This is a genomic window from Achromobacter sp. NPDC058515, from assembly GCF_042721735.1.
GTDB lineage: Bacteria > Pseudomonadota > Gammaproteobacteria > Burkholderiales > Burkholderiaceae_B > Achromobacter.
In genome coordinates, this window is record NZ_JBHXNI010000009.1 from 139,490 (window position 1) to 196,213 (window position 56,724).

The window sequence follows — 56,724 nt, forward strand, 5'->3', positions numbered from 1 at the left end:
GGATCTGCCCCAGGTGTCAGACACCTCCGGGTGTCTGACACCCACAAGACGGCGCGCTTCCAGGTGTCAGACACCTGCGCTGACCTGCGCTGGCGTCCGACCTACAATCCCGCCATGCATAAATCGACCTTTCCCTCCGAACTCGACCAGCCCACGCTTTCCGAAGTGGACAACGTCCGCTACCTGCACTTCAACACCGAATGGGTCCAGGGCGCGATGAACATCAAGAGCCCGTCCGAATTGGTGCTGGAGTACACCGGCCAGATGATGGCGTGGTTGCTGTTCCTGGAACCGCCCAAGGAAGAGGCCATCGGCATGCTGGGGCTGGGCGCGGGGTCGCTCGCGCGCTTCTGCGTGAAGCACACGCGCAGTCCGCTGCTGGCCGTGGAATGGAATCCGCGCGTGACGGCCGCTTGCCACATGTTCTTCCGCCTGCCCGGATCCAACCGGCTTGAAGTCGAGCATGCGGATGCCGGCGCCTGGGTGGCCGACCCGCTCAATGCCGGACGCTGCCCGGTGCTGATGGTGGACCTGTACGACGCAGCCGCCGAGGGGCCGGTGCGCGACAGCGTGAAGTTCTACCGCGATTGCCGCCGGGTGCTGGGCGAGGTGGGCATCGTGGCCGTGAACCTGTTCGGCCGCCACGAGAGCTTCGGCAAGAACATCGACAACCTGTCCAAGGCGTTCGACGACCGCGTGGTGCTGCTGCCCGAGGTCGACGCGGGCAACCAGATCGTGCTGGCCTTTTCCGGCCCGCGCCTGGAGATCTCGCCGGCCGAACTGCTGGCGCGGGCGGAGGTGGTGGAGGCCAAATACGGCCTGCCGGCGCGCCGCTGGGCGCGCGCGCTGACCCGCCACGCGGTGGACGGCGTCCTGCATTTCTGAGGGCCGGGCAGTCCCGGCGGCATCCATTAGGGTAGGTACGGGGTAGGAAGGGGTTTACCTTCCTGCCGGGCCGGCCCTATCATGGGCTTATTCATAATTATGAATTACGGTGCATTCCCGGCCGTCAGCCCATGACCCACCCCATCGTCCGGCAAGCCCTGTACCTGGAAGTCGCGGATCGCCTGCGCGGCATGATCCATGCGCGTTCGCTGCGCAACGGCGAATGGATCGACGAACTGCGGCTGGCGGGGGAAATGGGCATTTCCCGCACTCCCTTGCGCGAGGCGCTGAAGGTGCTGGCCACGGAAGGCCTGGTGCGCCTGGAGCCCCGGCGGGGCTGCTTCGTCAACGAGCTGTCCGCCCAGGACCTGGAAGACATCTTCCCGCTGATGGCCATGCTGGAAGGGCGCTGCGCCTACGAGGCCGCCCGCAAGGCCAGCGACGAGCAGCTCGCCGCGCTGGAGCCGCTGCACGCGGCGCTGGTGGGCCATGCCAAGGCGGGCCGCATCGACGCCTACTACAAGACCAACTACCTGATCCACGAAGCCGTGCAGGCGCTGGCCGGCAACCAATGGCTGTCCGACATGGTGGGCAACCTGCGCAAGGTGCTCAGCCTGTCGCGGCACCGCAGCCTGTCGCGGCCCGGCCGCATCCACGAGTCCTGCACCGAGCACCTGGCCATCTTTGACGCCTTGAAGGCGCACGACCCCGAAGCCGCGCAGGCGCTTGCGCACACGCACCTGATGCGCCAGCTTGAAGCGCTGCGCGTACTGAGCAACGAAGACGCCGCCGACCCGGCGTTGTCCGACCCCATCGTCATCGAGGAGCCCGCCCATGTCCGCACCCGCCAATCTCGCGCCCGCGCGCGGCGCACGCACGCCTGAGCCCGATAACGAACTCGTCGACGCGGTCTCGGCGGCCGAGAGCGCCAGCCTCATCACGCGGTTGGGCCGGCTGTGGGAACGCGGGCGCCTGCCCAGCGAATCCGAAGTCCGGCGCCTGTTCGAAGCGCGCCTGACTGACGTGGCCGCCAACAAGCTGGCGCGCCGCTGGTGCGAGCAATACGCGTCGGCCGACGGCAAGGACCGCCGCCTGATGCTGGCGGCGCTGGCGCAGGTGCGCGCCACGTATGCGGGCGACGGCGGCGAAGGCGTGCGGCTCTTCAAGCGCTTCAATGCCCAGCCCCAGGGGCTGCGCTTCCTGGTGGACCTGCGCGCGGACATGCTGCGCTGGCGCAAGCAAGTGGCGGGCATCCAGGCGCTGGACAAGGAGCTGGAAGGCCTGCTGTCCGCGTGGTTCGACGTGGGCCTGCTGGAATTGCGTCCGCTGACCTGGGATTCGCCCGCCTCGCTGCTGGAAAAACTGATCCTCTACGAGGCCGTCCACGAGATCAAGTCCTGGGACGACCTGCGCCACCGCGTGGCGCCCGACCGCCGCTGCTATGCCTACTTCCACCCGCAGATGCCGGGCGTTCCGCTGATCTTCGTGGAAGTGGCGTTCGCCAGCCAGATGGCCGACAACGTGCAGGTGCTGCTGGACAGCACGCTGCCGCCGCAGGATCTGGACAAGGCGCGCTGGGCCATCTTCTATTCCATCTCGAACACCCAGCCGGGCCTCAAGGGCATCAGCTTCGGCAACTTCCTGCTCAAGCGCGTGGTCGAGCAACTGCTCGAAGAACTGCCCAAGCTGAAGTCCTTTGCCACCTTGTCGCCGATTCCGGGATTTGCCGATTGGCTGGGCAAGCTGGAGGCCGAAGCGGTCGAGAACATCGTGCGCGAGGACAAGGCCCGCGCCAAGGACCGCAAGCGCGAAGGCGTGCCGGACGGGCAGCGCTGGGTCGCGCGCCTGGCCAAGGCGGCGCAGGGCAAGACCTCGGACGTGGTCAAGCGCGCGGGCTTCCGGCTGGCCGCCAGCTATCTGCAATCCATGAAGAGCGGGCTGCCGGTGGATCCCGTGGCGCGGTTCCACCTGGGCAACGGCGCGCGCATCGAACGCCTGAACTGGGCGGCCGACACCTCGCCCAAGGGACTCAAGCAGTCTTGCGCCATGATGGTCAATTACCTCTACGACCTGGACGAGCTGGACGCCAACCTCATGCGCCTGGGCGAAGGCAGGCCCCAGGTCAGCCGGAGCGTGGGGCGCGTGGCCTGACCGCCGGAAACACGGCGGCGGACGATATCTACTAAAAGGGCAGGAGACATGACGGAGAACGTGGCAGGCCGCGTGCTGCTGGAACGCGAGGGGCATCTGGCCCGGGTGACGCTGTCGCACCCGGGGCGCCTGAATGCGATCACGGTGGGCATGTGGCGCGAATTGCAGGACGTGTTCACGCGCATCGCGCAAGACGATGCGGTGCGCTGCGTCATCGTGCGCGGCGAAGGCGGCAACTTTGCCGCGGGCGCGGACATCCGCGAGTTTCCCGCCGAGCGCGCCGACATGGCCGGCGTGCAGCGCTATCACCGCCAGGTGCTGGCGCCCGCCTTGCAGGCCGTGGCCCAGTGCCCGCAGCCCGTCGTGGCCCAGATCGAAGGCGTGTGCGTGGGCGGCGGACTGGAAATCGCCAGCCAATGCGACCTGCGCATCGCCGGGGCGTCGGCGCGCTTCGGCGTGCCGATCAACCGGCTGGGCTTTCCCATGGCGCCCGATGAAATGCGCGGCCTGCTGGCGCTGGCCGGCCGGGCCGCCACGCTGGCCATCCTGCTGGAAGGCCGGGTGTTCGGCGCCGACGAGGCCCGCGAACTGGGCCTGTTGACCCGGATCGTCGCGGACGACCAGGTGGCCGACGCGGCCCGGCGCAGCGCCGAGCGCATCGCCCAGGGCGCGCCCATGGCCGCCCGCATCAACAAGCGCTTGTCCGCAAGGCTCGCCACCGGCGTTGCCTTGACCGAGGACGAGTACCAGGATTATTTCTCCTATGCCGAGAGCCGGGACCACAAGGAAGGCGTGCGCGCTTTCCTGGCCGGCGCAGACCCTTCCTTTTCCGGAGACTAGACAAGGTGAGCAACGCCAATCTCTATGCTGTCCTGCAAGGCGGCTTTCCCAAGGACCGCAGCAAAGTCGCGCTGGAAACGCCCGACCTCGCATACACCTGGGACGACATCGACCGCGCCACCGCGTGCCTGGCCAACCTGCTGAGCTCCATGGGCCTGCCCGAGGGCGCCCGCGTGGCCGTGCAGGTGGAAAAGTCGCCAGAAGCCTTGCTGCTGTACCTGGCCACGTTGCGCGCCGGCCTGGTGTATCTGCCGCTGAACACCGCCTACCGGGAATCGGAAATCGAGTATTTCCTGGGCAACGCCGAACCGTCCGTGGTGGTCTGCTCCAGCAAGAACCTGGAATGGGTGCAACGCGCCGCCGCCCGCGCCGGCTGCCCGCATGTCCATACGCTGAACGAGGACCGCAGCGGCAGCCTGCTGGAAGCCGCCGGCAGCCTGCCGCAGACCTTCAAGACCGTCGACCGCAGCCCAGACGACCTGGCCGCGATCCTGTACACGTCGGGCACCACGGGCCGCAGCAAGGGCGCGATGCTCTCGCACGGCAACCTGGCGGCCAACGCGCGCGTGCTGCATGACTACTGGGGCTGGCGCCAGGACGACGTGCTGCTGCACATGCTGCCCATCTTCCACGTGCATGGCCTGTTCGTGGCGTCCCACGGCGCCTTGCTCGCCGGCGCCAGGATGATCTGGCTGCCCAAGCTGGACGCGGACCAGGCCTTGCGCTATCTGCCGCAAAGCACGGTGATGATGGGCGTGCCGACGTACTACGTGCGCCTGTTGGCCGACCCGCGCTTTAGCCGCGATGTCTGCGCCAAGATGCGCCTCTTCATCTCGGGCTCCGCGCCCTTGCTGGCCGAGACCTTCTCCGACTTCAAGGAACGCAGCGGCCACGCCATTCTTGAGCGCTACGGCATGAGCGAAACCGTCATGCTGACGTCCAACCCGTATGACCCCAAAGAGGGCGAGCGCCTGGCCGGCACCGTGGGCCGCGCCTTGCCCGGGGTGCAAGTCCGCGTGGTGGACGACGCCGGCATCGCGCTGGCGCCCGGCGAGATCGGCAACGTGCAGGTGCGCGGCCCCAATGTGTTCTCGGGCTACTGGCGCATGCCGGAAAAGACGCGCGAAGAGTTCACGGAAGACGGCTGGTTCAAGACCGGCGACGTGGGCCGCTGGGGCGGCGAGTCCGCCGGGCGCGACGTGCCCGCCGACTACCTGTCCATCGTGGGCCGCAGCAAGGACCTGATCATCTCCGGGGGCTTTAACGTGTACCCCAAGGAAATCGAAACGCTGATCGACGACATGCCCGGCGTGGCGGAATCGGCGGTCATCGGCGTGCCGCACGCGGACTTCGGCGAGGCCGTGGTGGCGGTGGTGGTGGCCAAGGACGGCGTGTCGCTGGACGCCTCGGCGATGCAGGCCGAGCTGAAATCGCGCATCGCCAACTTCAAGGTGCCCAAGCGCGTGCACATCATCGACCAGCTGCCGCGCAACACCATGGGCAAGGTGCAGAAGAACGTGCTGCGCGAAACCTACAAGGCGCTCTAGCCATCGGCCATGCCGGTCCCCGGGGACCGGCATTTTTCCAAGGAGACCATCCCCATCCAGTGCCGCGCAAGCCCCAGCAGCCGCATTCCATAAAAATTCAAGAGACGAGACGCCAAAAATCAGGCGCCGTCCCCCCGATGCAGCAAGAGGAGACAAAATGAAATATCGCACCACCGCCGCGGCCATGTTCGCCGTGGCAGCCCTGGGTTTCGGCGGCGTTGCCGCCGCGCAATGGCCCGAGCGGCCCATCACACTGATCGTTCCGTTCCCCGCTGGCGGCGGCACGGACACGTTCGCCCGTCCGCTGGCCGCGCAACTGACCTCGCAGCTCGGCCAGACGGTCGTCATCGACAACAAGGGTGGCGCGGGCGGCACCGTGGGCGCGGGCGTGGCGGCCAAGGCCAAGCCCGATGGCTACACCTTCTTCATGGGCGGCGCGCACCATGCGCTGGCGCCGTCGCTCTACAAGAGCCTGAGCTACAACATCCAGAAGGACTTCGTGCCCGTCGCCCTGGTGGCGCAGCCGCCGCAGGTCGTCGTGATCAACCCCGGCAGGCTGCCGGTCAAGACCCTGCAGGAGTTCATCGACTACGCCAAGAAGCGCCCGGGCGAAATCAACTTCGGCACGGCCGGCAAGGGCAGCACGCACCATCTGGCCGGCGAGCTCTTCGCCATGCAGACCGGCATCAAGCTGGTGGACGTGCCCTATCAGGGCGCGGGCCCGATGCTGTCGGCGCTGATCGGCGGACAGGTGGACCTGGCTTTCGACGGACTGGGTTCGTCGTCCGGGCACATCCGCGCCGGCGCGATCAAGCCGCTGGCGGTGGCGGCCCCCGAGCGCGCGCAATCGCTGCCCGATGTGCCCACGGCCGCCGAGGCCGGCGTGCCGAACTACAACGTGTCCACCTGGTACGCGATCTGGGCGCCGGCCGGAACGCCCAAGGAAGCGGTGGACAGGATGATCGCCGAAATCACCAAGGCCTTGAACACGCCGAAGCTCAAGGAAACCTGGGCCGGCAACGGCACGGCGGTGCCCACGCTGACGGGCGCCGACTTCGGCAAGTTCGTCGACAGCGAGGTCGAACGCTGGGCCAAGGTGGTCAAGGACTCCGGCGTCACGCTGGACTGACGCCTCAGCGCCACTCGCTGGCCCGGCTGAGCTTGGCCAGCTGGTCATGCGTCAGCGTCAGGCTGGCGGCCTTGACCAGCTCGTCCAGCTGGGCGAGCGAGGTGGCGCTGACGATGGGCGAGGTGATGCCCGGCTGCGCGATCTGCCAGGCCAGCGCGGCCTGCGCGGGCGTGCAGGCGGCGTCCTCGGACACTTCGTCCAGCGCCTTCAGGATGCGGTAGCCGCGGTCGTTCAGATAGGTGTCCACGATCTTCTTGCCGCGCGCGCTTTTTCCGGCGTCGCCGGGCCCGCGGTACTTGCCGCTGAGAAAGCCGCTGGCCAGCGCGTAGTAGTTGATCGTGCCCATCTGCTGGGTCTTCACCAGGCTTTGCAGCCCGGATTCGAAGGGTTCGCGGGTGTACAGGTTGTACTCGGGCTGGATGCTCTCGTAGCGCGGCAGGCTGTGCCGTTCGCTGGCGATCAGCGCTTCGGACAGGCGCACCGCCGTGTAGTTGGAGGCGCCGATGGCGCGCACCTTGCCGGCCTCGATGTGCTTGGCGTATTCGGCCAGCGTGTCGGTCAGGGGCGTGGCGGGATCGTCCTGGTGGGACTGGTACAGGTCCACGTGATCCGTCTGCAGGCGGGCCAGCGAGGCTTCCAGCGAGCGGCGGATATAGGCGGGGGCCAGCCCTTTTTCGCCGGGCCCCATTTCCATGCCGACCTTGGTCGCGATGAGCACGCGGTCGCGCTTGCCGGACCGCTTGAGCCATTTGCCGATCAGCGTTTCGGATTCCCCGCCCTGGTTGCCTGGAACCCAGCGGGAATACACGTCCGCCGTGTCGATGAAGTTCAGGCCCGCGTCGACCAGCGCGTCCAGCAGGGAGAACGTGCCGGCCTCGTCGACGGTCCAGCCGAAGACGTTGCCGCCGAAGGTGAGGGGGGGAATCTGCAGGCCGGAACGGCCCAATGCGCGTTTGATCATGGTGTGCCTCTGGACGCTGTGGATGGCTGCCAGGAGCGGGATCGACCGCGCGCGCCCGGCGGATTTCAGTATATTTACGCGGCGTGCCCCGGTGTGGGGCACGCTTGCCGCCCATGCACCATTTCAGGGATTCCCCCCAAGTTCTTTTGGGTGGCGGCAAGTTAGACTATACGGCTTTATGGCTAGTCCGGCGGACGGGAAATCCGCGGCGCGGCCATAATGACGAGCTAATTCAACAAGCAAATACCAAGGGTTCAAGGAGCTTACCTATGCTGATCGGAAAAAAACATTTTCTGACGGTTGGCGCCATGGCGCTGGCAATGGCTATCGCCGCGCCCGTGTCCGCGCAGCAGAAGTCGGTGGCGATCACCGCCATCGTCGAGCATCCGGCGCTGGACGCCGTGCGTGACGGGGTGCAGGACGCCCTCAAGCAAGCCGGCTACGAGCCGGGCAAGAACCTGAAGTGGCAGTATCAAAGCGCCCAGGGCAACAACGGCACCGCCGCCCAGATCGCCCGCAAGTTCGTTGGCGACAGGCCGGACGCCATCGTGGCGATCGCCACGCCGTCCGCCCAGGCCGTCGTGGCGGCCACCAAGGACGTGCCGGTGGTGTATTCCGCCGTGACCGACCCGGTCGCCGCCCAGCTGGTCGCCAGCATGGACGCCTCGGGCACCAACGTGACCGGCGTGTCGGACCTGCTGGCGCTGGACAAGCAGGTTGAGCTGATCAAGAAGATCGTCCCCAACGCCAAGCGCGTGGGCATGGTCTACAACCCGGGCGAGGCCAACTCGGTCGTGGTCGTGAAGAAGCTCCAGGAAATCCTGCCCAAGTCCGGCATGAGCCTGGTCGAAGCCGCCGCTCCGCGCTCGGTGGACGTGGCCTCCGCCGCCCGCAGCCTGATCGGCAAGGTCGACGTCATCTACACCAACACCGACAACAACGTCGTGTCGGCCTACGAATCGCTGGTGAAGGTCGGCAACGACGCCAAGATCCCGCTGATCGCGTCGGACACCGACAGCGTCAAGCGCGGGGGCATCGCCGCCCTGGGCATCAATTACCGCGACCTCGGCGTGCAGACGGGCAAGATGGTCGTGCGCATCCTGAAGGGCGAGAAGCCCGGCGCGATCCCCTCGGAAACGGTCTCCAAGCTGGAGCTCTACGTGAATCCGGGCGCGGCCGCCAAGCAAGGCGTCACGCTGTCCGATGCCGTGATCAAGTCGGCCGCCGTGGTCGTGAAATAATACGGCGCGCTATCTGCCCCGCCATGCCTATCCGGCGTGAGCGGGGTTTTTCATAAGTTCTTTCCCTGGTGTCTTGCCTTACCCGATGGTCTTCAGGGCGGCAGCGTTCATAAGATGCTCGCGGCCCGGCATACTCTGCTGGCGTTGAATGGCCGGCGGCCCGCCCCAGCGGCGTGGGTCCCGCCTGGCGTTTTTTGCTCCCTGGACAAGTCTGCGCATCGCGCCGGCGGCCATGCCGCCCGGTGCGGGAACGCTTTGGCAGGAAACGAGAGAAAATCACGAATTGGGAAACGTTTGTTGCGAAAGCTCGGGTAAAACTGACCCTCGAAAGCAAGAATTCGCACGTTTCAAGTCTTTAATATGCTCGTTTCTTACCTGATTGGATTTGACCCATGTCATTGTTCTCGTTGTTAGGCGCGTTGGAGATCGGCCTGATCTTCAGCCTGGTGGCCTTGGGCGTGTTTATCTCCTTTCGCCTGCTGCGCTTCCCGGACCTGACCGTTGACGGCAGCTTTCCGCTGGGCGGCGCGGTCTGTGCCACGCTGATCGCCTCGGGCACCGATCCGTTTTCCGCCACCATCATCGCTACCTTCGCCGGCGCGGCCGCGGGGCTGGTCACCGGCTGGCTGAACGTCAAGCTCAAGATCATGGATCTGCTGGCCAGCATCCTGATGATGATCGCGCTGTACTCGGTCAACCTGCGCATCATGGGCAAGCCCAACGTGCCGCTCATCACCGAGCCCACCGTCTTCACGATCCTGCAGCCGGGGTGGATTTCCGACTACGTCGCCCGTCCGCTCATCCTGATCGTCATCGTCATCCTGGCCAAGCTGGCGCTGGACTGGTTCTTCGCCACGCAGACCGGCCTGGCCGTGCGCGCCACCGGCTCGAACGGCCGCATGGCCCGCGCGCAGGGCGTCAACACCGGCCGCATGATCCTGGGCGGCATGGCGTTGTCGAACGCGCTGGTCGCGCTGGCGGGCGCCCTGTTCGCGCAGACGCAGGGCGGCTCGGACATCTCGATGGGCATCGGCACCATCGTGATCGGCCTGGCGGCCGTGATCGTCGGCGAAAGCATCCTGCCCTCGCGCAAGCTGGTGCTGGCGACGCTGGCCGTCATCATCGGCGCTATCGTCTACCGCTTCTTCATCGCATTGGCCCTCAATAGCGATTTCATCGGCCTGAAGGCGCAAGACCTGAACCTCGTCACCGCGGTGCTGGTCACGATCGCCCTGGTCATCCCCATGCTCAAGCGCCGCCTGGTCGGCAAGAAGGGGCGCTGATATGTTGTCCGCAAAAGACCTGAAAATTACGTTCAACGCGGGTACGCCCATCGAGACCCGCGCCTTGCGCGGCCTGTCGCTGGAGATTCCGTCGGGCCAGTTCGTGACTGTCATCGGCTCCAACGGCGCGGGCAAGTCCACGTTCCTCAACGCGGTCTCGGGGGACTTGCCGGTGGATTCCGGCACCATCGACATCAACGGCGTGGACGTGACCCGCCAGCCCGTGTGGGCGCGCGCCGGCCGCGTGGCCCGCGTGTTCCAGGACCCGATGGCCGGCACCTGCGAAGACCTGACCATCGAAGAGAACATGGCGCTGGCGCAGATGCGCGGCGCGCGGCGCGGCTACAGCCGCGCGGTCAAGGCGTCGATGAAGAACGGCTTTCGCGAGCGCCTCGCGACGCTGGGCCTGGGCCTGGAAAACCGGCTCGCCGACCGCATCGGCCTGTTGTCCGGCGGCCAGCGCCAGGCGGTCAGCCTGCTGATGGCGGCGCTGCAGCCCTCGCGCATCCTGCTGCTGGACGAGCACACCGCGGCGCTGGATCCGCGCACGGCGGACTTCGTGCTGAAGCTGACGGCGCGCATCGTGTCGGAAAGCCAGCTCACCACCATGATGGTTACGCACAGCATGCGCCAGGCGCTGGATGTCGGCGACCGCACGGTCATGCTGCACCAGGGCCAGGTGGTGCTGGACGTGTCCGGCGACGAGCGCCGCGGCATGGACGTGCCGGACCTGCTGGCCATGTTCGAGCGCGTGCGCGGCGAGAAGATCTCGGACGACGCCTTGCTGCTGGGCTGAGCGGCCCGTCCAGGAAAAAGCGCGCGATCCTTGCGGGTCGCGCGCTTTTTTCATGGCTGGCCGGGCTCAGGCGGGCAGGGCGCGCCAGGTCTTCAGGATCAGCGTCTCGATGTCGTGCACCGGCAGGCCGGTGGCTTGCGCCACGGCGTCGCGGTAGGGCGGCATGTTGGTGCATTCCAGCACAATGTTGCGCAGGCCGGGGGCCCGCTGCGCCAGGCGCCGGGCCGCGTCGACCACGTTGCGTTCCACCTGGGCCAGGTCCATCTCGGCGCTGTTCTCGAGGATGCGCGCGTGCATCTCGCAGCCTGGCGCGAGGCCCTCGACCACCGCGCCGGCGGGGACGCCCACTGCGTCCAGGATGGCGCGGGCCAGCGATTGCGCGTCGAAGGTCACGATGCCCACGCGATCCATGCCGCGGCATTGCAGCAGGCTGGACGTGACGACGGGCACCGGCACCGCGGCCTGCAGCACCGGCTGGTAGCTGGCCAGGAAGCCGCAGCTTGTCGAGATCAGCCGGGCGCCTTGCGCGGCCAGCGCGACGGCCTCGTCCACGAAGGGCTGCAGGAAGGCCGGGTCGGCCTCCTGCACGATCTTGCGCGGGGAAGCCCCCTGCACGGTGACGTAGCGCACGGGGATGCCGGCGCGCTCGAAGGTCTCGGCGTTGCCGATGTCGCCGGGCGGACGCGGAAAGCGGGTGTCCAGCATCAGCACCCCGAGGAATCCGGCGGCGCTCATGGCTGGACTTCCGGACCCGGAACACGGTTAAAGCGGGCCAGGAAGGCGCGCGTCGCCTCGTTTTGCGGATTGCCGATGACGATCTCCGGCGGGCCGGCCTCGGCCACCACGCCGTCGCGCATGAACACGACCTGGTCGGCCACTTCCTTGGCAAAGCCGATCTCGTGCGTGACGAGGATCATGGTCATGCCGTCGCGCGCCAGGCCCTTGATCACGTTCAGCACTTCGCCCACCAGCTCGGGGTCCAGGGCGGAGGTGGCCTCGTCGAACAGCATCACCGCGGGCTGCATCGCCAGCGCGCGGGCGATCGCCACGCGCTGCTTCTGGCCGCCCGACAGCTTGTCGGGAAAGTAGTCCGCCCGGTCCAGCAGGCCGACCTTGCCCAGCAATTCCCGCGCCAGTTCCTCGGCTTCCTTCCTGGGACGGCGCAGCACGGTGACCGGGCCTTCCATCACGTTCTGCAAGGCCGTCATGTGCGGGAACAGGTTGAAGTGCTGGAACACCATGCCGGCCGACGCGCGGAAGCTGGCCAGCTTGCGTTCGCTGGGCAGCCGCGTGTGCGCGCCCTGGAAAGTCAGCGACTGTTCGCCCACGGTGATCTGGCCGCCGTCGGGAATCGTCAGCAGGTTGATGCAGCGAAGCAGCGTGGACTTGCCCGAGCCGGACGGCCCGATCAGCGCCACGACCTGGCCGCGCTCGACCTGCAGGTTGATGTCCTTGAGCACTTCCTGGCTGGCAAAGGACTTGCGCAATCCCTGGATGCTGATGATGGGGTCGCTCATGTTCATGCCTCTTTGCTGATGCCGCCGAACTCGAGCTTCTTGGCCCACATCGTGAACGGAAGCAGGATCACGAAGTACGCGACGGCGATGAAGGTGTAGATCTCCAGCGGACGATAGGTATCGTGGGCGATGACCTGGCCCTGGTAGAGCAGGTCCGGCACGGCCAGCACCGACAGCAGCGAGGTGTTCTTCAGCTGCATGATGGACTGGTTCATCAGGGGCGGCACCATCTTCTTGAACGCCTGCGGCAGCACCACGCGGCGCAGCGCCTGCATGGGCGTCATGCCCAGGGCCTTGGCGGCCTCGGTCTGCCCGGCATCGGTGGAGATGATGCCGCCGCGGATGATCTCCGAATAGAAGGCGCCGCCATACAGCGCCAGGCACAGCGTGGCCGCCATCACCGGCGACATTTCTATGCCGGTGACGACGGGCAGGGCGTAGTAGAACCAGACCAGCTGCACCAGCACCGGCGTGCAGCGGAACACCTCGATGTAGGCCCGCAGCGGCGCGGTGATCAGCACGTTGCGCGACAGCCGCCCCAGGCCCGTCACCAGGCCGATCGCCAGGCCCAGGAACACGCAGAGGATGGTGAACAGGATCGTGTTCAGCACGCCGGTGGCGATGAGCTTGCGGTATTCCCACAGCACGCCGAAATCCCAGTCGTAGTCGACCGGGTTTCCGCCGATCAGGTCCCACTTCCTGGCGATGGCGAACAGCGCGACGGCGGCGGCCAGCGCGAACAGCCCCGTCGTCAGGCGGGAGCGCGGGGCCAGGGTTCCATTCTGGTCATTCATTGCTGCGGCCTTAGAACTTGATTTCGGGCGGGAATGCCTCGGGCGGCACGCCGGCCAGCTTCTGCATATTGCCCAGGATCACGCCGCGCACTTCGTCCTTGGCGCGGATGTCGGACAGCCAGGCGTTGACGGCTTTTTGCAGCGAGTCGTCGGCTTCCTTGCGCATGCCGATGCTGACCGGGGCGGTCTCGACCGGGCTGGGAATGCTCATGGCGCCGATGCCCGGGCGCTTTTCCAGCAGGGGCTTGGCCAGCAGCACCACCAGGATCTGGCAGTCGGCGCGGCCGGACGACAGGGCGAGCGTGGCGGCGCCCGAATTTTCCAGGCGGGTCACGCTGGCGTTCTGCAGAACGCGCGTCGCCAGCTGGTCATGGCTGGAGCCCACGTCCACCACCACGCGCGATGCCGGCGTGTTCAGCTCGGCCCACGACTTGCCGGAATTGCCCTTGCGGCACACGGTGGTGTAGGTGTTGTTGAACAGGGTGTCGGAGAAGTTCACGACTTCCTTGCGCGCCGGGGTGGGCGCCATGCCGAACATCAGGTCGATCTTGTTGGTCTGCACGTCCAGCACCGAGTTGCCCCAGGTGGTTTCCAGGTACTCGGTCTTCACGCCCAGGCGCGCGGCGAACATCTCGGCGAAGTCGGGGCCGAAGCCTTCCCACTTGCCCGTGTTCAGGTTCTTGTTGAAGTAGGGGATGGCGCCGGCGATGGCGCCGATGCGGATCGTCTTGGTGCGCATGATGCGCTCCATGGCGGTCTCGTTGGCGGATTGGGCCTGCGCCGCGCCGGCGAAGGCCAGGGTGGCCACGGCCAGGGCGGATGCCAGGAATTTGCGTTTTGTGTTCATGTCTACTCCTCAAGTGAATTCGGGTGGGGTCGCCGGGCGCTAGATGAAGCGGCCGGGGCGGAACGCCTGGTGGCGGGATTCGGCGCCGGGCTCCAGCATCAGCTCGGCCAGGATCTTCGCCGTTCCCGGCGCGGTGCTGAATCCGATGTGCTGGTGGCCCAGCGCCAGCCACAGGCCCGGATGGCGCGGCGCCTGGCCGATCATGGGGCGGCTGTCGGGCAGGGTCGGGCGGCGGCCCAGCCAGGCGGCCGGGTCCAGGCGCCGGCCCAGCGGGAAGGCTTCGCGGGCGCGAGCCTCCGCCAGGTCGAGCTGGTCCGGCCGGGCGGGCGCGTCGCAGGCGTCCAGCTCCACGCCGGTGGACAGGCGCAGGCCGCGCGCCATGGGCGACAGCACGTAGCCGCCGCCGGTGTCGTAGACGGGGCGGGTCACGCTGGCGCCGTTTACGCCGCTGTAGTGCATGTGATAGCCGCGCTCGAACGCCATGGGCAGATCGATGCCCGTCGTCTTCAGCAGGTTCTTGGACCAGGGGCCCAGCGCCACGACCAGGCGGTCCGCGCTCAGCGATTCGGATGCTTGCGAGCCCTGCACCGTCCAGCCTTGGCCGTCGCGGCGGATGCCGGTGGCCGCCAGGCGCCGGAACGCGCCGCCTTCGCGGCGGAACAGCTCGGCATAGGCCGCGACCACTTCATGCGGATCGTCGACGGAATACGAACCCTGGATCCACAGCGCCCGGTGAAAGAGCGGCGACAGGGCGGGCTCCAGTTCCGCCAGTTCGGTGGGATGCAGCGTCTGCGTGGGAACCTGATACCGCGCATAGGTGCGGCGCGACAGCTCGCCGCTGTTCCAGGCCTGTTCCGACCGGTACAGGAAGATCCAGCCGGTATCGCGCAGCCGGCGCCGCGCGCCGCAGGCGTCCAGCAGCTTCAGGTGTTCGGGGGCGGACAGCCGGATCAGGCCGTCCAGCGCCTGCGCGGTTTGCTGGAAGACGGAGGGCCGCGCGCTCAGCAGGAAACGCGTGGCCCAGCCCAGGTTCTTCGCCAGGTATCGCGGGCGGTAGCGGAACTGGACGGTGTCGTTCCTGAGCAGGCGGGGCAACTGGCCCCACAGGCCGGGATGGTTGAACGGCATCAGCGAGCTGCGGGCCAGGACGCCGGCATTGCCCATCGACGTTTCCATGCCCGGTTCCTGCTGGTCGACCAGGGTGACCGATAAGCCCCGGCGCAACAATTCGAGCGCGCAGCAGACTCCGACGATGCCCGCGCCCAGGACGATGACTTGCTTTCCCATGTGTGTTTTTTTTGTGTTCGGTAAGACAGCTGCCTTGCGGCAGGAGGCATTCCTGCAAGCGGCAAGGCAGATCGCTGCGCCCCGCGCGGCTGCGCGCCGGCGGGGACGCGGAATTGTATTGCAGGCGATGGCCGGCCAGTGGGAAATTGGCGCCACGTGCGCGCGCCGCCCGGACCGAAGCGGTTTTTGCCCGGGAATTTTCCTCCTTGATATTTCGCAAATCGCCGCCGGGCGCCAAATTGACTAGCGTTATATACCTCTATATATTTCGTTACTGATTCAGCGGTTTCCGCGAGGAGAAAAGCATGTTCCACAAACGCCCGATCATGGCGCTGTCCCTGGCGCTGGCCGCGGCATGGGGCGCCAACGCCCACGCCGGCGACCTGGTGGTGTCGGCCGCCGCCAGCCTGACCAACGCATTCAAGGAAGTGGCCCAGGGCTACGAGAAGGAGCACGCCGGCACCAAGGTGATCCTGAACTTCGGCGCCTCGGATGTGCTGCTGCAGCAGATCGTGAAGGGCGCGCCCGCCGACGTCTTCGCCTCGGCCGACCAGAAGGCCATGGACAAGGCGGTCGCGGAAAAGGCCGTCAGGCCCGCCTCGCGCGTGGACTTCGCCGCGAACCAGATCGTGCTGATCGTTCCGACGGACAGCAAGGCCAACATCGCCTCGCTGCAGGACCTGACGCGCGAGGACGTCAAGCGCATCGCCTATGGCAACCCGGCCTCGGTGCCGGTGGGCCGCTACACGCAGGGCGCCTTGGAGGCGGCCGGCCTGTGGGAAGCCGTGCAGGCCAAGAGCGTGCTGGCCCAGAACGTGCGCCAGAGCCTGGATTACGTGTCGCGCGGCGAAGTCGACGCGGGCTTTGTGTTCGCGACCGATGCGGCCATCATGCCCGGCAAGGTCAAGGTCGCCGTGCGCGTGCCGTCGCAGACGCCGGTGACCTATCCCATTGCCGTCACCACGCGCGAAGCCGCCGCCAAGGAAGCCGAGAGCTTCGTCGCCTATGTGCTGTCTCCCGCCGGTCAGGCGATACTGTCGCGCTACGGCTTTCAAAAGCCCTGACCTCCTGTTGAATCGTAGGCATTGATGAGTGATCCGGTGTGGGTGCCCCTGCTGCTTTCCTTGAAGGTGGCGGGCTGGGCGACGTTGCTGGCCGCCGTGGCGGGCACGGGGGCGGCCTATGGCTTGTCGCGCTGGCGCTGGCCGGGGCGCGACCTGCTGGACGCCATCCTGACCTTGCCGCTGGTGCTGCCGCCCACCGTGCTGGGCTATTACCTGCTGGTGCTGCTGGGCCGGCGCGGCATCATCGGCGAGACGCTGGCGGGCTGGGGCATTGAACTGGTCTTCACCTGGCAGGGCGCCGTGATCGCGGCGTCCGTCGTGGCGTTTCCGCTGGTGTTCAAGTCCGCGCGGGCCGCCTTCGAAAACGTGGACGGCCAGCTGGAAAGCGCGGCGCGCGTGCTGGGCGTGTGCGAGGCGGGGGTGTTCTTCCGCGTGACCTTGCCCTTGGCCGCCCGCGGCATCGCCGCCGGCGTGCTGCTGGCATTCGCCCGCGCGCTGGGCGAGTTCGGCGCCACGCTGATGATCGCGGGCAACCTGCCGGGCCGCACCCAGACCTTGTCCGTCGCCATCTACGAAGCCGTGCAGGCGGGCGACGATTCCACCGCCAACATGCTGGTGCTGGTCACCTCCGTGACCTGCATCGTGGTGCTGCTGGCGGCGGGCAAGCTCGTGCCGATCGGCGCGGGCCAGCGCAACGGAGGCGGCCGATGAGCGTCGCCATCCAGGCCGCCAAGCGCATGACGTCGGGCGACCGGAGCTTCGAGCTGGACGTCGCGTTCACCTCGTCGTCCAAGCGCATTGCCTTGTTCGGGCCCTCGGGCGCGGGCAAGAGTCTGACCTTGCGGGCGGTGGCCGGGCTGCTGCGTCCGGATGCCGGCCGCATCGAGATCAATGGCCGCGTGCTGTTCGACAGCCAGGCCGGCGTCTGCCTGCCCAGCCAGGCGCGGCGCGTGGCCTATCTGTTCCAGGACTACGCGCTGTTTCCGCACCTGACCGTGGCGCAGAACATCGCTTTCGGCCTGAGGCGCGGCTGGCTCAATCCGCCCCGGCGCGAAGTCGGGCCCGAGGCCCGGCGCTGGGTGGACGCGTTTGAACTGGGTTCCATCGTGGGCAGCTATCCCAACGAAATCTCGGGCGGGCAGAAGCAGCGCGTGGCGCTGGCCCGGGCCCTGATGCTGCAGCCCGACATCCTGTTGCTGGACGAGCCGTTCTCGGCGCTGGATTCGCACCTGCGCGGCAAGATGCGCCAGGAGCTGGATGCCTTGCAGCGGCGGCTGGATGTGCCGATGCTGCTGATCACGCATGATCCGGCCGATGTCGATGTCCTGGCCGACGAGGTCTTTGAAGTGCGCGAGGGCAGGGTGCGCCGCCGCGACGAGGACGTGGGCCTCTGAAGGCCGCCGGCCGACGCGCGTGGCGCGGGGCCGGCGCAGCCGGTCAGTCCAGCACGCCCAGGATCACGCTGGATGCCTTGAAGATGGCCACGGCGTCGGCGCCCACGCCCAGGTTCAGGTCGGCCGCGCTTTCGTTCGTGACGATGGCCGCCAGCGTGGCGCCGCCTTCCATCTGGATCAGGATTTCGCTGTTGACGGCGCCCGGGCGCACGTCGCTGACCTTGCCCTGCAGCTGATTGCGTGCCGACAGGCGCAGGCCGGGGCCCGGCGCGCCGACGATGACGGACGACGCCTTCACCAGCGCGATGGCTTCCTTGCCCGGCTGCAGGCCCAGCTCTTTCGTGCTTTCCCGCGTGATGGTGGCCGTGACGGTGTGCCCGCCGGCGATGCGCAGCAGGATTTCGTCGTTGACCGCGCCGGTGCGGATCTCGATGACGGTGCCCAGGAATTTATTGCGTGCGCTGGTCTTCAACATGAAACGCCTCATCAGGTCGATGTCGCCGCTGGCGTCAAGGCCGGCGCGCGTCAGGTTGTCCATGAACTTGCGGTGCTCGGCTTCAAGCGCCCGGAACGTGGCGATCAGCCGGCGCGCCCGGTCGGTCAGCTGCGTGCCGCCGCCGCCCTTGCCGCCTGCCGCCCGCAGCACCAGCGGTTCGCCCGCCAGATTGTTCATCGCGTCGATCGCGTCCCAGGCGCCCTTGTAGCTCATGCCCACGGCGCGCGCGGCCGCCGTGATCGAGCCGGTGGCGTCGATCTGCGCGAGCAGGTCTATGCGGTTCTTCCCGCCCCAGGTCTGGGCGCCGGAGCGAAACCATATCGAGCCGTCGAGTTCCAGCATGGGGTTGGGGTCCGTCTTCAGGATTAAGGGATCAGGGTGGAGTGTAATGGAGCCGGCGACGGCCGGGCCGCGGGTGCATTTTGCGGGATGCGAATGAGATTCTGTTGAAACTTTAAGGGCTTCGCGGCACTATGTTCACGCCTTGGGCTCACGGAGATACGGACATGAAAGCGTTGAAATGGCTGGCGGCGGGTTCCATGACGGGGTTGTTGGCGGCGTGCGCGACAGGCCCCTCGGTAAAAAGCGATTACGACCACCAGGCCGATTTCGCGCAGTACCGGACCTTTGGCTACATGACTCCCCTGGGCACCGACAAGGCCGGGTACAGCACCTTGCTGACCGAACGGCTCAAGGACGCGACCCGCGGCCAGATGGAAATGCGCGGCTATGCGTACAGCGCGTCCAATCCCGACTTGCTGGTCAACTTCAGCGCCAAGCTTCAGCAAAAAACCCAGGTCACCCCGGCGCCGGCGCCGATGGGGCCGTACTATGGCTACCGCACGGGGTTCTACGGCGGCTGGCCCGGCTACGGCTGGGGCGACGACGTCTATCAGTACACCGAGGGCACCCTCAACATCGACCTGGTGGACGCGCGCCGCCGGCAGCTGGTGTGGGAAGGCGTCGCCGTCGGAGAAGTCCAGAATCCCCAGGCCGCCGGCTCGCCCCAGAACGTGGACAAGGCCGTCGCGGAGATCTTTGCCAAGTATCCGTTCCGGGCCGGCGTGGCCGCGCCGCAGTTGCCGGACAAGAGCAAACCCTAGCCAGAGGTAGCTGAATGAGCACTCGCCGCAAGGCCCTGACCGAAGACACCGGCGATACGCCGCCCTATGACACCGTCGCCCTTGTGCTGCAGGGCGGCGGAGCGCTGGGTTCTTATCAGGCGGGGGTGTACCAGGGCTTGCACGAGGCCGGCATCCGGCCCAACTGGATATCGGGCATTTCCATCGGTTCCATCAATGCGGCCATCATCGCGGGTTCCCGCGAGGACGAGCGCGTGGACCGGCTGCGCGGCTTCTGGGAAAGCATCTGCCGCCCGTCCGGCTTTGCCTCGGTGCCCTGGGGCGCGACGCTGGCCGGGCTGTTCGAAGGCATTCCCTTCGGCTTCGGCTCGCCCGCCATGAACGGGCAGGTCTCGGCGCTGCAGGCCTTGTTCTCCGGCCAGCCGGGCTTCTTCAAACCGCGCTTTCCGCCGCCCTACATGGTCCAGGGGCGCGGCGCGGCGTCCACCAGCTTCTACGACACCACGCCGCTTGCCGCGACCTTGCGGCAGTTCGTGGATTTCGACGTGCTCAACAGCGGAGCGGTGCGGGCCAGCTTTGGCGTGGTGAACGTGCGCACGGGCAACTTCGCCTACTTCGACAGCCTGAAGGACAAGCTCGGGCCGGAACACATCATGGCCTCTGGCGCCTTGCCGCCCGGGTTCCCGTCGGTGGAGATCGACGGCGAGCACTATTGGGACGGCGGCGTCGTGTCCAACACCCCGCTTGCGCAGGTGCTGACCACCGACAACATGCGCGACACGCTGGCCTTCCAGGTGGACCTGTGGCCCGCCCGCGGCGGCCTGCCCACCTCGCTGGAGGAAGTGGCCGAACGCCAGAAGGACATCCAGTATTCCAGCCGGACCCGCCTGGTCACGGACCAGTTGCGGCGCGTGCTGAAGCTGCGCCACGGCCTGCAGCGCCTGCTAGAGCGGCTGCCCGAAGCCGAGCGCAACGCGCCCGAGCTCGAGGACATCCGCAAGCTGTCCCACACCCCGGCCACCAATATCGTCAACCTCATCTACGAATCCAAGCACCTGGAGCGCTATTCCAAGGACTACGAGTTCGGCACCGAAGCCATGCGGGAGCACTGGGAATCGGGGCTGGCGGACATCCGCCGCACCCTGGCCAAGCCGGGCATCCTGGCGCGGCCCACGCAGGACAGCTGCTTCGTCACGCACGACATCCACCGCAACGGCGCCAAGCACTCCTAGCAAGGCGGCGAGCGCCCTTGTTGCGCGGCAGCCGTCGGATTAGTCCGATAGGTGCCCCGCAACACGCCCAGGGCCGCGCCGCGGCGGTAGTCTTTCGGGACAAACCGCAACCTTGTTCCGGGGCCGGCCCCAAGCCTGGCAGCCGCAGGCCGCCCCGGTGGAGAACCGCCAATGAACGCTCTTCATCCTCCGGTCGACGGCTGGTGGACGCTGCTCTACCGCGGCTGGACCCTGCAGATGCCCAGCGGCGTGCGCGTCGATCTCACCGAGATCGAGCGCGCCTGCTTTCTTTGCCTGCTGAGCAATCCGCGCCGCGAACTGCTGCGCGATGAACTCATGGCCGCGCGGCGCAGGACAAGCATGCGCACCTTGAACGTCGCGATCTGCAGGCTGCGCGGCAAGATCCGCAAGGCGGGCGCCCGCCTGCCGCTGCATACCGTGCACGGCGTGGGTTATGCGTTCCTCGGCAATCTCAGGGAGCTTTCCAGCGCCTGACTCTGTTACGGAATTACTCCCCCGGGCTACCGCGAAAACGCTTTTAAGTACGTGATTTCCCCAATATCTGAGTTACATTACTGGGCTATTCACGTGTCGTTGGTGACGCATGGTGTTATTTTGACCGCGATCCTGTTACGCGGTTGAATGTTGCGGTTACATGACGCGGTTCACTACGCTACGCGCGGGGGTTTCAATGCGGTTTTCGCCTAAACGTATTTCGGGTCTTGCAGTTTCCGGTGGCGTTCTCGCGCTGATATTGGCGGGCTGCGGTGAAAAGCCGCACATGAACCCAGGCATGCCGCAGGTCAGCGTCATCACCGTGCAACCGCAGCGCACCCCCATTGTTTCCGAGCTGCCCGGCCGCGTGGACGCCGTGCGAGACGCCCAGATCCGCTCGCGGGTCACCGGCATCGTCCAGCGCATCACCTTCGAGCAGGGCGGCGACGTCAAGGAAAACCAGCTGCTGTTCAAGATCGATCCGGCGCCCTACAAGGCCGCCTACGATCAGGCCACGGCGCAGCTCAAGCAGGCGCAGGCCAATCTGTTCAGCGCCAAGCTGCTGGCCGACCGCTACGCGCCGCTGGTCAAGGCCAACGCCGTCAGCAAGCAGGAATACGACAACGCCGTGGCGTCGTACCGCCAGGCCGATGCCGCCGTGGCCGCCGCGAAGGCCGCCCAGGACAACGCCGCCATCAACCTTGGCTTCACCGACGTCACCTCGCCCATCACCGGGCGCATCGGCAAGCCGCTGGTCACCGAGGGCGCGCTGGTCGAGTCCACCTCCGCCACGCAGATGGCCACCGTGCAGCAGCTGGACCCCATCTACGTCGACTTCACCCAGTCCACCGCGGACCTGGCCGCGCTGCGGCGCGCCTTCGCCAGCGGCAGGCTGCAGCAGGTGGGCAAGGACGCCGCGCGCGCCACCGTGGTGCTTGAAGACGGTTCGGAATACGAGCATCCCGGCAAGCTGCTGTTCACCGGCATCACCGTGGATCCGTCCACGGGGCAGGTGAACCTGCGCGCCGAGGTGCCCAACCCCGACGGCATCCTGTTGCCCGGCATGTATGTGCGGGTCCGCCTGGAGCAGGGCGTGGACGACAAGGCCCTGGTGGTGCCGCAGCAGGCGCTGCAGCGCACGGCCGACGGCTCGCAAAGCCTGATGCTGGTGAAGGACAACAAGATCGAGCAGTTGCCCGTCACCACTGGCGGCGCCATCAAGAACAATTGGCTGATCACCAGCGGCTTGAAGGCTGGCGATGTCGTCGTGGTGGAAGGATTCCAGAAGATCCGTCCGGGCGCGCCGGTGCAGGTCAGCGAATGGAACAAGAACGGCGCACCCGCCCAAGGCGCCCAGCCCGCGGCGCAACCCGGCGCCAAGCCCGCCGAAACCGCCCCGCAGCCCGGCGCCAAGCCGGCCGAGCCTGCCCAGCAGGACAAGGCCGCAGGCCAGAAATCGTAAGCGGCACGCGGCGCAGCAAGCGCCGCGTTCCTCTTTGGTGAGCATCGCTTTCAGAGTCAGCCCACATGCCGCAATTTTTTATTGATAGACCAATTTTCGCCTGGGTAGTCGCCCTGTTCATTCTGCTGGCAGGGGTGTTGGCCATCCCGAACATGCCAGTCGCGCAGTACCCCGACGTGGCGCCTCCGGCCATCACCATCACGGCAACCTATCCGGGCGCATCGTCCAAGGAAGTCGCCGAATCCGTCACCAGCATCATCGAGGACAAGCTCAACGGCGCGAAGGGCCTGATCTACTACGAGTCGGTCAGCGATTCCTACGGCACCTCGACCATCACCGCCACGTTCGCGCCCGGCACCGATCCCGACCTGGCGCAGGTGGACGTGCAGAACCGCGTATCCAACGTGATCGCGCAGCTGCCCACCGCCGTGCAGCAACAGGGCCTGCAATATGAGCAGACCAGCACGGGCTTCCTGATGATCGTCACGCTGTCGTCCGCGGACGGCTCGCTGGACCAGACCGCGCTGGCCGACTACATCACCCGCAACGTGCAGAACCCGGTGTCCCGGGTGCCTGGGGTAGGCCAGTTCCAGCTGTTCGCCGCGCCGCGCGCCATGCGCATCTGGGTGGATCCCGCCAAGCTGGTGGGCTTTAACCTCAGCATGGCTGAAGTCAACAACGCGATCGCCAGCCAGAACGTGCTGGTGTCGGGCGGCAGCATCGGCTCGCCGCCCAATCCGGACTCGCAGCGCATCACCGCGACGGTCACGGCCAACGGCCAGCTCAGCACGGTCGAAGGCTTTGGCAGGATCGTCCTGCGCGCCAACACCGACGGTTCCAAGGTGCTGCTGCGCGACGTCGCCCGCATCGAAGTGGGGGCGGACAACTACCAGTTCGGGGCCCGCCTGAACGGCAAGCCCACGGCCGCCTTCGCCATCGTGCTGTCGCCGAACGCCAACGCGCTGGCCACGGCGCAGGGCGTGCGCCAGCAGATGGAAGAGCTGTCCCAGTATTTCCCCGGCAACATCCAGTACGCCGTTCCCTACGACACCGCGCCCTACGTGAAGGTATCCATCGAGCAGGTGCTCCATACCCTGGCCGAAGCCATGGTGCTGGTGTTCCTGGTGATGTACCTGTTCCTGCAGAACGTGCGTTATACGCTGATCCCCGCGCTGGTGGTGCCGGTGGCCATGCTGGGGTCGTTCGCGGTGATGCTGGCGCTTGGGTTCTCGATCAACGTGCTGACCATGTTCGCGATGGTGCTTGCCATCGGGATTCTGGTGGACGACGCCATCGTGGTGGTCGAGAACGTTGAGCGGATCATGGCGACCGAGGGCCTGCCGCCCAAGGAGGCCACGAAGAAAGCGATGCCGCAGATCAGCGGCGCCATCATCGGCATCACGCTGGTGCTGGTGACGGTGTTCCTGCCGCTGGCCTTCATGAGCGGGTCGGTGGGCGTGATCTACCGCCAGTTCTCGGTGGCCATGGCCGTGTCGATCTTTTTCTCGGCCCTGCTGGCGCTGACCTTCACCCCGGCGCTGTGCGCCACGATCCTCAAGCCGGTGCCCAAGGGCCACCACAACGAGAAGAAGGGCTTCTTCGGCTGGTTCAACCGCAAGTTCGACGCCACCACGCACGGCTACCAGAACTGGGTGTCGCGCATCCTGCACAAGGGCGGCCGCATGATGCTGGCCTTCCTGGTGCTGGTCGTGCTGCTGGGCTGGCTGTACCTGCGCCTGCCGTCGTCGTTCCTGCCCGAGGAAGACCAGGGCTACGTGGTCAGCAACATCGAGCTGCCCACCGGCGCCAGCGCCAACCGCACGATCGAGGTGATCGAGCAGGTCGAGAAGTACTTCAGCAGCATCCCGGCGGTGGAGAACATCATTGCCGTGCAGGGCTACAGCTTCAACGGCAACGGCCTGAACGCCGCCATTGCGTTCACCACGCTGAAGGACTTCAAGGACCGCAAGGAACGCAAGGATTCCGCCGGCGCCATCTCGTTTGTCGCCTTCGAGAAGCAGCTGATGGGCATCCACGACGCCCAGGTGTTCACCCTGGTGCCGCCCGCCATCTCGTCCCTGGGCAACGCCACCGGCTTTGACCTGCGCCTGCAGGACCGCGGGTCGGCGGGCACGGATGCGCTGGCCGCGGCCACCGCCCAGCTGATGGGCGAGGCCATGAAGAGCCCGGTGCTGTCGCAGGTCCGGATCACCGGCCTGTCCGCGGGCACGCAGCTCAGCCTGAACATCGACCGCGACAAGGCAGCCGCGCTGGGCGTGGACTTCGACGAAGCGGCCACGCTGGTCTCCACGGCGGTCGGCTCGGCCTACCTGAGCAAGTTCCCCAACATGGGCCGGATGCAGAACATCTGGGTCCAGGCCGACGCGCCATACCGCATGCAGCTCTCCGACGTGCTCAAGCTGAACGCGCGCAACGCCCAGGGCGGGATGGTGCCGCTGTCCACGTTCGTGACGGCGGAGTGGGTCCAGGGGCCGGTGCAGGTGGTGCGCTACAACAGCTACGAGTCGATGCGCATCGGCGGCAGCTCGGCCGCCGGCTACACGACCGGCGAGGCCATGGAAGAAATGCAGCGTCTGGTCGCGCAACTGCCGCAAGGCTTCGGCTACGAGTGGACGGGGCTTTCCTACCAGGAACGGCAAGCGGGCAACCAGGCGCCCATCCTGATGGGCCTGTCGCTACTGGTCGTGTTCCTGGTGCTGGCCGCGCTGTATGAAAGCTGGGCCATCCCGATCTCCGTGATGCTGGTGGTGCCGCTGGGCATGCTGGGCGCGGTGGCGCTGGTCAGCGCGCTGGGCATGTCCAACGACGTGTACTTCCAGGTGGGGATGGTGACTGTGATCGGGCTGGCGGCCAAGAACGCCATCCTGATCGTGGAATTCGCCAAGGACCAGTACGCCAAGGGCATGGGGCTGCACGAAGCGGCGGTGGAAGCCGCGCGCCTGCGGTTCCGGCCGATTCTGATGACGTCGCTGGCGTTCATCCTGGGCGTGATCCCGCTGGCGCTGGCGACCGGCGCGGGCGCCGCCAGCCAGCGCGCGGTGGGTCTGGGCGTGCTGGGCGGCATGTTGGCCGCCACGCCGTTCGCCGTGATCTTCGTGCCGACCTTCTTCGTGGTGGTGCTGGGCCTGTTCAAGACCCGGCCCCGCCTGCTGGGCGCCGAACTGCGCGCCTACGAAGAAGAGCAGGCCGCCAAGAAGGCGGCGGCCGGACAGGCCGCGCCCTACACGACGCCGCAACCCGCACAACCCAACGGTGGCCAGGAGGGCAAGGAATGAAAGCCCTGAAGTTTAGACAGACCGCCTTGTCCGCCTTCGTGGCGGTGGCATTGGCCGGCTGCTCGCTGGCGCCGGACTACAAGCGTCCCGATGCGCCCGTGAGCGGCGCCTGGCCCGACCAGCCCAAGGTGGAATACGGCGCGTATACCCGCTCGACCACACTGGGCACGCAACCCTCCACGGCGGTGATGCCGCAAGAAGGCCGGCCCGCCGCCGAGCTCGGCTGGCGCGAGTTCTTCCGCGATCCGCGCCTGCAAAGCCTGATCGAGCTGTCGCTGGTCAACAACCGCGACCTGCGCGTGGCGGTGCAGCGCGTGGAAGAGGCCCGGGCCCAGTACGGCATCCAGCGCGGCGCGCAATGGCCCAGCATCGGCGCAGGCATTCAAGGCCAGCGCCAGCACCTGCCGGCCAACATGCGCGCGGGCGGCCCCGACTCCAGCTCCATCAGCAGCTCGTACCAGGCCGGCATCGGCCTGACGACCTTCGAGATCGACTTGTTCGGCCGCCTGCGCAACCTGTCCGAGGCGGCGTATCAGCAGTACCTGTCGACGGAGCAGGCGCAAAAGACCGTGCACATCACGCTGGTGGGCTCGGTGGCGCAGTCGTACTTCAACCTGCGCGCGGCCGAGGTCCAGCTCGAACTGACCCAACGCACGCTGGCCTCGCGCCAGGAATCCTACGACCTGGTCAAGCGCCGCTTCGACGGCGGCGTGGCGTCCGAGCTCGACCTGAACCAATCCAAGTCGCTGCTGGACACGGCGTCCGCCGACCTGGCGCAACTGGCCCGGGCCCGCGCCCAGGCCGTGAATGCGCTGGTGCTGCTGGTGGGGGCGCCGCTGCCGGAAACGCTGCCCGCGCCCGCCACTTTCGGCCGCGACCAGCTGCTGGCCACGGTTCCCGCCGGCCTGCCGTCCGACCTGCTGGAGCGCCGCCCCGATATCCTGGCGGCGGAAAACCAGCTGAAGGCCGCCAACGCCAATATCGGCGCGGCGCGCGCGGCGTTCTTCCCGACGATCTCGCTGACCGGCCTCCTGGGCGTGGCCAGCCCGTCGCTGGGCGACCTGTTCAAGGGCGGCCAGGGCTACTGGAGCTTCTCGCCTTCGATCACGACGCCGCTGTTCGCCGGCGGCAGCATCCGCGAAGGGCTGAGCCTGGCCAAGGCGCGCGACAATATCGCGGTGGCGCAGTACGAACAGACCATCCAGCAGGCGTTCCGCGAAGTCTCGGACGCGCTGGCGGGCGAAGCCACCTATGGGGCGCAGCTTGACGCCCAGCGCGCGCTGCAGGATTCCTCGGCGCGCACGCTGGAGCTGTCGAATTTGCGTTATACCAATGGTATCGACAGCTACTTGCAGGTGCAGACCGCGCAGGTGGACTTTTTCAATGCCCAGCTGTCGCTGGTGCAAACCGGCCTGGCCGCGCTGATCAACCGCGTGGAACTCTACAAGGCCCTGGGCGGCGGCTGGGAAGAAACGACGAAAGTGCAATGATAGAACTTGGTGTAAATATCGATCACGTTGCCACGCTGCGGCAACAACGCCACACGGTCTACCCCGACCCGATCGCCGCCGCGCTGCGCGCGGAAGACGCCGGGGCCGACCTGATCACGCTGCATCTGCGCGAAGACCGGCGCCACATCCAGGACGCGGACGTCTACGCCATCCGTCCGCTGCTGCGCACCCGCATGAACCTGGAATGCGCGGTCACGCCTGAAATGCTGGAAATCGCCTGCGCGGTCAAGCCCAGCGATGTCTGCCTGGTGCCCGAAAAGCGCACCGAGCTGACGACCGAAGGCGGGCTGGAAGTGGCGGGCGCCATGGGTCCGGTATCGGACGCCGTGGCCCTGCTGGCCGAGGCCGGCATCCGCGTGTCGCTCTTCATCGATCCGGACCCGGCGCAGATCGCCGCGGCCGCCAAGGTCGGCGCGCCCGTGATCGAACTGCACACCGGCGCCTATGCGGAAGCCGAGGGCGAGGCCGCCGAGGCGGAATTGCAGCGCATCCGCCTGGCGGTGGCCGAAGGGCTGCGCCACGGCCTGCGCGTGAACGCCGGACACGGCCTGCACTACGGCAACGTCAAGCCGGTGGCGGCGCTGGACGGCATCTCCGAACTCAATATCGGCCACGCCATCGTGGCGCAGTCGATATTCGAGGGCTGGGAGAAGGCCGTGCGCGACATGAAGGCCCTGATGGTGCAAGCGCGGCTGCAAGCGCTGCGCGGCCTGTGACCGCGGGCCCGATGACGCATTCCACCCGCTCGCCGAGCGACCACGCCCATGTCTGACGCTGCCTCCGCCACCCCTCCGGGCGCCATCGCCGGCATCGGCATGGACCTGCTGCGCATAGACCGCATCGAGCGCGCCCTCGAGCGCCATGGCGACCGCTTTGCGGAAAAGATCCTGGGCGCCGAAGAACTGCAGAAGTTCCACGCGCGCCGCGCCCGCGACCCGGTGCGCGGCCTGCGCTTCCTGGCCACGCGCTTTGCCGCCAAGGAGGCGTTCTCCAAGGCGATCGGGCTGGGCATGCGCATGCCCATGACGTGGCGGCGCGTGCAGACGCTGAATGCGCCCGGCGGACGCCCGGTGCTGGTGATCGCGCCCGAACTGCTGGACTGGTATGCCCAGCGTTTCGGCGCGGCCCATGTTTCCATTACCGACGAGTCCGACATGGCCGCCGCCTACGTGGTGGTCGAGCGCAAGCCCTGAGCGCCCGGCTCCGCCGGGCCGGCTTGCCGGACATAGACACAAGGACAGCCCCTATGGCCAAGAAGAAATCCAAGGCGGTTCTGCCCCCCGGCCCCGTGATGGTCGATGTGGCGGGATACGCGCTGACGAAGGAAGAAAAGAAGCGCTTGCGCCACCCCCTGGTGGGCGGCGTGATTCTTTTTGCCCGCAATTTCGAGAACCGCGCCCAGCTGACCGAGCTGACGCGCCAGATCCACAAGGCCCGCAAGGAGCCGCTGCTGATCCTGGTGGATCACGAAGGCGGCCGCGTGCAGCGCTTCCGCGAAGACGGCTTCACCGCCTTGCCCGCGATGCGCGAGTTGGGCGCGCTGTGGGACCGCGATCCGCTCAACGCGATGCGCCTTGCCACGGAGGCCGGCTACGTGCTGGCCGCCGAACTGCGCGCCTGCGGCGTGGATATGAGCTTTACCCCGGTGCTGGACCTGGACTACGGCGTCAGCAAGGTGATCGGCAACCGCGCCTTCCACCATGATCCGCGCGTTGTCGCGATGCTGTCGCGCGCGCTGATCCAGGGGCTGGCGCTGGCCGGCATGTCGGCCTGCGGCAAGCACTTCCCGGGCCATGGTTTCGTGGGCGCGGATTCGCACCACGAGATCCCGGTGGACCCGCGCGCGCTCGACGAGATCCTGAAGGACGACGGCGCTCCGTATGCGTGGCTGGGCGACGCCGTGCTGCCGTCGGTGATGCCGGCGCACGTGATCTATCCCAAGGTCGACAAGCATCCGGCGGGCTTTTCCAAGCGCTGGGTGCAGGAGATCCTGCGCAAGCGCCTGGGCTATGACGGCGTGGTGTTCTCGGACGACCTCACGATGGAAGGCGCGTCGGTGGCCGGCGATATCCTGGCCCGCGCCAATGCGGCGCTGCGCGCCGGCTGCGACATGGTGCTGGTGTGCAACCGGCCTGACCTGGCCGACGAGCTGCTGTCGCGCCTGAAGTTCGACCATGCGCCCGAATCCGTGGCCCGCATCCGCCGCCTGATGCCGCGTTTCGACGCGCCCGACTGGGATACCTTGCAGGCCGAAAGCCGTTACCAGAATGCCCGACGACTTCAATCTCAAATCGTTCCTGGCTGACCTGCCGCATCTGCCGGGCGTGTACCGGCACCTGGATGCGGCGGGCGAGGTCATGTATGTCGGCAAGGCGCGCGACCTGAAGAAGCGCGTCTCGTCGTATTTCCAGAAGAACCTGACCAGCCCGCGCATCGCCCAGATGGTTGCGAAGGTGGCGCGGCTGGAGGTGACGGTGACGCGCTCCGAGGCCGAAGCGCTGATCCTGGAAAACAACCTCATCAAGAGCCTGAAGCCGCGCTACAACATCCTGTTCCGCGACGACAAGTCCTATCCGTACCTGCTGATCACCGGCCATGACTGGCCGCGCATCGCCTACTACCGCGGCGCCACCAACAAGCGCGGGCAGTATTTCGGCCCATTCCCCAACGCCTGGGCCGTGCGCGAAACCATCCAGATCCTGCAAAAGGTGTTCCGCCTGCGCACGTGCGAGGACAGCGTCTTCGCCAACCGCTCGCGCCCCTGTCTGCTGCATCAGATCGGCCGCTGTTCGGCGCCTTGCGTGGGCGCCATCGAGGCGGCCGAGTACGAACGCGACGTGCAGCGCGCGGTGCGCTTCCTGAACGGGGAAGCCAAGGACGTCATGGGCGAGATCGAGGCCCGGATGCAGCAGGCCGCGGGCGAGTTGCGATTCGAGGAAGCCGCGGCGCTGCGCGACCAGATGGGATCGCTGGCGCGCGTGCTGCACCAGCAGACCATGGAGAACGTCAGCGGCGAGGACACCGACATCATCGCGGTGGCGATCGCCGGCGGCAAGGTCTGCGTGAACCTGGCGATGGTGCGCGGCGGCCGCCACCTCGGCGACAAGCCGTTTTTCCCCACGCATGCCGAGGGCGAGGCCGCGCCGCAGGTGCTGGAGGCCTTCGTGGCGCAGCACTACACCGAGAACGCGCTGCCGCCCGTGCTGGTCTGTTCCCACGCCTTGCCCGACCCGGAGCTGATCTTCCTGCTGGTGGAGCAGGCCGGCGGGCGGCCGTCGCGGGTGCTCACGCGCCCGCAGGGCACGCGCCGCTCCTGGCTGGAGCAGGCCACGAAGAACGCCGAGATGGCCCTGGCGCGCGCGCTGACCGAGTCGGGCGCCCGCGCTGGCCGCACCCTGGCGCTGGCCGAGGCGCTGGACCTGGACACGGACGAGGCCGCGCTGGACGCGCTGCGCATCGAGTGCTTCGACATCAGCCATACGGCGGGCGAGGCGACCCAGGCCTCCTGTGTGGTGTTCGAACACCACGACATGCAGCCCTCGCTCTACCGCCGCTACAACATTGCCGGCATTACGCCGGGCGACGACTACGCCGCGATGCGCCAGGTGCTGACCCGGCGCTTTGCCAAGGTGGCCGACGGCGACGCGCAGATGCCCGGCCTGGTCCTGATCGACGGCGGCAAGGGCCAGGTGGAAGTCGCCCGCAAGGTCTTCGTGGAGCTGGGCCTGGACATCCAGACCCTGGTGGGCGTGGCCAAGGGGGAAGGGCGCAAGGTCGGCCTGGAGACCCTGGTGTTCGCCGACGAGCGGCCCCCCGTGGCGCTGGGCGGCGAATCCGCCGCCCTGATGCTGATCGCCCAGGTGCGCGACGAGGCGCACCGTTTTGCCATTACCGGCATGCGGGCGCGTCGCGCCAAGGCGCGCAATGTCTCGCGGCTGGAGGAAATCGAGGGCGTGGGCGCCCGCCGGCGGCAGCGGCTGCTGGCCCGCTTTGGCGGATTCTCGGGCGTGGCCTCGGCCAGCATCGAGGACCTGGCCTCGGTGGACGGCATTTCCCAGGAACTCGCCATCCGCATCTATGAAGCGCTGCGCTGACGCCAACACGCATCCCCCTACGATGCCCCAAGACCCTTTCCCCTCCCCCGAGCAGCGCGGCCGCGCGGATCCGGCTTTGCCGGTCCGCAGCGGCGCCCCCTTGAGGGGGAAGCGCCGCAAGCGCTTCGGGGGTGGGCACCATGCAGCGGCTTCGCCGGTCCGCAGCGGCGCCCCCTTGAGGGGGAAGCGCTGCAGGCGCTTCGGGGGTAGGCCCACCTGATGTAGCATACGGACACTATGCCAATTAATGTTCCCATTATCCTGACGTGGCTGCGCATTGCCATGATTCCGCTGGTGGTCGGGCTGTTCTACCTGCCCGAGAGCTGGATGTCGGTCCCCGCGCGCGACACCCTTGCCGCATGGGCCTTCATCATTGCCGCGCTGACGGACTGGTTCGACGGCTGGCTGGCCCGCCGCTGGAACCAGACGTCGGCGTTCGGCGCCTTCCTGGATCCCGTGGCCGACAAGCTGATGGTCTGCGCCGCGCTGATCGTCCTGCTGGATCTCAGCCGCGTCGACGCCTTCATCTCGCTGATCATCATCGGCCGTGAAATCACGATTTCCGCCCTGCGCGAATGGATGGCCAAGATCGGCGCCAGCGCCAGCGTGGCGGTGCATCGCCTGGGCAAGTTCAAGACGGCCGCGCAGATGGTGGCGATTCCGTGCCTGCTGTACAACCAGCCCGTTTACGGCGTCAGCACCAAGCTGCTGGGCGATGTGCTGATCATCGTCGCCGCGGTGCTGACGGTCTGGTCGATGCTGTACTACCTGCAGCGCGCCTGGCCCGCGATCCGCGAGAAGGCCCTGTAGTCACCCAGAATGCCCCACGGCGGCCCGGCTCGCGCAAGACGGCCGCCGTGCTGATTGAAGAGCGATTCGCCGGCCCGATCCGGCACGGCCCCCCCGCCGCATTCGCCGAGAGCACGACGCCCGGGCTGCCCGGACGTTGCCGGAGACAACCCGCGAGCCGCCATGGGCGGACGCAACTTGCCGCTGCCCGCGGCCCTTTGCAATGAACACCGCTACCGCTGCAACTCCCATGCTTTCGGACGCCGCCGTCCGCCGGCGCGACTGGAAGATCATCCTGCTCATCGGCGTGGCGCACGCGTCGTCCCACTTTTTCCAGCTGGTCCTGCCGTCGCTCTATGGTGCATTGGGCATGGAGTTCGGGCTGGACTTCGCCCGCCTGGGGCTGCTGGTGTCCGCCTTCTACGTGGTGTCGGGCATCGGCCAGGCCTCGTCGGGCTTCGTGGTGGACCGGATCGGCGCGCGGCCGGTGCTGTGGTTCGGCCTGGGCTGCTTCGTGCTGTCCGGGCTGCTGATCGGCTCGGCCACGGGCTACGCCATGCTGATGGCGGCGGCGATCGTGGGCGGCATCGGCAATTCGGTCTTCCATCCGGCCGACTACTCCATCATCAACCATCGCATCACCGCGCCCCGCCTGGGCCACGCGTTTTCGGCGCACGGCCTGACCGGCAACCTGGGCTGGGCGCTCACGCCGGTGTTTATCACCTCCATCACGCTGCTGGCGAACTGGCGCGTGGCGGCCTATAGCGCCGCCGGCCTGGTGGCGCTGGTGCTGCTGCTGACGGTGCTGGGGCGCGGCCTGCTCGGCGGCCCGTCGCCGCTGGACGTCCCGGACGGCGCTCCCGCCGCCCGGCCCGCCGCCAAGCCCCAGGAGGGCGTGCTGACCACCTTGGCCGCGCTCCTGGCCAAACCGGCGCTGTGGGGCGCGTTCCTGTTCTTCGCCTGCACCTCCATCGCGCTGTCGTCGGTGCAGAACTACACGATTCCGCTGCTGGGCCAGCTCTACGACCTGTCCAAGGTGACGGCCAGCTCGGCCTTGTCCGGCTATATGGTGGCCTCGGCCGTGGGCATGGCGGCCGGCGGCTTCCTGGTGTCGGCCAACCCGCGCACGGAGCGCACCGTGATGGTGGCGCTGATCCTGGCGGGCCTGACGCTGGTGGTGCTGGCGCTGGGCCTGGTGCCTGCGGTGCTGGCGGCGCCCGTGGTGGGCCTGGCGGGCTTCTGCTCCGGCGTGGCCGCGCCGTCGCGCGACATGCTGATCCGCCGGGTGACGCCCAAGGGCTCCACCGGCTCGGTCTACGGCCTGGTGTATTCGGGCATGGACGTGGGCTCGGCCCTGGGCCCGCTCGCGTTCGGCCTGCTGCTGGATGCCGGCCTGCGCCAGGGGCCCTGGGTGGGAGCCGGCGTGGCATTCGCCGTTGCCGCCTTCCTGGCGCAGTGGATCGCCGTGCAGGCCCGGCGCGCCGAGCCGCCCGCGGCCGCAATGGCGGCGCGTTCCTGACCCAGCCTGAATCCTGACCGCCCGAACACGGCGCACGGTGCACACCGTGCGCCGTGCTGCTTTGGGCGACGCGCATCGCGGGCCATCTTTCCTTGCGCGCGGTCAAGCTCCTTGCCTGACGCGCGGCGCCGGCGCGCGCGGCTTGACGCGCCGCAAAGCCGCCGTGCCCCGCGCCCACTGTAATAACCATGCCAATAGGCAGGTTATTCACAGGAGAAGCAAATGAGAAAGCAAAGCGCGTTGCTGGCGATGGGGATCGTTCTGGGGCTGTGGGCCGGACAGGCCTCGTCCGCGTCGCAAGAACCCATTCAGCCCATCGAACCCGTGGTCATCAAGGAGCCCGCCAAGGTCGAACTGGGCAAGAAGCTCTTTTTCGACCCGCGGCTGTCGCGCTCGGGCGCGATATCCTGCAATTCCTGTCACAACCTGGGCATGGGCGGCTCGGACAACCTGAAGGCCTCCATCGGCCACCAGTGGCAGCAGGGCGGGATCAACTCGCCCACGGTGCTCAATTCCAGCCTGAACATCGCCCAGTTCTGGGACGGCCGCGCCAAGGACCTGCGCGAACAAGCGGGCGGCCCGATTGAAAATCCGATGGAGATGGCGTCGTCGCACGAGCTGGCCGTCCAGGTCCTCAATTCCATCCCGGGCTATCGGGCGGAATTCAAGCAGGTCTTCGGCAAGGACGGAATCACCATCGAGGAGGTGACGGGCGCCCTGGCCGCGTTCGAGGAAACGCTGGTCACGCCGGACTCGCGCTTCGACCAGTGGCTCAAGGGCGACAAGAAGGCGCTGACGGTGCGCGAACTGGGCGGCTACGAGCTCTTCAAGAACAGCGGCTGCGTGGCCTGCCACAACGGCGTGGCCGTGGGCGGCAATTCGTTCCAGAAGATGGGGCTGGTCACGCCCTACCTGACCGAGAACAAGGCCGAAGGCCGGGCGGCGATTACGGGCAAGGACGCGGACCGCTTCAACTTCAAGGTGCCGACCCTGCGCAACGTGGCGCTGACCTACCCGTACTTCCATGACGGCGAGGCGGCCACGCTGACGCAGGCGGTGGATGTGATGGGCCGCCTGCAGCTGGGCCGCACTTTTTCGGCGGACGAGAATGCGCAGATCGTGGCGTTCCTGAAGACGCTGACGGGCAAGCAGCCGGTGATCCAGTACCCGGTGCTGCCGCCGTCCGAAGACGGCACGCCGCGGCCCGAACCCTTCGTGAAGTAAGCAGCCGCGGCCGCCTGCCGGCGGCCGCGGGCCGCTACTGGCGGACGGTGCGCACGTCCGCCGGCGGCGCGGTTTCGAAGTTGCTGCGCCACGGGTTGATGTCCAGCCCGCCGCGGCGCGTGTAGCGCGCGTAGACCGTCAGCTGTTCGGGGCGGCAGGCCTGCATGATGTCGCTGAAGATGCGCTCGACGCAGTGCTCGTGGAATTCCGCGTGCTGGCGGAACGACACCACATAGCGCAGCAGCGATTCGCGGTCGATGGGCGCGCCGCGATAGCGGATCTGCACGCTGGCCCAATCGGGTTGGCCGGTCACGGGGCAGTTCGACTTCAAGAGGCGCGACGCCAGCGTCTCCTGGACTACGTCGCCCGGCCGGGTGCGCAGCACCTCGGGCGCCGGCTCGTAGGTATCGATCTCGATATCCAGCTTGTCTATATAGATCCCGTCCAGTTCGCCCATTTGCAGCTCGGAGAAGCGTTGGGGCAGGAAGAAATCCAGGCCGACGGGCGCGCCCGCGGCCGCGCTCAGGTCGCGTTCCAGGCGGCCGCGCAGGGCGGCCGAATTGACCAGGCGGGTCTGGTTGAACGAATTCAGATAGAGCTTGAACGACTTGGACTCGATGATGTTGGGGCTGTCGGCCGGCACCGAGAACGTGGCCATGGCCACGCGCGGCTTGCCCTTGGCGTCCAGCCACGACAGCTCATAGGCATTCCACAGGTCCACGCCGGTGAACGGCAGCTTGCCGGCGCTGAGGTTCAGCGCCGCGCGGTTGTGCGACCGCGCGATGGGAAAGAGCAGTGAAGGGTCGTATTGCGAGGCGTAGGCCACGCTCTGGCCCAGAGGGCCGTGAGACAGGGTCATGGCAGAGTCATCGGAAAAACATCAGGAATGACGGCATTGTAGGCGGTCGGAATAAGCACGAATTTTCGCATTGTGAAATGTAACCTTCGTCATGTGAAAGTGCCTGCTGCGCAGCAGCGAGAGGGCATTTCACAGATGATAATGTGTTTTCATAATACGAAATGAAATCTATAACTTGATGATTTATATGAATAATATTTTTTGTCTTCTATAAGACATAGGTCCACATTGCTCCGCAGCAGAGGCATAGACTTTGTCCAACGATTCACGCAATGCAAGACGCGAATCCTTTGAAGTTTTTCCCATCACTGACCAGGAGCATCACCATGAGCACTCGCGAAACCGAAATCCGCAATCTGCAGAAGGACTGGGCCGAGAACACCCGCTGGCAGGGCATCAAGCGCGACTACAGCGCCGAGGATGTCATCCGCCTGCGCGGCTCGATCGGCGTCGAACACACGCTGGCCCGCCGTGGCGCCACCCGCCTGTGGGAACTCCTGCATAGCGAGCCTTTCGTGAATTCGCTGGGCGCCCTGACCGGCAACCAGGCCATGCAGCAGGTCAAGGCCGGCCTGAAGGCCATCTACCTGTCCGGCTGGCAAGTCGCCGGCGACGCGAACCTGGCCGGCGAGATGTACCCCGACCAGTCGCTATACCCCGCCAACTCGGTGCCGCAGGTGGTTCGCCGCATCAACAACTCGCTGACCCGCTGCGACCAGATCCAGTGGATGGAAGGCAAGAACCCCGGCGACGAAGGCTACATCGACTTCTTCGCGCCCATCGTGGCGGACGCCGAAGCCGGTTTTGGCGGCGTGCTCAACGCCTATGAATTGATGAAGGCCATGATCGAAGCCGGCGCTTCGGGCGTGCACTTCGAAGACCAGCTCGCTTCCGTGAAGAAGTGCGGCCACATGGGCGGCAAGGTGCTGGTGCCCACCCGCGAGGCCGTGGCCAAGCTGGTGTCGGCCCGTCTGGCCGCCGACACGATGGGCACGCCCACCGTGCTGCTGGCGCGCACCGACGCCGACGCCGCCGACCTGGTGACCAGCGACGTCGACGAAAACGACCGTCCGTTCATCACCGGCGAACGCACCGTGGAAGGCTTCTTCCGCACCCGCGCCGGCATCGACCAGGCGATCTCGCGCGGCCTGGCCTATGCGCCGTACGCCGACCTGATCTGGTGCGAGACGTCCACGCCCAACCTGGAGTACGCCCGCAAGTTCGCGGACGCCATCCATCGCCAGTTCCCGGGCAAGCTGCTGGCGTACAACTGCTCGCCGTCCTTCAACTGGAAGAAGAACCTGGACGACGGCACGATCGCCAAGTTCCAGCGCGAGCTGGGCGCCATGGGCTACAAGTTCCAGTTCATCACGCTGGCCGGCTTCCACGCGCTGAACTACGGCATGTTCGAACTGGCCCACGGCTATGCCCGCCGCCAGATGAGCGCCTTCGTGGAGCTGCAGCAGAAGGAATTCGCCGCCGCCGAAATGGGCTTTACCGCCGTCAAGCATCAGCGCGAAGTGGGCACCGGCTACTTCGACGCCGTGACGCAGACGATCGAAGGCGGCAAGTCCTCCACCACCGCGCTGACGGGCTCGACGGAAGAGGCGCAGTTCGAACACGGCAAGACGCAGAAGGTGGCGTAAGGCTTTCTTCTTGAGACGGTGTCTGACACCCGACAGAGATGGGCTTCAGCCTGAGCGAGCGTCTCCGGGGTGTCAGACACCTTGCATGAAGGCTCTCTTCTTGAGACGGTGTCTGACACCCGACAGAGATGGGCTTCAGCTTGAGCGAACGTCTCCGGGGTGTCAGACACCTTGCATGAAGGCTTTCTTCTTGAGACGGTGTCTGACACCCGACAGAGATGGGCTTCAGCCTGAGCGAACGTCTCCGGGGTGTCAGACACCTTGCATGCGGGGTGTCAGACACCTTGCATGCGGGGTGTCTGACACCTTGCAGGGATTTTGCAGTTGCAGTTGTAGGTGCTGTTGTAGGGTGGATTCAGGGTGCCTCCGGGCACCCTTTTTTTTTGGCTGCCGCCTTGCTACCTCCTACAGGTCGAAAAACGCCGTGTAGACCAGCCGCTCTTCCACCACGCGGCGCTGGCGGAGCGCGCCGCTGCGCCGCTCGGACACGGTGCTGTCCGTGTAATAGCGTTCGTACTCGCGCACCGCGATGCGCGCGGGCTTATCGGCATGGTCGGGAATGGCCGCGTTCGCGGACCAGATCACGGGGTCGAGCAGTTCGCCCAGGAGCGGGCCTTCCAGCACGGGCGGAAAGCGCACGACGGGGCCCGGCGCCACGTTGCGCAGCCGCGTGAGCGCCTCCGGCGTTTGCGCTTCCAGCACCGGCAGCCGGTGCGCGAGTTCCGCGGCGAGCCCGTTGGCCGCGGGCGCGGCCCCTGCGCCCGAAGGGTCCAGCAGGCCGGATGCCAGCACGCCCGCGTCGCTCCAGGCCAGGTCGCTGTCGAGCGCGGGGTTGCGCGTCTGCAGCACCAGCTCGACGCGGTTGCGGCCGCTTTCTCCATGCTGTCCCGGCCCAGGGATGAACGAGATGTCCAGGTATTCGGAGTCCAACGGAAACCGCATGGGGCCATGGGCCGGCACCACGCCGCGCAGCGTAAACGTCAGCCTGCCGCGCTGCCGCTCGAACACCGCGCGGCGGCGAGGCAGCACCTGCGCGAATTCGGCCAGCACCACGCGCGACAGCTTGGCGCTGTCGATGGCGTGGGGCTGATAGCGCGCCAGCGCCAGCCGGACGAACGGCATGTAGCTGCGGCCGGGGTCCAGTTCGATATCGCAGTACCAGCGCGCGCGCGCGTCGTCCCAGCGGACCCGGTGGCCCACCACGCGCACCCGCCGCGCGGGGATTTCCTGCAGCAGGACGTCTTCGTCGAGGACGCGCGCAGCGAAGTCGGAGACGCGCGTGCGGTGCTTGGGCTGCGGCGCATCCCACAGCGGGTCCATGCCCCATTGCGTGACCAGCGGCGTGAGCGCGTCGGGCACGTCGGTGAAATTCTGGCCGTCGCCGTAGATCACCACGCCCAGCAGTTCGCCGTCGCCGGACGAGAACCAGGGGCGCTCCAGCCACACGCGCAGTCCGTTGCCCAGGCGGGTGATGTCCAGCTTGGCGGCGCCGGCGGTTTGCTGCCAGCGGAAGGTGGGCAGCACGTACATGAGGCGCGGCGCGTCGGGCGGGGCGCTGGCGGGCACGACGGTGTTCGGCGCGGAGCCCGATTGGGTCAGCACGGGGGCGCCGGGGTCGTCGTCCGCGCCGGCCTGGACCAGCGGCCCTTGCGCGATGGGCCCCAGGCGCGTGACCTTGTCCGTTTGGTCGTACAGGGCGGGAGGCAGGTATTCGCGAAACCGTGTGGTGGCGCGGATGCGGTACTGGATCAGCCGGAAGCGGGTGTCGCCGAACTCATGGCGGCAGCCCGGGGCGCGCTGCCGCGTGCCATCGAACGACTGCTCCGCGACCGCGTTGCTCAGGCTGAAGAGGTTAGGGTAGTTTTCCGCCAGCGGGATTTCCGGCAGCACGCCGTGGCCGGGCAGGCGCTCCGGTCGAGGCTTGGCCGGGTCGTCTTCCCACTCGCGCCAGTCGGCCTCGATTTCGATCTTGCCGGTGGTGGGGCCGTGCAGCCGCACGCGCGCCTCCAGGTCCACGTGGGGCGCGCCGGGCTCGCGGTAGGGCTGGGGGGGCAGCAGCAGGACCGGATCGCAAACAGGCTGCTGGGTGGCATGCACCAGCACCAGCGGGCGGTAGGGCGTGAGCATCCAGCAATTGCCCAGCATGGCGGCCAGCTGCAGCGACTTCCGGCTGGCGTCGCCGTCGACCCAGTCGGGCAGGCCGAACGCATTGAGCACGCCGTGATGCACGAAGCTGGAATAGCGCAGCCGCGCGATCGCGCCCTTGGGCAGGAAGAATGTCAGGACCCGTTCGTCCTTGTCCCATTTGGGCGCGCCGTTGTCCGGATAGCTTTCCGCGCACGGCGGGTCCGTCAGCGTGGCGGGGCGCTCGGCCAGCGCGATGCGCAAGCCCTGCGTGTCGGGCCATTGCCCGGCGTAGGCCACCAGCAGCACCAGTTCTCCGGACGGCGAGGGCAGCACCGCCACCCCTTCGCCCAGCGTCATGGGTCCGGTGACGCCGGGCAAGGCGTGTCCGGGCTGCGCGCGCAGCGAGATGCCCCAGGCGGCGGCATCCGGCAGGTAGGGCGTGCGCACCAGCGCTTCCTTGTGGATCACGTACTGGCCGGCCGCCAGGCGCTCGCCGGTGGGCTCCGCGGGGCCGGGCTGGCGCGGAGGGACCTGGGTGGTCCTGGCCACTTCGGTCAGCGCCCGCGGCGTGATCAGCTCCACGTCCGATCCCGGCGTCTTGTCGAACAGCGTGCCCGTGTCGCGGGCGGAGATCTCGTAGGCCTTCTTGATGCCGGCCGGGTCGCCGAACATGGCGTCGAACAGGCCATGCGTTTCGCATTGCAGCTGGGACGACTTGGGCGGCACCACGTGGCGTTCGTTCACCGGGTTGTAGGCGAAATCCGCGGTGTCGACGGACGCCAGGAAGTCGGGGCTGTTCACGTAGGCCTGGGGGTCCTGGCCGCGATTGCTGCGGATCACCATGCGTTCCAACGACTCGCCTTCGCTGGTGCGGGTGCGGTGCGCCAGCGCGGGCGGGTCCACGGGTTCAAAGCGCCAGTAGGCGACGGGGTGGGTGACGTTGTCGTCGTCTTCCAGCGAGGGATCGTCCGGCGCCAGGCTGTTGCCGGCCAGGTCGACCAGCCGCGCGCGCAAGCGGTACGGCATGCCGTAGCGCAGCCGCGGCAGGCTGCCCTTGACCGCGCTGAAGCTCACGGCCAGTCCGTTGCCCTTGTCCGCGACGGTGTCCTGCACGTCTTCGGGCCGTTCGCCCTGCACGCCGGTGGCCTCGTCGGTCTGGTCGCGCAGCGTGCGCCCGGGGCGGGGCGCGACCAGGCTCCAGCCGGTCCAGCGGAACAGCGATTCGTGCAGGTAGTGGTCCTCGGGGTCCGCGCCGCCGCCGGTGGCGGACGCGCCTTTGACGTAGCCCTCGTCGTCCGGCAGCGCCAGGTCGGGCCCGCCGTCGGTGCAGCGGTACGCGCCGTGGCGGCGGCAAAGCGACTGCCAGCGCTGCGGATCATTGGGCGGATAGGGCTGGACGTCCACGCGATAGCCGCGCAACAGGTCTTCGGCGTAGAGCACGATGGCGCCGGGATCGCTCGCCAGGGCCGCGTTCTTCAGGGCCGCGGACGCCGCATTCTGCGCCACCTCGCGCGCGCGGTCGCGGCGCGCCACGCCCAGGCCGCCGGAACGCAATGCGGCCACCGGCTGCTTGTCTCCGGTGGTGTAGGTGACCTCGCCGTCGGCCCCTTGCTTCAGGCTGCGGCCGATCAGGTTTTGCGCCGTCAGCACGAAGTCCACGGTCTTGAGCGCCGCGCCGTCCGGGTCGACCTGGTAGACGTCGAACAGCGGGTTGCGCGGTTCGCGCAAGTCCCAGCGGTCGTCGGCCCGGCGCAGCCTGAGCATGCCGCGCTCGTGGTCCGGGCTGCGGGCGCGGGTGGCGAAGCGCTTGGCGTCGCCGGTCCAGGCGGTGGCGGGGCAGGCGTTGCCGCCGGCGGGCGCGCCGTCCCAGCGCAGCGTCAGGAAGACGCTGCCCTGCGTGTGCGGAGCGGCGGCGATCTGGCGGTCCAGCGCGCAGTCCGCCGGCAGCACGCAGTCGATCACCAGGCCCAGGCGGCGCAGCAGCGCCGGGTAATCGCCGTAGGAGGCCACGATGGCGTGGAAGTCCATGTCCGGCAAGGCGGGCGCGGGCGGCACGTTCTGGCCGTCCGGCCGCCGGAGCTCGCGCTGCGCGGCCGTTGGCGGATCGCGCCGGTAGAAGCGGTTGGCCAGGAACAGCGTGTACTCGCCCTGCGAGCGCCAGTTCGCCATCAGGCTTTGATCCACGCCGTGGTGGGTCTGGTCTTTCCATTTGCCGGGCAGCGCGCGCAGCGCAAAGGTCTCGCCGGCTTGCGGATTGCCGTCGGCGTTGGCGCCGGGCGCCGTGGTCTGGCCGGGATAGACGCTGCGCTTGCCGTAGACCAGCGCCCGCAGCGTGCGTTCGACGCTGCCGTCCGCGTCGCCGAAGAAACGGTCGAAGCCGGGCTCCAGCTTCTCGACGAACTCGCGCCCCTCGCCATGCTCGAACACCGTCTTGGTGCCGCAGGCTTCGAGCATGCCCCGCAGCACGGGGTGGGCGCTGCGCCACGGCAGCAGGGTGGGGTGGGTGGTGGTGGAGTCCACCGCCAGGCGGCCGTAGTGCTCGCGCGCCAGGCTCAGCACGCCCGCGACGGAATAGGAAACCAGGTTGACGCGGCTCATGTCGCGAAACACGAAGCCCGCCACCGGCGTGGTCTTGGGCAGCAGACGTTCCCAGAGCTGGGCGTCGGCCTGCGGCAGCGCTTCCAGCGGGATCTCCTCGCCGCCCGCGTTCAGCGCGAAGCCGATGCGCGCCAGCGTGCCCGGCCAGTCGACCCAGTCCGCGAAGGCGGCGAGCCGCTGCTCGTTGCCGGCTTCCGGGGTCAGGCGCGGCGAGGCCACGATGGAAACGCGCAGGCGTCCGGCGAATTCGCCGTCCGGCACGCGCCCGTTCGGGATGACGGTCCACAGAATGGTTTGCTTGGCCATGGAGCGGTCCTCAGACAAAGGCTTCGGCGTATTCGCGCCAGGCGTAGCGGCTGGCGTCGTCGATGAGCGCCAGTTCCTGGTCCAGCGGCAGGTCGGGGCGCGGGCCCATCAGGTCGCGAAAGCCCGGGTCGCCGTTGGCGCCGGCGAACTTGCGCTCGCAGCTGATCTGCACGCTCGTCGAGAACATGAAGATCTCGATCTCGATGGTGAGCGTGGCGCGTCCCGCGCACTTGCCGCTTTCGAACTCGTAGCGCATCTCCAGGTACAGCTCGATGGAAACGCTGATGAGGCCCAGCACGCTGACGTACCCGCCCATGCGGAAGTAGCCCGCCAGCGAACAGGCGGTCTGTTCCATGCGGAAGTAGATGCCGGCCATCACGTGCACGCCGCCCGAGGCCACGCCCAGGTTCACGGAAATGCTCGCGCCGAATTCGAACGCAGCCTCCATGATCTGCACGCCCTTCGGATCCAGCGTGATGCCGAAGAAACCGCCGCCGCCGAACATGCACACGGACAGGTTGAAGGGCTGTTCGCGCGTGCAGAAATTGAAGCGCACCGCCAGCGGCTGGCCGATGAAGGGCACGGTGAAGCCGGCGCCCAGGCTCAGGTTGGACAGGTTGAACACGCCGATGGCGATGGCGGGCAGCGCTACGTTGAAGCCCGCGTCGATGCCTTTGGGCGTGATGTCCAGGTGCGGCGGGTCGGAGAAGCCGTCCAGCGGGATCAGGTCGCGCAGCGTTTCCACGAACGACAGCGGGCCCACGAACTTGATGTCGGTGAGCAGCACGTCCACGTTCATCTTCGCGGCCGTGTCGACGCGGAACTCGATCTTCTCGAAGTTCAGCTCGATGAAGCTGGCGGGCGCGATCAGCACCAGGTCGAAGCTCTTGAGCGAACAGGTCACCGACATCTTCGGCGCGCTTTGCCCGTTCTTGCGAACCTTGGCTTCCACCGCCACGCGGAACCCTTGCGGATCGTTGGCGCGAAAGAGCGGCGGCGCGCCGGGCGCCAGCGACCAGCTCTTGATCACCGGATTCCAATCGAAGCGCAGCGTCAGCTCGTCGCCCGTCAGCATCTCCAGCAGTTCCGCGCTGGCCAGCACGGCGTCCAGCGCGGTTTGCACGGCCCGCAGGGCCGACACCATCATCTGGCGCGGCGCGCCGTCCAGCAGCGCCGATGTTGCGACGGTATCGGCCAGCGGTTGCGCCGCCGCCGCGATGGCCTCCAGGCGGGGCTTGAGCGTGACGGGGTCCGAGAAGATCGCGCCCAGTTGCCCGGGCTGGCCCACCACCGCATCCAGCGCATCGTAGAGCGCCTTGCCCTGCGTCAGCAGCGCGGGCACGACGCCCAGGCCGCTCACCAGCATGTCGGCCACCTTGGCCGCCTGCAGCAGCGACTGGCGGTATCCCGACGGCAGGGACGCCCCGGCGACGTTCGCATCGGCCGCGGCGCGCAGGGCGGCGATCGCGTCCCGGGCCGAGGCCAGGGACGCGGGCAGGCCGGGCAGCGCCGGCGCCGCGTCGAACGACATGCCCGCAAGCTGCGCCATCTGCGCGCTCACGTCCGCCGCCGCCGCGGCAAGCTGATCCACCCGGTCTCGCGCATTCTGCACCAGCGGCTGCGCATAGGCCTGCGCCTGGGCCTGCAGGTCCTGCAGCGTGTCGTCCAGCGCCTTGACCGCGCCTTGCGCGATGCGGCCGGGCTCCTGCGCCATGCCGGCGACAAGGCCGTAGAGCCGGCCGGCATCGTTGACCAGGCTTTCCAGCTGCGAGCAGGCCTCGGCCACGAAACGCGGCACCTGGTCCGCCTGGCCGGCCACGTCCTCCACCGTCTTGATCACGTCGCCCAGCGGGATGCAGCCGAACAGCAGGGGCAGCGGCAGGCCGCTGGCGTTCGCGGGGAACACGTCGGCGCCGATCATCTTTCCGGCGATGAAGTCGCCGACCTTGCCGCTGACCGGCCCGGCCAGGCGCGACAGGGCCGTGGGGCGCAGATTGGGCTGCACGAAGCCGCCGGCCCGGTCCCCTTGCGCGGAAAAGTCCAGCGACGCGCCGCCCACGAAGCCGGGCTCGGCGTCGATGTCGCCAAACACCTGCCCCGCGTTGCCCGGGTCGAAGCCGTGCGCGAGGTAGTACGGATTCCAGCTCAGCGTGCTGGTCTTGCCGCTGCCCGTCAGCTTGGCCAGCGCCGCGATGCGGATGGAGGCGCGGCGGATAAAGGGGTAGAAGATCGGGCCGTTCAAGTTGTCGCTATAGGCGCGCAATTGCGCGTTGCCGGGATCGACCACCGCATCGAACTCCAGCGAGTCGGCCTGCGCGGCGGTGTCGCCCGCCTTCTGGCTGGGCGCCAGCGTCACCTGCTGCTGGTTCATCGGCGCCTCGCGGCGGTCCTGGGGCGCATCGCGCCACGCCTTCTGCGCGCGCAGCGCAAAGGCTTCCGCGGCCGGGAACAGCGGCGTCAGCCATTGCCCGGTCAGCTTGCGCGGGCAGGCCAGGCCGCCGTCCATGAAGATCATGGGCAGGTCGAACTGCATCACGCGACCGTCGATATCCGTGGCGGCGCAGGCGAAGCGGAAGGGCGAGCCGCCCACGTAGGGCCAGAAGAGCCACTGGCCGTCGATGCCGCTGCCCGGCGTGGCGGGCGAATCCAGGCTGGGGGTGACCGCCGTCAGGATGCGCACGCTGGTCAGCGGCATCTGGCGGTGCAGGAAGATCGTGCCGCCGCCTGGGCCTTGCGTGACCAGGTCGGGGTGGGCGTAGACGCGCTCGCGCTCGCGCACGATGATGAAGAGGCGCTGGCGCAGATAGGCGGGGTTGCCGGAGCGCCCGCGATGGAACTTGCGCTCGCTGACCTTGATCAGCGAGGCGCGGTGGCCGAACGGATACAGCAGCCCCTTGTAGACCACGCGCACGTAGTGGTCGCGGCCCATCGCGCCGCGATGCGTCCACTCCTCCAGCGACAGGCCGGGCGCGTCCCAGTTGCCGCGCGAATCCAGCCATGCGCCCAGCGCCGACAGCATCAGCAGGTTGGCGCCGATCGCCTGCGGCGCGTAGTTGGCCACCGAGAAGTTCGACGACAGGTGCGCGATCTGGAAGCGGTCGAAGTCATCCATCGGCATGCGGAAGGGCGCGGTGGCGGGCTTGGGCAGGTAGGTCTCCGCCGGGACGGGGAAGGCCGCCTGCATGGGCTTGGCCGAGCCTTCTCCCGCCAGCGCCCAGACCGCCCGCACGGCGCGCAGCGCATCGGGCTGCGGCGGTTCGATGTCGGGATCGTCCGACGGCGGGGCCAGGAGCCGCGAATGCCACAGCTCGGTGTGCTGGGTCGCGGCCGAGGTGGCCGGCGCCTTGGCATGGCGCCAGCGTTCCTGTGCGTACGGGCTGAGGATGAGCCGCCACGGCAATTCGATGGCAGTGTGCTGCGCGCCGGGCATAGCGGGTTGCGGGCCTCGCGGCACGGGAATGGCGATTTCGCCCGCGCGGTGCGGCGCGCTGACCTTGGGCGACGGCAGGCGCAACGCTCGCAGCCCCGGGCTGCCGCTGGCCTGCCGCAGCATCAGCGCGGCCGCGGGCGCATCGGGCTGCAGGGCAATCCGCGCATTGCGCAAGGCGAAGCTGGCCAAGGAGGCGCGCTGCGCCGGGGACAGCTTGGCGACGCGCTTGTCGAAGGTCTTGTCCAGCAGGTCGCGCAGCGTGAAGCGCGGACGGGGCGCGGCGGGCGAGGGCGCGCGCGCATTGGCGGGCACCGCGAGCGGCAGCGATTCGACCGCCTCCAGCACGCCCTCCAGGGTGTAGGGCACATCGAAGCCGTCGGGCACGGCAAAGGCCAGCCGCGATTCCCCCGCGATGCGGGCCCGCACCGGCGGGCCGGTAGGCGGCTCGTCTCCGTTGGGGGGTTCGGGCTTGCCGGGCGTGCCCAGGCGCGGCGGCGGCGGGTTCTGGGCGCCGGAGGCGGCCGTTTCCAGGAACGTCTCCTCGGCGATGGACTGGGGCGGAAAGTGCAGGATCAGCGTGGCCGCGCCGCTGCCGGTCTTCTTCAGCCGGGGCGGCTGGCCGGGCGTCACGCTCAGGTTGCGCAGTTCGATCCGCAAGGCAAGCAGGTCGGCGGGCCGCAGCACCGGCTGGCCGGGGCGCGTGCCGTCGAAGAAATTGCGGTTGGGGTCGGGCGCGAGCGTCGGGACGAAAGGCGGAATGCGGACGACGCCGCCGTCGATCACCACGGATGAACCGCCGGCGGCCGGCCGGCGCCGCGTGGCAGTGGCCTTCTTTGCGGCCGGACGAGGCTTTCTGGTGACCATGCCAGTTCTCCTGCAAATAAGGAACCCAGGAACTCAATCCCTGCTTGTCCAGCTACCTGCGAATCGAACTGCATCAGTGGCGGAAATCTATCGCCCTGTTGCGTTAGTGGTCAATATCGCCTGCGGGCCGCGGCAGCGCGCCGGCGATGCATATCGGCGAGGGCGCGCGCCAGCGGCCGGGACGAGGAAAAAGAGGGATGGATGTGGCTGTTGGGATGACTGCCAGCCCGCTGCGCAGGGAAGCCCGGGGGAATCTTAGAGATTTGGTCGTAATGCTTATGTATGAGGAATTACGGGCGAAAGCGCCGCCCGCAAGGCGGATTGACGCTGCCGTCCGCCGGACTTTTTTTTGTTTTCATCCGTAACGGCCATGGCCCCGAAATACCCGCCGGCGCGGCTCCGGCGCCGGCACGCAGGCCTTTACGCCGCGGCAGGCGCTTCGGCCAGCGACGCCATGTCGATCACGAAGCGGTACTTCACGTCGTTCTTCAGCAGGCGCTCGTAGGCCTCGTTGACCGATTGGATCGGCACGATCTCCACATCGCTGACGATGCCGTGTTCGGCGCAAAAGTCCATCATCTCCTGCGTTTCCTCCATGCCGCCGATGGCCGAACCCGCCAGGGATTTGCGCCCCATGATCAGGTTGGCGCCGGGAATCGGATCCAGCGGGGTCAGCGCGCCCACCAGCGCCATGGTGCCGTTCAGCGTCAGCAGGGCCATGTAGGGATTCACGTCATGGCTGACGGGAACCGTGTTCAGCAGGAAGTCGAAGCTGCCGGCATGCGCCGCCATCGCCTGGGCATCGCGCGAGACCAGCACTTCGTCGGCGCCCAGGCGCCTGGCGTCGCGGCCCTTGTCGGCCGAGGTGGTGATCATCACCACGTGCGCGCCCAGCGCCCGCGCGAATTTCACTCCCATGTGGCCCAGTCCGCCCAGGCCGATGACGCCCACCTTCTGGCCGGGGCCGACCTTCCAGTAGCGCAGCGGCGAATAGGTGGTGATGCCGGCGCACAGCAGCGGCGCGACGGCCTTCAGGTCCAGCTTGTCGGACACCTTCACGACGAAATGCTCCTGCGCCACGATGTGGTCCGAATAGCCGCCGAAGGTGAGCTCGCCGCTGCCGCGCTCTTTGTCGTTGTAGGTCAGCGTGGCGCCTTCCTCGCAGTACTGCTCCAGGTTCAGGCGGCAGGCCTTGCAATGGCGGCAGGAATCGACCATGCAGCCCACGCCGGCGTAGTCGCCGACCTTGAACTTGCTGACGTTCTTGCCCACCTGCGCGACCCGGCCGACGATTTCATGGCCCGGCACCATGGGGTACACGGAATTGCCCCAGTCGCCGCGCGCCTGGTGCAGGTCCGAGTGGCAAATGCCGCTGTAGAGGATGTCGATCAATACGTCGTTCTCGCCCGGTTCGCGGCGGGTGAAACTGAAGGGGACGAGCGGGGTGTCGGCGCTGTGGGCAGCGTAGCCTCGGGCTTGGGTCATGACGGCCTCTGATGGGTTTGTTGAGCAGACGTTCACAATAGACGTCGAAATACCGGGGTTCAAGCTAGAATTTCGGCATGATTTATTAAAGAAATTTGCACAATCATGCTGCCCGATAACCTGTCCCACCTGGCTGCTTTTTCGGCCGTCGCCCGCCTTGGCAGCTTCCGCAAGGCCGGCGAGGAACTGGGCCTGTCGACCTCGGCGGTCAGCTACGCCATCCGCAGCCTGGAAGAGCGGCTGGGCGTGAACCTGTTCAACCGGACCACGCGCAGCGTGGCGCTGACCGACGCCGGCCAGCGCCTGGCCGAACGCCTGCAGCCGGTGTTGCACGAGCTGGGCGACGCGCTGGAGGAAATGAACCAGTTCCGCGGCACGGCGTCCGGCACGCTGCGCATCAACACCTCGCGCGCGGCCTCCTATCTGCTGCTGATGCCGCTGGCGGCGCAATTCCTGGCGGCCTATCCGGACATCCGGCTGGAGATCGGCGAAGACGACAGCTTTGTCGATATCGTCGGTTCGGGCTTCGACGCGGGCGTGCGGCTGCTGGAGGCGGTGCCCGAGGACATGGTGGCCGTGCAGATCGGCCCCCGGCTGCGTTCCGCGGTGGTGGCGGCGCCCGCCTACCTGCAAGGGCGCGAGCCGCCGCGGCATCCCGCGGACCTGATGCAGCACGAATGCGTGCGCTACCGCTTTCCCAGCGGGCGCTACTACAAGTGGGAATTCGAGAAGGACGGCGTGGCGGTCGAGATCGACGTGCCGGGCCGGATTGCCCTGAGCGACGTGCACGCGGAGGTGCGCGCGGCGGTCGACGGCATCGGCATCGGCTGCGTGCCGGAAAGCTATGTGGCCGGGCTGCTGGAGGCGGGCAGGCTGGTGCGGGTGCTGGAGGACTGGTGCCCGTGGATTCCGGGCTTCATGCTGTACTACCCGCGGCAGCGGCGCGTGTCGTCCGCCCTGCGGGCGTTCATCGACATGGCCAGGCAATGAGGCCTTACGGCCGGGCGCCTTCCAGCAGGGCCTGAACCAGCCGGTTTTCCTGGTCCGTCTGGCGGCAGACGAAAGAGATCTGCCGGTACGGCGCCTGCTTGCCCAGCGACAGCACGCGCACCGGATGCACGTTCAGCAGGTTGGGCCCCGGTTCTGGCAGCACGCAGACGCCCAGGCCGGCGGACACCAGCGCCGTCAGCGCCGCCAGCGATTGCATGTCGATGCGGCAGCGCGCATGCGGCGCATGCTGCGCCACGTAGCGCGCGGCCAGCCGGCCGCCGATGGTGGTCTTGTCGAAGCGGATCCATTCATATTGCTGGAAGAGTTCGGCGATGCGGGTCTCGCGCGAATCGGGCGGGGCGATCAGCACCAGGGTTTCACGAAACAGCGGCGTCCAGGACAAGCGGCTGGAGCCGCCGGTCTCCGGCTGCGTGATGATGGCGGCGTCGATCTCGCCTTGCTTCAGCCTTTCCGTCAGTTCGGTGGCGCGGCCCCGCACCAGCCGCACGTCCAGCAGCGGATAGCGTTCGCGCAGCTTGCGCAGCAGCGGCGGCAGCAGCGTCACCTGCAGCGGCTCGATGGTGCCCAGCCGCACGCGGCCTTCGACGGCCGGCGTGCTGCGGCGGCGCAGCTCGTCCAGGCGCGCCAGCGCGTCCTGCAGCACCGCGTCGACTTCGGCGGCAAAGGCGTTGGGCCGGACCTGCAGCGCGGAGCGGTCGAACAGGGGCTGCCCGAAGTACTCCTCCATCTGCTTCATCTGCAGGCTGACCGCGCTGGGCGACAGGTTCATGTCCGCCGCGCCCGCCGCGAAGCTGCCGCCGCGCAGCACGGCGTTGAGCGTACGGAAAGACTCGATCTTCATCAGAAATCCTCACGTAGTGTTTTAAGAATCCTCGCTTTATATCATCAGGCGGGCGGCCTAGCATTTGCTCCAGATAAAACGAAAACCCGCTGGAAACAGGGCCTGCGCCGCAGGTTCGCCAGACGGGGCATGGAGACAGGCAATGAAAAAAACCCTAGCCGGCGTCAGCGCCGCCTTAACGCTTGCCCTGACGGCGCAGGCGCCGGGCGCCCTGGCCGCCGAGGCCGCCGGCCCGGCCGTGCCCGCCGCCATCACCATGGTGGTGCCGTTCCCGCCGGGCGGCAGCAATGACGTGTTCGCGCGCGTGCTGGCCGAGAAGCTGGGCGACCGTCTGTCGTCCACGGTGATCGTGGAGAACCGGCCCGGCGCGGGCGGCGCGATCGGTGCCGAGTACGTGGCGCGCGCGCCCAAGGACGGCTCCGTCCTGATGCTGTCCTCGTCCACGCTGACCACCAACGCGGCGGTGCAGACCAATCTGAAATACGACGTGGTGCGCAGCTTCGCGCCCGTCGCCATGCTGGCGCGCAGCCCGATGGCGCTGGTCGTGGGCAAGGATTCCCCGTATCAGTCCATGGACGCGCTGATCGCGGCGGGCCGCCAGGAGCCCGGCAAGCTCACGTATGGCAGCGCCGGATTGGGCTCGGTGAACCAGATGGCCAGCGAGATCCTGGCCGGAGGCGCGAAGACGACGTTCACCCATGTGCCCTACAAGGGGATGTCGCACGCGCTGAACGACCTGGCGGGCGGCCGGGTCGACTTCGTGATCGGCAGCTTTGCGTCCACCGCGTCGCTGCTCAAGGGCGGCAAGCTGCGCGTGCTGGCCGTGACCTCGCCCGAACGCTCGCAGTTCTACCCCGCGCTGCCCACCATCGGCGAAGGCCAGCCCGGCTATTCGGTCGAACTCTGGTGGGGCGTCCTGGCGCCGGCGGGCACGCCCGCGCCGCTGGTGGAAAAGCTCAACGCCGAGATACGCGGCATCGTCAACGACGAGAAGATGCGCGGCATGTTCGCCGAGGAAAGCGCGGTGCCCGCTGCGCTGACCGTGCCGCAATTCGCGGAGCTGGTCCAGGCCGACGCCGCCAAGTGGAAGCAGGTGGCCCGCGACCGCAACATCTCCATCCAGTGATCCCCGGCATCGGCCACGTCCAACCCAACCCAAGAGTGCATGCATGAGAAGCAAACTGTTCGTACCCGGATCGCGCCCAGAGCTGTTCGCCAAGGCCCTGGCGGGCGAGGCCGATGCCTTGTCGTTCGACCTGGAGGACGCGGTGGCGCCGTCGCGCAAGGACGAGGCCCGCGATCACCTGGCCCGCATGCTGGCCGCGCCGGACGCGGCCGCGTCGGGCAAGACGCTGATCGTGCGCGTCAATGCGCTGGATTCCGGGCAGTTCCATGCCGACGTGCGGGCGGTGGTCCGCGAGGGCCTGCACCTGGTGAACCTGCCCAAGGCGGAAACCGAGGCCGATGTGGTGGCCGCGGCCGCCGCGATCGAGCAGGCGCGCTGCGCCAATGGCGTGCGGCAGCCGGTGGGACTGTTGCTGAACATCGAATCGCCGCGCGCATTGCGCCGGGCGGCCAGCCTGGCGGCCGCGCATCCCGGCGTGGCCGGCCTGCAGCTGGGGCTGGGCGACCTGTTCGAACCCGCCGGCATCTCCCGCCGCGAACCGGCGGCGGTGCACCAGGCGATGTTCGCGCTGCGCATGGCGGCGGCTGAAGCCGGCGTGTTCGCGTATGACTCGGCGTTTGCCAACATCCAGGACGAAGCCGGCTACCGGGCCGAGGCCGAGCTGGCGCGCCGGCTGGGCTACCTGGGCAAGAGCTGCATCCACCCCCGGCAGGTGCCGCTGGCCAACGCCGTGTTCCGCCCGTCCGACGAAGAGATCGCGCATGCGCAGCGGGTGGTGCAGGCGGCGCGCGACGCGTCGGCCCAGGGCGTCGCGGCGTTCGTGGTGGACGGCCGCATGATAGACGGGCCCTTCCTGCGCCGCGCCGAAGCCATACTGCGCGCGGCCGCCGGACTGGGCGCCGCGCGCGCCGCGCAGGCGCAATGATGGCCGCCGCAACGCAATCGGCGGGCGGCCCGCTGGCCGGGGTCCGCGTGCTGGACCTGAGCGCCTACATCGCCGGCCCCTACGGCTGCACGCTGCTGGCGGACCAGGGGGCGGACGTGGTCAAGGTCGAGCCGCCCGGCGGCGACAACCTGCGCAAGTATCCGTCCACCCTGGACGCCGAAAGCCGCGCCTTCCTGGGCGTGAACCGGGGCAAGCGCGGCCTGGTGCTGGACCTGAAGCAGCCCGATGCGCTGGCCGTGCTGCACGAGCTGGCGCGCCAGGCGGACGTGCTGGTGCACAACTTCCGGCCCAGCGTGCCCGCGCGGCTGGGCATCGGGTATGACCAGCTGGCGCAGATCAACCCCCGGCTGATCTATTGCGCCGTCAGCGGCTATGGCGAGACCGGACCGTTGAAGGACAAGGCGGGCTACGACCAGGTGCTGCAGACGATGACGGGCATGTGCGCCCTGCAGGGCAAGGCCGAAGGCCCGCCCGAGATCCTGTACGGATCCATCGTGGACTACTACGCCTCGTCCATGGTGGCCGCGGGCGTGGCGTCCGCGCTGTACGAGCGCGAGCGCAGCGGCCGCGGCCAGTTCGTGGGCGTGTCCCTGCTGCGCAGCGCGCTGGCGCTGCAATCGGCGCGGCTGGTCTGGGCCGAAGGCGAGCCCCGGGAAGTCGGGCGCGACATGCGTTCGGGCGGCATTACCGGCATCCATCCCACCGGCGAGGGCTACCTGTACATTTCGGCGAACACGCCGCACTTCTGGCAGGCGCTGTGCGCCAAGACCGGCCTGGCGGAACTGGCGGCCGACGAACGCTACGACTCGGTGCGCAAGCGCGCCGAACACCGCGACGAGATCGTCCCGCGCCTGCACGAGGCGCTGCGCGCGCGCAGCGCCCTGGAATGGGAGGCGTGGTTCGGCGAAGAGGTGCCCTGCGCCGCCGCGCGCGGCGTGGAGGACATGTTCGACTTTCCGCAGGCGCAGGCCGAAAACATGATCTCCACGTTTTCGCATCCGGTGGCGGGCAGCTACCGGGGCTTCGCCCAGGCCATCAAGTTTGGCCGCAGCCAGCCGGCCACGCCCCGCGCCGCGCCGGCATTCGGCGAGCACAGCGCGGAGGTGCTGGCGGAAGCGGGGATTGCTTCTGAGCGGGCGCAGGCGTTAAGGGAAGGGGGGGCGCTGGGGTGAGGTTCGCTTGCGGGCCGAACTGGCCGGCATTCATCCTACTCCGTTACCGCCCGCAGCCCGTCCAGCGCCGCCAGGCATTCCGCCAGCGGCGGGATGCCCTGAGCCAGCGCGTCCACCGCGTTGGCGTCCACCTTGGCCAGGGGCGGAATCTCGGCCAGCACGCGCACGTTGCCGAAGCGTTCGATGGCTTCCTTGTTGCCGGCCGACAGCGGACCGCTCATGACGACGCCCAGCACGGCGATGCCGCGCCGCTTGAGCGCTTCCAGGCTGAGCAGGGTGTGGTTGATGGTGCCCAGGCCGCTGCGCGCCGCCAGCACCACCGGCATGTCCAGCCGCGCGATCAGGTCGATCATCATGTGCGTGTCGTCGATGGGCACGTACAGGCCGCCGGCGCCTTCCACGATCAGCGGGGCCTGCGTCGCCGGCGGCACGATGGTCGTGGCGTCCACCACGGTTTCTTCCAGCGTCGCGGCCGCCCACGGCGACAGCGGCGCCTGCAGCACATAGGCGGGCAGGTGCAGGCGTTCGGGCGGCAGCCGGGCCAGTTGCGCCACGGTGTCGGTGTCGCCCGGTTCCTCGGACACGCCGGTCTGCACCGGCTTCCAGTAATCCGCGTTCCAGGCGCGGGCCAGGATCGCCGACACCAGCGTCTTGCCGATGCCCGTGTCGGTGCCGGTCACGAAAACCCCGGCGGGGCGCTGCGTATTTTTTTTCCACATACCGTAGGCCAGGTGATAAGTCACCGTGGCTCCTTGTTCGTCAAACGCGGCCAGCACGCGGCGCAGCTCGGCCGCGCCCAGCGGCGGGCGGCCGGGCGCGGGCGTGGTGGCGCCTATGCCTTTGAGGCCCCTCAGGAAATGCAGGCCGTCAGGATGATTTTGTATCAGCCGCTCGCTGCGCACGCCACCGGCCAGATTGACCATGGCCGGACGGATGGCGCAGGCGGGCGGGTAGGGCGGCGTGCCCGCCGCCAGGCCCGTCGCCCGATGGGCGGCCTGCCACTCGCCGAACGTGCCGGCGGCCAGGGTGGCCACGGCCAGGCGGCCGCCCGGCGCCAGCAGCGCGGCCAGTCGGGCCAGCCCGGCGTTCAGGTCGGCAAACCATTGCACGGCCAGGCTGGAACAGATCAGGTCATAGCCGCCGGCCAGCCCGCCGGGGTGTTCGCCGTCCAGCAACTGGTAGCGGGCGCTGCCGGGGAGCGCCGGGCCGCGCTGCGCGGCGGCAAGCATGGCGGGGGAAATGTCCGTCACCGTCCAGTCGGCAGGGCCCAGCCTGCGCGCCAGCGCCTGCGTCAGCAGGCCGGTGCCGCAGCCGATCTCCAGGATCCGGGGGCGCGGGGGCAAGGGCAGCAGGGAGATGTCGCTGGCCAGCCGCTCGGCCGCGATGCGCTGGACGGGGGCATGGTCTTCGTAGCGGCCGGCGGCCGCGCCAAAGCGGGCGCCGACCTGGGCGTTGCGCAGGGCTTGCGTCATGCCGCGGGCGCCAGGCGCGAAATGAAGGCGCGGATGCGGCCCGCGCACCAGGCGGCGTCCGACACGGGCAGCAGGTGGCCGCCAGCCTCGCGCCAATGCCGCTCGTCGCCCGCGCGGTCGGCAAAGGCGGCCTGCGTCATCGCGGCGGAAACGATGGGGTCCGCCTGGCCGGCCAGGAGCAGCAGCGGCACGGGCAGCGCCGCGAGCGCGGCGCGCTGGTCCTCGTCGCGCAGGGCCTCCAGGTCGCGGCTGAGCGCCGGCCCCTGGGGTTCGCCGAACGCAGCCGCTTCGCCGCAACGCAGCCGGAAGTCCTGCAGCACGGCGCGCGGGTCCGCGGCCAGGCGCTTGATCATGCGGTCCAGCATGCGGCGCGGCACGCCGGCCTCGAAGTCCGGCCCGGCGCCAAAGCGCGGGAAGCCATTGATGGACACCAGGCCCAGGCAGGAAGCCGGCAGGCCGCGCAACAGGCGCAGCACTCCCAGCGAATGGCCGACGGCGATAACCGGGCCGTCGATCGGCGGGACCTCTGCGGGGCCGAAGTAGCCCGCGTCGGCGACCGCTTGCGGCCAATCGGACAGCTCGGCGCGCAGCGCCGTCCAGACCGAGGCGTCGAACGCCCAGCCGTGGACGAACAGCAACGTGGGCCGCGCGGGCGCGGGCAGGCCGGCCGTCATGCCGTCACGGCCGCAAAGCCGTCGATCAGCTGCGACACGTCGGCATCGCGATGCGCGGCGCTCAGCGTCACGCGCAGCCGGCTGGTGCCGGCGGGCACCGTCGGCGGGCGGATCGCCACGGCCAGGAGGCCGCGCTGTTCCAGCGCGGACGCCATCGCCAGCGCGCGGGCTTCGTCGCCCACGATGGCAGGCACGATCTGCGTGGAAGACGCGCCGGTGTCCAGGCCCATGCCCTGCAGCGCGGCGCGCAGCCGCTCGCCGCTGGCCGCCAGCCGGGCGCGCTCGGCGTCCAGCGTGGGCACGAGGTCCAGCGCCGCGTCCATGGCGCCCAGCACCGCCGGCGGCAGCGCCGTCGTGTAGATAAATCCCGAGCACGTGTTGATCAGGTAGTCGCACAGGGCGCGCGACCCGGCGACGTAGGCGCCGAATCCGCCCAGCGCCTTGCTGAAGGTGCCCATGGCCAAGTCGATCCGGCCGGGCGCCAACCCCGCCAGTCCCATGCCGCCGGGGCCGAGCACGCCGGTGGCGTGCGCTTCGTCCAGGTAGACAAAGGCCTGGTAGCGGTCCGCCAGGTCCGCCAGCCGGGCCACGTCGGTCCGGTCTCCGTCCATGCTGAACACGCTTTCCGTGACGATGAAGCGGGCGACCGGCTTGCGGGCGACCGGCATGCGGGCGACGGGCTTTCCGTCTTCGGCCCCCTCCGCCCTGGCCGCGAGCAGGCTCTCCAGATGGTCCAGGTCGTTGTGGCGGAAGCGGATCTGCCTGACGCCCGCCGCCTGGCAGCCGTGGTGCAGGCTGGCATGGTTGAGCTTGTCGGCATACAGCTCGACCTCGCCCTGGCTGGCGGCGGCGCGCAGCAGGGCGGGCAGCACGGCCGCGTTGGCCTGCCAGCCCGAGGCCAGCAGCAGCGCGGCTTCGGCGCCTTTCAGCCGGGCCAGCTTGGCCTCCACCTGTTCGTGCAGGTCCAGGTTGCCGCAGACCAGGCGCGAGGCCTGGGCGCCCGCGCCGTGGCGGGCCGCCCATTCGCGGGCGCGCTCGATCAGCAGCGGATGCCTGGAGAGCCCCAGGTAGTCATTGCTGGAGAAGTTCAGGACGGGGACGCCGTTCTGCACGATGCGCCCGGGCGGAGCGGAGGAGGCGGTGCGCAGGCGGCGGCGCACGCGGCGCGTTTCGGCCAGCGCCAACTCGGAGGAAAAAAGCGAATCCAGCTTTGACATCAAGATATCCAGCA

The 56,724-nt window shown here is 68.2% G+C and carries 45 protein-coding genes; 30 read left to right on the forward strand and 15 right to left on the reverse strand.

All coding sequences use genetic code 11. The features are described from left to right. Positions 1-114: 114 nt before the first annotated feature. The 6 genes from ACFWP0_RS17055 to ACFWP0_RS17080 all read left to right on the forward strand — a co-directional run bounded on the left by ACFWP0_RS17055 (position 115) and on the right by ACFWP0_RS17080 (position 6,552). The gene (locus ACFWP0_RS17055; protein ID WP_377843945.1) at positions 115-885 is read left to right on the forward strand and encodes a spermidine synthase; all 771 of its coding nucleotides are present in this window, start codon (positions 115-117) and stop codon (positions 883-885) included. A gap of 131 nt (positions 886-1,016) precedes the next feature. Continuing rightward, on the forward strand, positions 1,017-1,769 hold the full coding sequence (locus ACFWP0_RS17060) for a GntR family transcriptional regulator (RefSeq protein WP_377843946.1): 753 nt from the start codon (positions 1,017-1,019) through the stop codon (positions 1,767-1,769). Further along, positions 1,720-3,036 (forward strand): malonyl-CoA decarboxylase domain-containing protein, encoded by a 1,317-nt coding sequence (locus tag ACFWP0_RS17065; RefSeq protein WP_377843948.1) that lies wholly within the window; start codon positions 1,720-1,722, stop codon positions 3,034-3,036. Before ACFWP0_RS17060 ends, ACFWP0_RS17065 begins: the two co-directional genes overlap by 50 nt. A gap of 48 nt (positions 3,037-3,084) precedes the next feature. After that, complete coding sequence (locus ACFWP0_RS17070; protein ID WP_377843949.1) at positions 3,085-3,876, forward strand: enoyl-CoA hydratase/isomerase family protein; 792 nt, start codon at positions 3,085-3,087, stop codon at positions 3,874-3,876. Positions 3,877-3,881: 5 nt separating this feature from the next. Beyond that, on the forward strand, positions 3,882-5,423 hold the full coding sequence (locus tag ACFWP0_RS17075; protein WP_377843951.1) for a malonyl-CoA synthase: 1,542 nt from the start codon (positions 3,882-3,884) through the stop codon (positions 5,421-5,423). Positions 5,424-5,580: 157 nt separating this feature from the next. Next, positions 5,581-6,552, forward strand: coding sequence for a Bug family tripartite tricarboxylate transporter substrate binding protein (locus ACFWP0_RS17080; protein WP_377843952.1), 972 nt, complete (start codon positions 5,581-5,583; stop codon positions 6,550-6,552). Positions 6,553-6,556: 4 nt separating this feature from the next. Here the strand turns inward: ACFWP0_RS17080 and ACFWP0_RS17085 are convergent, their stop codons facing one another. Then, positions 6,557-7,513, reverse strand: coding sequence for an aldo/keto reductase (locus ACFWP0_RS17085; RefSeq protein ID WP_377843954.1), 957 nt, complete (start codon positions 7,511-7,513; stop codon positions 6,557-6,559). Positions 7,514-7,782: 269 nt separating this feature from the next. Here ACFWP0_RS17085 and ACFWP0_RS17090 point away from each other — a divergent pair, with 269 nt between their 5' ends. The 3 genes from ACFWP0_RS17090 (at position 7,783) to ACFWP0_RS17100 (ending at position 10,833) form a co-directional block, all read left to right on the forward strand. Beyond that, positions 7,783-8,754 carry an ABC transporter substrate-binding protein gene (locus tag ACFWP0_RS17090; protein ID WP_377843955.1) on the forward strand — a complete coding sequence of 324 codons (972 nt, stop codon included), beginning with the start codon at positions 7,783-7,785 and terminating at the stop codon, positions 8,752-8,754. Between the two features lie 392 nt (positions 8,755-9,146). Further along, entirely contained in the window at positions 9,147-10,037 is an 891-nt protein-coding gene (locus ACFWP0_RS17095) for an ABC transporter permease (RefSeq protein WP_377843957.1), read from the forward strand. A gap of 1 nt (position 10,038) precedes the next feature. Beyond that, a complete protein-coding gene (locus ACFWP0_RS17100) occupies positions 10,039-10,833 on the forward strand; it encodes an ABC transporter ATP-binding protein (RefSeq protein WP_377843959.1) in 795 nt (264 codons plus the stop codon). A 66-nt stretch (positions 10,834-10,899) separates the two neighbouring features. On the opposite strand, the gene ACFWP0_RS17105 is transcribed toward ACFWP0_RS17100, so the two are convergent. Genes ACFWP0_RS17105 through ACFWP0_RS17125 form a run of 5 tightly spaced genes read right to left on the reverse strand, consistent with a single transcriptional unit; the run spans position 10,900 to position 15,278 of the window. Beyond that, positions 10,900-11,568 (reverse strand): aspartate/glutamate racemase family protein, encoded by a 669-nt coding sequence (locus ACFWP0_RS17105; RefSeq protein ID WP_377843960.1) that lies wholly within the window; start codon positions 11,566-11,568, stop codon positions 10,900-10,902. Beyond that, positions 11,565-12,350 carry an amino acid ABC transporter ATP-binding protein gene (locus ACFWP0_RS17110; RefSeq protein ID WP_377843962.1) on the reverse strand — a complete coding sequence of 262 codons (786 nt, stop codon included), beginning with the start codon at positions 12,348-12,350 and terminating at the stop codon, positions 11,565-11,567. The genes ACFWP0_RS17105 and ACFWP0_RS17110 overlap by 4 nt, the downstream gene beginning before the upstream one ends. Positions 12,351-12,352: 2 nt before the next feature. Next, positions 12,353-13,144 (reverse strand): amino acid ABC transporter permease, encoded by a 792-nt coding sequence (locus ACFWP0_RS17115; RefSeq protein ID WP_377843963.1) that lies wholly within the window; start codon positions 13,142-13,144, stop codon positions 12,353-12,355. Positions 13,145-13,154: 10 nt separating this feature from the next. Beyond that, positions 13,155-13,991 (reverse strand): transporter substrate-binding domain-containing protein, encoded by an 837-nt coding sequence (locus tag ACFWP0_RS17120; protein ID WP_377843965.1) that lies wholly within the window; start codon positions 13,989-13,991, stop codon positions 13,155-13,157. 39 nt (positions 13,992-14,030) lie between these two features. Next, positions 14,031-15,278 carry an NAD(P)/FAD-dependent oxidoreductase gene (locus ACFWP0_RS17125; RefSeq protein ID WP_377843966.1) on the reverse strand — a complete coding sequence of 416 codons (1,248 nt, stop codon included), beginning with the start codon at positions 15,276-15,278 and terminating at the stop codon, positions 14,031-14,033. 305 nt (positions 15,279-15,583) lie between these two features. On the opposite strand from ACFWP0_RS17125, the gene modA reads away from it, so the two are divergent. The 3 genes from modA to ACFWP0_RS17140 are packed head-to-tail and all read left to right on the forward strand — an operon-like array spanning position 15,584 to position 17,736. Further along, positions 15,584-16,342, forward strand: a complete 759-nt coding sequence (gene modA, locus ACFWP0_RS17130; protein ID WP_377843968.1) for a molybdate ABC transporter substrate-binding protein — start codon at positions 15,584-15,586, stop codon at positions 16,340-16,342. Between the two features lie 24 nt (positions 16,343-16,366). Continuing rightward, complete coding sequence (gene modB, locus ACFWP0_RS17135) at positions 16,367-17,053, forward strand: molybdate ABC transporter permease subunit (protein WP_377843969.1); 687 nt, start codon at positions 16,367-16,369, stop codon at positions 17,051-17,053. Then, positions 17,050-17,736: an ATP-binding cassette domain-containing protein gene (locus tag ACFWP0_RS17140; RefSeq protein WP_377843971.1), complete on the forward strand. Its 687-nt coding sequence runs from the start codon at positions 17,050-17,052 to the stop codon at positions 17,734-17,736. Before modB ends, ACFWP0_RS17140 begins: the two co-directional genes overlap by 4 nt. Positions 17,737-17,779: 43 nt before the next feature. On the opposite strand, the gene ACFWP0_RS17145 is transcribed toward ACFWP0_RS17140, so the two are convergent. Then, positions 17,780-18,574: a TOBE domain-containing protein gene (locus tag ACFWP0_RS17145; RefSeq protein ID WP_377843972.1), complete on the reverse strand. Its 795-nt coding sequence runs from the start codon at positions 18,572-18,574 to the stop codon at positions 17,780-17,782. Between the two features lie 164 nt (positions 18,575-18,738). On the opposite strand from ACFWP0_RS17145, the gene ACFWP0_RS17150 reads away from it, so the two are divergent. From ACFWP0_RS17150 to ACFWP0_RS17210, 13 genes are all read left to right on the forward strand, one after another. Next, positions 18,739-19,335, forward strand: a complete 597-nt coding sequence (locus ACFWP0_RS17150) for a DUF4136 domain-containing protein (protein WP_377843974.1) — start codon at positions 18,739-18,741, stop codon at positions 19,333-19,335. A gap of 14 nt (positions 19,336-19,349) precedes the next feature. Further along, the gene (locus ACFWP0_RS17155) at positions 19,350-20,546 is read left to right on the forward strand and encodes a patatin-like phospholipase family protein (protein WP_377843975.1); all 1,197 of its coding nucleotides are present in this window, start codon (positions 19,350-19,352) and stop codon (positions 20,544-20,546) included. Between the two features lie 171 nt (positions 20,547-20,717). Then, positions 20,718-21,041 (forward strand): helix-turn-helix domain-containing protein, encoded by a 324-nt coding sequence (locus ACFWP0_RS17160; protein ID WP_377843977.1) that lies wholly within the window; start codon positions 20,718-20,720, stop codon positions 21,039-21,041. 196 nt (positions 21,042-21,237) lie between these two features. Next, entirely contained in the window at positions 21,238-22,503 is a 1,266-nt protein-coding gene (locus tag ACFWP0_RS17165; RefSeq protein ID WP_377843978.1) for an efflux RND transporter periplasmic adaptor subunit, read from the forward strand. A 65-nt stretch (positions 22,504-22,568) separates the two neighbouring features. Further along, positions 22,569-25,799, forward strand: coding sequence for a multidrug efflux RND transporter permease subunit (locus ACFWP0_RS17170; protein WP_377843979.1), 3,231 nt, complete (start codon positions 22,569-22,571; stop codon positions 25,797-25,799). Further along, a complete protein-coding gene (locus ACFWP0_RS17175) occupies positions 25,796-27,289 on the forward strand; it encodes an efflux transporter outer membrane subunit (RefSeq protein WP_377843981.1) in 1,494 nt (497 codons plus the stop codon). Before ACFWP0_RS17170 ends, ACFWP0_RS17175 begins: the two co-directional genes overlap by 4 nt. Next, positions 27,286-28,026, forward strand: coding sequence for a pyridoxine 5'-phosphate synthase (gene pdxJ, locus ACFWP0_RS17180; RefSeq protein WP_377843982.1), 741 nt, complete (start codon positions 27,286-27,288; stop codon positions 28,024-28,026). The genes ACFWP0_RS17175 and pdxJ overlap by 4 nt, the downstream gene beginning before the upstream one ends. A 48-nt stretch (positions 28,027-28,074) precedes the next feature. Next, positions 28,075-28,503, forward strand: coding sequence for a holo-ACP synthase (gene acpS, locus ACFWP0_RS17185; protein ID WP_377843984.1), 429 nt, complete (start codon positions 28,075-28,077; stop codon positions 28,501-28,503). A 53-nt stretch (positions 28,504-28,556) separates the two neighbouring features. Beyond that, positions 28,557-29,615, forward strand: a complete 1,059-nt coding sequence (gene nagZ / locus ACFWP0_RS17190) for a beta-N-acetylhexosaminidase (protein ID WP_377843985.1) — start codon at positions 28,557-28,559, stop codon at positions 29,613-29,615. Continuing rightward, positions 29,578-31,404, forward strand: coding sequence for an excinuclease ABC subunit UvrC (gene uvrC / locus ACFWP0_RS17195; protein WP_377843987.1), 1,827 nt, complete (start codon positions 29,578-29,580; stop codon positions 31,402-31,404). Before nagZ ends, uvrC begins: the two co-directional genes overlap by 38 nt. Before the next feature lie 237 nt (positions 31,405-31,641). After that, the gene (gene pgsA, locus ACFWP0_RS17200) at positions 31,642-32,214 is read left to right on the forward strand and encodes a CDP-diacylglycerol--glycerol-3-phosphate 3-phosphatidyltransferase (protein WP_377843988.1); all 573 of its coding nucleotides are present in this window, start codon (positions 31,642-31,644) and stop codon (positions 32,212-32,214) included. Positions 32,215-32,443: 229 nt separating this feature from the next. After that, the gene (locus ACFWP0_RS17205; protein WP_377843990.1) at positions 32,444-33,712 is read left to right on the forward strand and encodes an MFS transporter; all 1,269 of its coding nucleotides are present in this window, start codon (positions 32,444-32,446) and stop codon (positions 33,710-33,712) included. Positions 33,713-33,934: 222 nt separating this feature from the next. Beyond that, the gene (locus tag ACFWP0_RS17210) at positions 33,935-34,936 is read left to right on the forward strand and encodes a cytochrome-c peroxidase (protein ID WP_377843992.1); all 1,002 of its coding nucleotides are present in this window, start codon (positions 33,935-33,937) and stop codon (positions 34,934-34,936) included. A gap of 34 nt (positions 34,937-34,970) precedes the next feature. On the opposite strand, the gene queF is transcribed toward ACFWP0_RS17210, so the two are convergent. Further along, positions 34,971-35,795 carry an NADPH-dependent 7-cyano-7-deazaguanine reductase QueF gene (gene queF / locus ACFWP0_RS17215; RefSeq protein ID WP_377843993.1) on the reverse strand — a complete coding sequence of 275 codons (825 nt, stop codon included), beginning with the start codon at positions 35,793-35,795 and terminating at the stop codon, positions 34,971-34,973. Between the two features lie 326 nt (positions 35,796-36,121). Between queF and aceA the strand changes: the two genes are divergently transcribed. Next, positions 36,122-37,441: an isocitrate lyase gene (gene aceA, locus ACFWP0_RS17220; RefSeq protein ID WP_377843995.1), complete on the forward strand. Its 1,320-nt coding sequence runs from the start codon at positions 36,122-36,124 to the stop codon at positions 37,439-37,441. 405 nt (positions 37,442-37,846) lie between these two features. On the opposite strand, the gene ACFWP0_RS17225 is transcribed toward aceA, so the two are convergent. The 3 genes from ACFWP0_RS17225 to ACFWP0_RS17235 form a co-directional block, all read right to left on the reverse strand. Next, complete coding sequence (locus ACFWP0_RS17225; RefSeq protein ID WP_377843996.1) at positions 37,847-42,472, reverse strand: hypothetical protein; 4,626 nt, start codon at positions 42,470-42,472, stop codon at positions 37,847-37,849. 10 nt (positions 42,473-42,482) lie between these two features. Further along, complete coding sequence (locus ACFWP0_RS17230) at positions 42,483-46,766, reverse strand: hypothetical protein (RefSeq protein WP_377843998.1); 4,284 nt, start codon at positions 46,764-46,766, stop codon at positions 42,483-42,485. A 420-nt stretch (positions 46,767-47,186) separates the two neighbouring features. Continuing rightward, a complete protein-coding gene (locus tag ACFWP0_RS17235; protein ID WP_377843999.1) occupies positions 47,187-48,251 on the reverse strand; it encodes an NAD(P)-dependent alcohol dehydrogenase in 1,065 nt (354 codons plus the stop codon). Between the two features lie 105 nt (positions 48,252-48,356). Between ACFWP0_RS17235 and ACFWP0_RS17240 the strand changes: the two genes are divergently transcribed. Further along, positions 48,357-49,241 carry a LysR substrate-binding domain-containing protein gene (locus ACFWP0_RS17240; RefSeq protein WP_377844000.1) on the forward strand — a complete coding sequence of 295 codons (885 nt, stop codon included), beginning with the start codon at positions 48,357-48,359 and terminating at the stop codon, positions 49,239-49,241. A 4-nt stretch (positions 49,242-49,245) separates the two neighbouring features. Here the strand turns inward: ACFWP0_RS17240 and ACFWP0_RS17245 are convergent, their stop codons facing one another. Beyond that, the gene (locus ACFWP0_RS17245) at positions 49,246-50,103 is read right to left on the reverse strand and encodes a LysR family transcriptional regulator (RefSeq protein WP_377844002.1); all 858 of its coding nucleotides are present in this window, start codon (positions 50,101-50,103) and stop codon (positions 49,246-49,248) included. Between the two features lie 142 nt (positions 50,104-50,245). Between ACFWP0_RS17245 and ACFWP0_RS17250 the strand changes: the two genes are divergently transcribed. Genes ACFWP0_RS17250 through ACFWP0_RS17260 form a run of 3 tightly spaced genes read left to right on the forward strand, consistent with a single transcriptional unit; the run spans position 50,246 to position 53,347 of the window. Continuing rightward, positions 50,246-51,229 carry a tripartite tricarboxylate transporter substrate binding protein gene (locus ACFWP0_RS17250; RefSeq protein ID WP_377844003.1) on the forward strand — a complete coding sequence of 328 codons (984 nt, stop codon included), beginning with the start codon at positions 50,246-50,248 and terminating at the stop codon, positions 51,227-51,229. A gap of 43 nt (positions 51,230-51,272) precedes the next feature. Then, positions 51,273-52,154: an HpcH/HpaI aldolase/citrate lyase family protein gene (locus ACFWP0_RS17255; RefSeq protein ID WP_377844005.1), complete on the forward strand. Its 882-nt coding sequence runs from the start codon at positions 51,273-51,275 to the stop codon at positions 52,152-52,154. Next, positions 52,151-53,347 (forward strand): CaiB/BaiF CoA transferase family protein, encoded by a 1,197-nt coding sequence (locus tag ACFWP0_RS17260; protein ID WP_377844007.1) that lies wholly within the window; start codon positions 52,151-52,153, stop codon positions 53,345-53,347. Before ACFWP0_RS17255 ends, ACFWP0_RS17260 begins: the two co-directional genes overlap by 4 nt. A gap of 35 nt (positions 53,348-53,382) precedes the next feature. Here the strand turns inward: ACFWP0_RS17260 and bioD are convergent, their stop codons facing one another. From bioD to ACFWP0_RS17275, 3 genes are read right to left on the reverse strand one after another with little or no spacing between them, the layout of a single operon-like run. After that, the gene (gene bioD, locus ACFWP0_RS17265) at positions 53,383-54,819 is read right to left on the reverse strand and encodes a dethiobiotin synthase (protein WP_377844009.1); all 1,437 of its coding nucleotides are present in this window, start codon (positions 54,817-54,819) and stop codon (positions 53,383-53,385) included. Further along, positions 54,816-55,493 (reverse strand): alpha/beta fold hydrolase, encoded by a 678-nt coding sequence (locus ACFWP0_RS17270; protein ID WP_377844011.1) that lies wholly within the window; start codon positions 55,491-55,493, stop codon positions 54,816-54,818. Before ACFWP0_RS17270 ends, bioD begins: the two co-directional genes overlap by 4 nt. Next, on the reverse strand, positions 55,490-56,710 hold the full coding sequence (locus ACFWP0_RS17275; protein WP_377844013.1) for an aminotransferase class I/II-fold pyridoxal phosphate-dependent enzyme: 1,221 nt from the start codon (positions 56,708-56,710) through the stop codon (positions 55,490-55,492). Before ACFWP0_RS17275 ends, ACFWP0_RS17270 begins: the two co-directional genes overlap by 4 nt. Positions 56,711-56,724 lie beyond the last annotated feature (14 nt).

Excerpts from the sequence above, each read along its gene's own strand:
- ACFWP0_RS17055 (WP_377843945.1), top strand. The coding sequence starts at position 115 with ATGCATAAATCGACCTTTCCCTCCGAACTCGACCAGCCCACGCTTTCC.
- ACFWP0_RS17060 (WP_377843946.1), top strand. The coding sequence starts at position 1,017 with ATGACCCACCCCATCGTCCGGCAAGCCCTGTACCTGGAAGTCGCGGAT.
- ACFWP0_RS17065 (WP_377843948.1), top strand. The coding sequence starts at position 1,720 with ATGTCCGCACCCGCCAATCTCGCGCCCGCGCGCGGCGCACGCACGCCT.
- ACFWP0_RS17070 (WP_377843949.1), top strand. The coding sequence starts at position 3,085 with ATGACGGAGAACGTGGCAGGCCGCGTGCTGCTGGAACGCGAGGGGCAT.
- ACFWP0_RS17080 (WP_377843952.1), top strand. The coding sequence starts at position 5,581 with ATGAAATATCGCACCACCGCCGCGGCCATGTTCGCCGTGGCAGCCCTG.
- ACFWP0_RS17085 (WP_377843954.1), bottom strand. The coding sequence starts at position 7,513 with ATGATCAAACGCGCATTGGGCCGTTCCGGCCTGCAGATTCCCCCCCTC.
- ACFWP0_RS17090 (WP_377843955.1), top strand. The coding sequence starts at position 7,783 with ATGCTGATCGGAAAAAAACATTTTCTGACGGTTGGCGCCATGGCGCTG.
- ACFWP0_RS17095 (WP_377843957.1), top strand. The coding sequence starts at position 9,147 with ATGTCATTGTTCTCGTTGTTAGGCGCGTTGGAGATCGGCCTGATCTTC.
- ACFWP0_RS17100 (WP_377843959.1), top strand. The coding sequence starts at position 10,039 with ATGTTGTCCGCAAAAGACCTGAAAATTACGTTCAACGCGGGTACGCCC.
- ACFWP0_RS17105 (WP_377843960.1), bottom strand. The coding sequence starts at position 11,568 with ATGAGCGCCGCCGGATTCCTCGGGGTGCTGATGCTGGACACCCGCTTT.
- ACFWP0_RS17110 (WP_377843962.1), bottom strand. The coding sequence starts at position 12,350 with ATGAGCGACCCCATCATCAGCATCCAGGGATTGCGCAAGTCCTTTGCC.
- ACFWP0_RS17115 (WP_377843963.1), bottom strand. The coding sequence starts at position 13,144 with ATGAATGACCAGAATGGAACCCTGGCCCCGCGCTCCCGCCTGACGACG.
- ACFWP0_RS17120 (WP_377843965.1), bottom strand. The coding sequence starts at position 13,991 with ATGAACACAAAACGCAAATTCCTGGCATCCGCCCTGGCCGTGGCCACC.
- ACFWP0_RS17125 (WP_377843966.1), bottom strand. The coding sequence starts at position 15,278 with ATGGGAAAGCAAGTCATCGTCCTGGGCGCGGGCATCGTCGGAGTCTGC.
- modA (WP_377843968.1), top strand. The coding sequence starts at position 15,584 with ATGTTCCACAAACGCCCGATCATGGCGCTGTCCCTGGCGCTGGCCGCG.
- modB (WP_377843969.1), top strand. The coding sequence starts at position 16,367 with ATGAGTGATCCGGTGTGGGTGCCCCTGCTGCTTTCCTTGAAGGTGGCG.
- ACFWP0_RS17140 (WP_377843971.1), top strand. The coding sequence starts at position 17,050 with ATGAGCGTCGCCATCCAGGCCGCCAAGCGCATGACGTCGGGCGACCGG.
- ACFWP0_RS17145 (WP_377843972.1), bottom strand. The coding sequence starts at position 18,574 with ATGCTGGAACTCGACGGCTCGATATGGTTTCGCTCCGGCGCCCAGACC.
- ACFWP0_RS17150 (WP_377843974.1), top strand. The coding sequence starts at position 18,739 with ATGAAAGCGTTGAAATGGCTGGCGGCGGGTTCCATGACGGGGTTGTTG.
- ACFWP0_RS17155 (WP_377843975.1), top strand. The coding sequence starts at position 19,350 with ATGAGCACTCGCCGCAAGGCCCTGACCGAAGACACCGGCGATACGCCG.
- ACFWP0_RS17160 (WP_377843977.1), top strand. The coding sequence starts at position 20,718 with ATGAACGCTCTTCATCCTCCGGTCGACGGCTGGTGGACGCTGCTCTAC.
- ACFWP0_RS17165 (WP_377843978.1), top strand. The coding sequence starts at position 21,238 with ATGCGGTTTTCGCCTAAACGTATTTCGGGTCTTGCAGTTTCCGGTGGC.
- ACFWP0_RS17170 (WP_377843979.1), top strand. The coding sequence starts at position 22,569 with ATGCCGCAATTTTTTATTGATAGACCAATTTTCGCCTGGGTAGTCGCC.
- ACFWP0_RS17175 (WP_377843981.1), top strand. The coding sequence starts at position 25,796 with ATGAAAGCCCTGAAGTTTAGACAGACCGCCTTGTCCGCCTTCGTGGCG.
- pdxJ (WP_377843982.1), top strand. The coding sequence starts at position 27,286 with ATGATAGAACTTGGTGTAAATATCGATCACGTTGCCACGCTGCGGCAA.
- acpS (WP_377843984.1), top strand. The coding sequence starts at position 28,075 with ATGTCTGACGCTGCCTCCGCCACCCCTCCGGGCGCCATCGCCGGCATC.
- nagZ (WP_377843985.1), top strand. The coding sequence starts at position 28,557 with ATGGCCAAGAAGAAATCCAAGGCGGTTCTGCCCCCCGGCCCCGTGATG.
- uvrC (WP_377843987.1), top strand. The coding sequence starts at position 29,578 with ATGCCCGACGACTTCAATCTCAAATCGTTCCTGGCTGACCTGCCGCAT.
- pgsA (WP_377843988.1), top strand. The coding sequence starts at position 31,642 with ATGCCAATTAATGTTCCCATTATCCTGACGTGGCTGCGCATTGCCATG.
- ACFWP0_RS17205 (WP_377843990.1), top strand. The coding sequence starts at position 32,444 with ATGCTTTCGGACGCCGCCGTCCGCCGGCGCGACTGGAAGATCATCCTG.
- ACFWP0_RS17210 (WP_377843992.1), top strand. The coding sequence starts at position 33,935 with ATGAGAAAGCAAAGCGCGTTGCTGGCGATGGGGATCGTTCTGGGGCTG.
- queF (WP_377843993.1), bottom strand. The coding sequence starts at position 35,795 with ATGACCCTGTCTCACGGCCCTCTGGGCCAGAGCGTGGCCTACGCCTCG.
- aceA (WP_377843995.1), top strand. The coding sequence starts at position 36,122 with ATGAGCACTCGCGAAACCGAAATCCGCAATCTGCAGAAGGACTGGGCC.
- ACFWP0_RS17225 (WP_377843996.1), bottom strand. The coding sequence starts at position 42,472 with ATGGCCAAGCAAACCATTCTGTGGACCGTCATCCCGAACGGGCGCGTG.
- ACFWP0_RS17230 (WP_377843998.1), bottom strand. The coding sequence starts at position 46,766 with ATGGTCACCAGAAAGCCTCGTCCGGCCGCAAAGAAGGCCACTGCCACG.
- ACFWP0_RS17235 (WP_377843999.1), bottom strand. The coding sequence starts at position 48,251 with ATGACCCAAGCCCGAGGCTACGCTGCCCACAGCGCCGACACCCCGCTC.
- ACFWP0_RS17240 (WP_377844000.1), top strand. The coding sequence starts at position 48,357 with ATGCTGCCCGATAACCTGTCCCACCTGGCTGCTTTTTCGGCCGTCGCC.
- ACFWP0_RS17245 (WP_377844002.1), bottom strand. The coding sequence starts at position 50,103 with ATGAAGATCGAGTCTTTCCGTACGCTCAACGCCGTGCTGCGCGGCGGC.
- ACFWP0_RS17250 (WP_377844003.1), top strand. The coding sequence starts at position 50,246 with ATGAAAAAAACCCTAGCCGGCGTCAGCGCCGCCTTAACGCTTGCCCTG.
- ACFWP0_RS17255 (WP_377844005.1), top strand. The coding sequence starts at position 51,273 with ATGAGAAGCAAACTGTTCGTACCCGGATCGCGCCCAGAGCTGTTCGCC.
- ACFWP0_RS17260 (WP_377844007.1), top strand. The coding sequence starts at position 52,151 with ATGATGGCCGCCGCAACGCAATCGGCGGGCGGCCCGCTGGCCGGGGTC.
- bioD (WP_377844009.1), bottom strand. The coding sequence starts at position 54,819 with ATGACGCAAGCCCTGCGCAACGCCCAGGTCGGCGCCCGCTTTGGCGCG.
- ACFWP0_RS17270 (WP_377844011.1), bottom strand. The coding sequence starts at position 55,493 with ATGACGGCCGGCCTGCCCGCGCCCGCGCGGCCCACGTTGCTGTTCGTC.
- ACFWP0_RS17275 (WP_377844013.1), bottom strand. The coding sequence starts at position 56,710 with ATGTCAAAGCTGGATTCGCTTTTTTCCTCCGAGTTGGCGCTGGCCGAA.